We start from the raw sequence: 40,473 nt of genomic DNA, 5'->3' as shown, positions 1-40,473 counted from the left end.
GGGCCGCCCCCCCCCCCCCCCCCACCACGATCGTGGCGCTATCCTTCCCCGGGGGTGTGGTGCTCGCCGGTGACCGGCGGGCGACGATGGGCAATGTCATCGCGCAGCGCGATATCGAGAAGGTCTTCCCGGCCGATGAGTACTCCGCTGTCGGCATCGCCGGCACGGCCGGGCTCGCGATCGAGATGGTCAAGCTCTTCCAGCTGGAGCTGGAGCACTTCGAGAAGGTCGAAGGTGCCCAACTCTCCCTGGAGGGCAAGGCGAATCGCCTCTCGACGATGATTCGCAGCAATCTCGGAATGGCGATGCAGGGGCTGGCCGTGGTGCCGCTGTTCGCCGGCTGGGACGTCGACCGCCAAAAGGGCCGTATCTTCTCCTACGACGTGACCGGCGGGCGTTCGGAGGAGCACGGCTACTCCGCCACCGGCTCCGGTTCGGTCTTCGCGCGCGGCGCCCTGAAGAAGCTCTACCGCGACGACTTCAGTGAGCAGCAGGCCGCCACCGCCGTGGTCCAGTCGCTCTACGACGCGGCCGACGACGACTCGGCGACCGGCGGGCCCGACCTGGGCCGGAAGATCTTCCCGCTCGTCCTGGTGATCACCGAGGACGGCTTCAGGAAGCTCACCGAGGCCGAGGTGTCGGAGATCGCCCGTGCCGTCCACGAGCGCCGGCTGGAAGAGCCCGACGGCCCGCGCGCCGCGCTGCTCTGACGGGACGGATGATCCGGAATGCTTTCGCCAGCGAGCGAGCCACTGACAGAAAGGGACGGATAACCGGTGTCGACGCCGTTTTATGTCTCACCCCAGCAGGCCATGGCCGACCGTGCCGAGTACGCCCGCAAGGGCATCGCGCGCGGCCGCAGCGTCGTGGTACTGCAGTACACCGACGGCGTTGCGTTCGTCGCCGAGAATCCCTCCCGCGCCCTGCACAAGGTCAGCGAGATCTATGACCGCATCGCCTTCGCGGCGGTCGGCAAATACAACGAGTTCGAGAATCTGCGGATCGGCGGTGTGCGCTATGCCGATCTGCGGGGCTACACCTACGACCGCGACGATGTGACCGCGCGCGGCCTGGCCAACGTCTACGCGCAGACGCTGGGCGGGATCTTCTCCAGCGCGGCCGAGAAGCCCTACGAGGTCGAGCTGATCGTCGCCGAGGTCGGCAGCGCCCCCGAGGACGACCAGATCTACCGGCTGCCGCACGACGGCTCGATCGTGGACGAGCACGGTTCGGTCGCCATCGGCGGCAACGCCGACCAGATCAGCAGCTATCTCGACCAGCACCACCGGGACGGCATGACCCTCGGCGAGGTGCTCAAGCTCGCCGTGGAGTCGCTCTCGCGCGACAACAACGGCGGGGAGCGCACGCTGACCGCCGAGCAGCTGGAGGTCGCGGTCCTGGACCGTACGCGCCCCCAGCAGCGCAAGTTCAAGCGCGTACTGGGCCGTCAGCTCTCCCGCCTGCTGGAGGAGAACGGCCCGGCGCAGGAGAGTGCGGCGGACTCCAAGGAGACGGGCGCGGGTTCCACGGACTCCGAGTCCGGCTCCGACTCCGAGGACTAGCCCGGCCGCTCCTCGGCTCTGTGCGCCGTGCGCCCCGGTGGGTCAACTCCCGCCGGGGCGCACGGCGTTGTGCGCTCAGTGCGGCGGCGGTGCGGTGGAGCCGCGGACGACCAGTTCCACCGGGAGCGTGGTGGGGGCGGGCGGGGCGCCGTCCAGGGTGTGCATCAGGGCGCGCATGCCGGCCTCGCCGACGTGCTCGGCGGGCAGGCGTACGGTCGTCAGCTCCGGGTCGATGGCCACGGACAGCGCCAGGTCGTCGAAGCCGGTCACGGAGACGTCCTCGGGCACCCGCAGGCCCAGGCGCCGCGCGGCCTTGCAGGCCCCGGCCGCCAGGATGTCGTCGTCGCACAGCAGCGCGGTGGGGCGCGGTCCGGGGGCGGTCAGCGCGGCGTGGGCGGCGCGCAGCCCCGCCTGGACGGTGAGCGCGGCGGGCTCGGTGCGCAGGACGGTGCCGGGGGCCTGGCCGATCGCGCGGGCCACCGTGCGGGCCCGTGCACGGAAGGTCCAGGCGTCCACGGCTGCCGCGAGGTGGGTGATGCGGCGGTGGCCCAGGGCCAGCAGATGGCCGGTCACCTGCCCGAAGCCGTCCGCGATATCGAGGTTGACGGTCGCCGCCGCCTGGCCGTCCTCGGGGTCGCTGTCCAGCATGACCAGCGGCAGGTCCCCGCCGCGCACGGCCGAGAGCGCACCGGCCGCCATGGACGAGGCGATCACGCCGTCCAGTGAGGCGCGCGCGGAGTCGAACGGGTCGCGGGCGGGGCCGGTGCCGTCGGGGGAGGGGTAGACCACCACGCCGAAGTCGCGCTCGGCGGCGGCGCGGGCGGCTCCGGTGTAGACCCGGGCGAAGAACTCGTTGGTCAGGGCCGGGACGACGAGCAGCGCCGTACGGGTGCGGCCCAGGCGCAGATTGCGCGCCGCGAGGTTGGGGCGGTAGCCCAGCTCGCGGGCGGCGGCGCGGACGGCCTCGGCCTTCGCGGGGGAGACCCGCCCGCTCCACTTGTCGCGCAGGACCAGTGAGACGGCGGCCTGCGAGACGCCGGCGGCGCGGGCGACGTCCCGGCTGGTCGCGCGGGCGGTGGCGGGCGCCGCGGCGGGCTGCGGCGCCGGGACCTCGTGGGGCGTCACCTTGGTCCGTACTCCTCGTGTGCCGGCGTCTGGGTTCTTGGGCTGCGGCTGTGCGCCGCCCGCCGCCGGGCCATGGACCCGGGGGCTGCGGCCATGGTACGTATAACGGCGCACGTTATACGTAACACTTCCCGGTGACGCCGGGAGGGGACGGAGGGGCCGCGATGGCCGGGGGATACATAGACCTGCTCAGAACGCGCCATGCGGCCCGGCTGCTGGCCGGGACCCTGCTGGGCCGGCTGCCGAACGCGGTCGGCCCGCTGGCGGTGGTGCTCTTCGCCCGCTCCCAGGGCGGGAGTTACGCCCTGGCCGGGGCGCTCTCGGCCGTCTACGGCATCAGCAACGCCATCGGGCAGCCGCTGCTGGGCCGGGCCGTGGACCTGTACGGACAGCCGCGGGTGATGCTGCCCGCCTCGGTGGTCTCGGCGCTGGGCATGCTGCTGCTGGCCGTCACCGGGCTGGACCCGCTGCCTCTGGCGTACGTGGCGGTGGTGATCGCCGGGCTCTTCACCCCGCCGCTGGAGGGCGGGCTGCGCGCGCTGTGGCCGGGCGTACTGGGGCGCGCGGACCGGGTGCACGCCGCCTACGCGCTGGACGCGGTGGCCCAGGAAGTGATGTTCACGGTCGGCCCGCTACTGGTCACGCTGACGGTGGCCGCGTGGTCGGAGCGGGCCGCGCTGCTGGTGATCAACGTCGTCGGGGTGCTCGGCGCGCTGTCCGTGGTGCTCTCCGGGCCGTCGCGGCGCTGGCGCAGCGCGCCGCGCCAGGCACACTGGCTGGGCGCGCTGCGCTCCTCGGGGATGCTGGTGCTCATCGGCACGTTCTTCTTCGTCGGCCTCGCGCAGGGCGCGATCGCGGTGGCCGCGGTCGCCTACGCGGACGAGCACGGCGGCGGTCTGGTCTCCAGTTATCTGCTCTCCGCCTTCTCCTTCGGCGCGCTGCTGGGCGGCGCGGTCTACGGGGCGCGGCAGTGGCCGGGGCAGCCGGAAAACCGGCTGCGGCTGCTGGTGGCCCTGCTGGCGCTGGGGTATCTGCCGCTGGCACTGGCGCCGGGGGTGGCGGCCATGACGGCGCTGAACGGAGTCGCGGGCATCTTCCTGGCGCCCTCGCTCGCCTGTGCGTTCGTGGTGGTGGACCGGCACGCGCCCGAGGGCACGGTCACGGAGGCCTTCTCGTGGCTGGTGACGACCTTCGGCGTCGGCTCGGCGGTGGGCATGACCGTGGAGGGCCCGGCGGTGGAATCCGGTGGTCCGGGGGCGGGTTTCGCCGTCGCGGGCGCCGCCGGGATCGCGGCGCTGCTCGTACTTCTGGCGGCCCGGCGCTTCCTGACGCCCCTTCCGGTGAGTGCGCCGGGAGCGGTGATGACCAAGGGCGCGGCGGAAAATGATCGAAACGGGGCCGCCGAACCCGGTTTCAGAGCAGGCCATCAGGCGTAATGTTCAGTCATGGACCGCCGCATTTTCGGGCTGGAGAACGAGTACGGCGTCACGTGCACGTTCAGGGGACAGCGCCGACTGTCTCCTGACGAAGTGGCGCGGTACCTCTTCCGCCGTGTCGTGTCATGGGGCCGCAGCAGCAATGTCTTTCTGCGGAACGGCGCCCGCCTGTACTTGGACGTGGGTTCGCACCCGGAATACGCAACTCCCGAGTGCGACAACGTGACCGAACTGGTCACCCACGACAAAGCGGGCGAGCGCATTCTCGAAGGCCTGCTCGTCGACGCCGAACGCCGCCTGCACGAGGAGGGAATCGCGGGCGACGTCTATCTCTTCAAGAACAACACCGATTCTGCGGGGAACTCCTATGGTTGCCACGAGAACTATCTCGTCGCCCGCCACGGGGAGTTCTCCCGGCTAGCGGACATTCTCATTCCGTTCCTGGTCACCCGGCAGTTGCTGTGCGGTGCGGGCAAGGTGTTGCAGACCCCGCGCGGCGCGGTCTACTGCGTCAGCCAGCGGGCCGAGCACATCTGGGAGGGCGTCTCCTCGGCGACCACCCGCTCGCGCCCGATCATCAACACCCGCGACGAGCCGCACGCGGACGCCGAGCGCTACCGCCGGCTGCACGTCATCGTGGGCGACTCCAACATGTCCGAGACGACCATGCTGCTCAAGGTCGGCGCCACCGACCTCGTGCTGCGCATGATCGAGGCGGGCACGGTCATGCGGGACCTGACGCTGGAGAACCCCATCCGGGCCATCCGCGAGGTCAGCCACGACATCACCGGGCAGCGCAAGGTGCGCCTGGCGTCCGGCAGGGAGGCCTCGGCGCTGGAGGTGCAGCAGGAGTACTACGAGAAGGCCGTGGACTTCTGCGAGCGCCGCGGTATCCGTACGGGCACGGTCGAGCAGGTCCTGGAGCTGTGGGGCCGCACGCTGGAGTCGATCCGTACCGAGGACCTGGACAAGATCTCCACCGAGATCGACTGGGTGATGAAGTACCAGCTCATCGAGCGCTACCGGGCGAAGAACAACATCACCATGTCGCACCCCCGGGTCGCCCAGATAGATCTCGCCTACCACGACATCCACCGCCGCCGCGGGCTGTACTACCTCTTGGAGCGCAAGGGGCAGGCGGCGAGGATCTGCAACGATCTGAAGATCTTCGAGGGCAAGTCGGTGCCGCCGCAGACCACCCGCGCGCGGCTGCGCGGCGATTTCATCCGCCGTGCTCAGGAACAGCGGCGCGACTTCACCGTCGACTGGGTGCATCTCAAGCTCAACGACCAGGCGCAGCGCACGGTGTTGTGCAAGGACCCGTTCCGTTCCGTGGACGACCGGGTGGAGAAACTGATCGCCGGAATGTGACCCTCCGGTGACGCTGTGATGTGCCGGGAGCGGAAGGCTCCCGGCACATTGCTGTGTGCCGGGCTGTGTTGCGGCTGGAAATCAGCGGGGGGACAGGTCGTAGAGTGACGGGCATTGCCCACTCACCCCCGAGCCCGAGTTGGATCGATGAACTTCACGAAGAACACCCGTCGTGCTGCGGCCGCGGCGCTGACCGTGCCCATCCTGCTGTTCACTGCCGCCTGTGGGTCCGAGGACGGCAAGGGGTCCTCCAAGGCCGCGGTCGTCAAGGTGGAGGGCAAGTCGGGGGAGCAGCCCAAGATCTCCGCCCCCAAGGACGCCAAGCCCGCCGACGAGGTCGTCACCAAGACCGTCATCGAGGGCAAGGGCGACGCCGTGAAGAAGGGCGACCTGCTGCGCCTGGACTGGGCGGCCCAGACGATGAAGGGCCAGGCGCTGGGCAGCAGCTGGACGCCGGTGCCCGGTGTGGACCCCAAGGCGCCGCGCCGCCAGGTCGTCACCGAGCTCTCCGACCAGCCCACCCAGCAGGAGGTGCCGCCGAAGGTGATGGAGGCGCTGGTGGGTCAGAAGGCCGGCAGCCGGGTCTCCGTGGAGGGCACGGCCAAGGCGCTGATCGGTGAGGGCCTCAACCCGCAGTCGGGCATCACCCCGCAGGACGGCCTGGTCTGGGTCGTCGACGTGCTCGGCGCCAAGAAGGTCGACAAGAAGGCCAAGGCCGAGGGCGAGCAGGCCGCCGTCGAGGACGGCATGCCTCAGGTGAAGGCGGAGGGCGACAAGCCCGCCGAGATCACCATCCCCAAGGGCGAGAAGGCTCCCGGTGAGCTCAAGCAGCAGGTGCTGATCAAGGGCAAGGGCCCGGAGGTCAAGGCCGGCCAGGGGCTCGTCGCGCAGTACACCGGCGTGAAGTGGGAGGACGGCAAGATGTTCGACTCCTCCTACAAGCACGCGGGTGCCACGGCCTTCCAGATCGGCAACGGCAGCGTCGTCAAGGGCTGGGACCAGGCGCTGGTCGGCAAGCACGTCGGTGACCGGGTGCTGGTCGTGATCCCGCCGAAGCTGGCGTACGGCGGTCAGCCGACCAGCGAGCTGGCGAAGAACACCCTGGTCTTCTCCATCGACATCGTCGGCACGGTCTGACCCGTAGCTGCCGACCGGTATCTGCAAGACTGTCGCGGTAATCGTAAAGATTCGTTCGTAGGAGCACATTCGTGAACATCGACAAGCCCGAGATCGACTTCCCTGAGGGCGAGGCTCCCACCGAGCTGCAGATCGTCGACCTGTGGGAGGGCGACGGGGCGGTCGCCAAGGCCGGGGACTTCGTCAAGGTCCACTACGTCGGCGTCTCCTTCAGCTCGGGCGAGGAGTTCGACGCCAGCTGGAACCGCGGCAACCCGCTGGAGTTCCAGCTGGGCGCCGGCCAGGTCATCGCCGGCTGGGACCAGGGTGTGCAGGGCATGAAGGTCGGCGGCCGCCGCCGGCTGACCATCCCGCCGCACCTGGCCTACGGCGACCGCGGCGCCGGTGGCGGCCGCATCGCCCCGGGCGAGACGCTGATCTTCGTCTGTGACCTGATCGCCGTCTGAGCCCCGCTCCGACCGGCCCGAGGGCCCATGCCTGCACCGGCATGGGCCCTCGGCTTTTGCCGCAGCTACCCGGGGCGGTACGGTCAACGGTCGAAAGCCAACGAGAAAGGGCGTCGATGGCCATTGCCAAGGCCGAGCGGCTGATGAACCTGGCGCTGTGCCTGCTGGGGACCCGGCGCCCGCTGACCAAGCACGAGTTGCGGGCCTCCATCGAGGCATACGTCGAGGCGTTCGGGCCGGGGAGAGGCGCGGCGTCCGGGCCGGGGAACGGTTCGTCCGGCGGCGACGACTCCTTCAACCGGATGTTCGAGCGCGACAAGGACGACCTGCGCGAGCTGGGCCTGGTCATCGAGACCGTCGAGGGCCTGGAGGGCGACACCGGCTACCTCGCCCGCCGCGACAGCAACCGGCTGCCCCCCATCACGCTCGACGCCGAGGAGGCCGCGGCCCTCGGGCTCGCCGCCAAGGTCTGGCAGCAGGCCCGCCTGGCCGGGGCCGCCAGCGGGGCGCTGCAGAAGCTGCGCGCGGCCGGCATGCCGCTGGCCCGGGACGAGGGCGGGTACGAGCCCCAGCAGCCGCACAGCGCCCTCGAACCGCGCATTCCCGCTCACGAAGCGGCCTTCGAGCCGCTGATGCTGGCCTGCCGCGACCGCCGTCCGGTCGTTTTCGACTACCGCAAGTCCACGGCCGCCCGCCCCGAGCAGCGCCATGTGGAGCCGTGGATCCTGGAGTGCTGGCGCGGCCACTGGTACCTGGCGGGCTGGGACCGCGACCGGCAGGCCGAGCGCGTCTTCCGCCTCTCCCGCATCACCGGCAAGGTCCGTTCCCGGCAGGGCAAGTTCACCGCCGAGGTGCCCGACCACGTCACCGTCCGCGAGACCGTGGAGAGCTGGGCGGGGGAGACCGCCACCGGCACCGCCCGTATCAAGCTCCGCGCCGACCACGGCTATCCGCTGCGCGCCCGCGCCAAGAGCATCCGCGACCTGGGCGGGGGCTGGGACGAACTGGAGATCCCCAACGGGCACGGACTGGACGCCTGGCTGGTGGAGTTCGGCCCCGATGTGGTCGTACTGGAACCCGCCGAACTGCGGACCGACGTGGTGGACCGGCTGCGCGCCGTGGCCAAGGGCTGAGAGGGACGTCAACACTCCATGGCTTCGAACGCGATCGACCAGACCCGCCGGATGCTGTCGCTGGTGACGTATCTGCGCGAGCGCCCCGGCGCCCGCGTCGAGGACGTCGCCCGCGCCTTCGGCATCACCGAGGACGAGCTCATCGCCGACCTGGACGTACTGCCGATGTGCGGTACGAGCTTCCGCGGCGGCGACCTGCTGGACATCGACACCGACGGCGACCGCATCTGGTGGCACAACCCCGACGACGTCGCGGAGCCGCTGCGCCTGGCCGCCGACGAGGCCACCGCCCTGCTGGTGGCCGCCCGCGCGGTGGCCACCCTGCCCGGGCTGCGCGAGGGCGACCGGCAGGCGCTGCTGCGCGCCACCGCGAAGCTGGAGGCCGCGGCCGGTGAGGCGGCGGGCGCCTCCTCCCGCCTCTCGGTCTCCTTCGAGTCCGAGGGCGGCGTCTTCGCCGACGTGGACCGGGCGATCGCCGAGCGGCGCCGGCTGTGGCTGCGCTACTACTCGCCCGCCCGCGACGAGCTCACCGAGCGCGAGGTGGACCCGATCCGCCTGTTCGCCGTCGGCCACACCTACGTCGAGGCGTGGTGCCGCCTGTCGGAGGCGCGCCGCACCTTCCGGCTGGACCGGGTCGCCGAGATCAAGCTGCTGGACGCCCCCGCCGACCCGCCGCCGATAGAACTGCGCGATCTGTCCGAGGGGCTGGTGCAGCCCGCCGCCGAGGACCCCGAGGTGGTCATCGAGGTGGCACCCGGCGGGCGCTGGGTGGCGGAGTACTACCCGCACGACAGCGCGGAGGAGCTGCCCGACGGAGGGCTGCGGATCACCCTGCGCACCCCGGACCCGGCCTCCCTGCGCCGCCTCGCGCTGCGCCTGGGCAGGGACGGGCGGATCGTCTCCCCGCAGGCACTCGCCGACAGCGCGCGGCAGGCGGCGGCACAGGCACTGGCGGCATACGGCGAGTGAAGGGGCCGCGATGACGACTTCGACCACGACTGCGCCGACCCCACAGGCTCCGACGACGTCGACGGCCGCCGCGACCACCGCTGTCACCGCGGCGGCCGCGCCCCCGGCCGCCGGTGTGACTGCGTCTTCGGCTGCGTCCTCCGCTTCCGCGCGGAGGGTGGCGGCGATGGCGGGAGAGGTGCTCTTCAAGGCGGCCTGCCCCGACTGCCGGGGGCGCTTCGAACTGGCCTCGGAGGCCTTCCGGCTGGCGATCGGCGCCAGCCGCCGTACCACCTTCTACTCCTTCACCTGCCCGGACTGCGGGACGGCCGTGCGCAAACCCGCGGGGGAGCGGATCATCGAGCTCCTCACCGGCGGCGGGGTGCGCACCCTGCGTCTGCACACCGGCTGAACTCCGCTTTCCGTACGCCCCGATAGGCTCCCTCCATGTTCTGGCCCATGCTCGCCATCGCCCTCGGTTTCGCCGGCCTCGCCGTGCTCGGCGTCCTCGCCGTCCGTGTCTTCGTCGAAGTACGGCGTCTCGCGCGGCAGGTGGGGCGGGCCAGCGAGCAGATCCAGCGCGCGGCACAGGACTTGGAGCGGGCCGCCACCCCGCTCGCGGCGCGCGCCGGAGGAGCGGGCACATCCTGACCGGCGCATCCGCGATGTGATCTGCCAGACAAGAGCCGACAAGCTCCGACAACCGCACCCTCCTGTGGCCATTGCGCGGGAGGTACGCTGCTGAACGCGGGCCGACGAGCGAGGCACGGCCCGCAACCGGGAGTGCGCACAGGGATTGCCCAGCGTTCACCCCTGCGCGTTACGATCGCTGCCAGCACGGCGGACGGACGCATGTCCGATCGGTCGGGCAGCCCCACCCCCAGCCGCCTCGGTGAGAAGGTAAACACTTATGTTCGGTGGAAAGATCGGCGCACCCGAGATCATTCTCATCCTCGTCGTCATCATTCTGCTGTTCGGCGCCAAGAAGCTTCCCGACATGGCGCGCTCGCTCGGCAAGTCCGCCCGCATCCTCAAGAGCGAGGCCAAGGCGATGAAGAAGGAGGGTTCGGAGAACCAGACCGCCCCCTCCGACCCGCCGAAGAAGGACGACCCGCAGCAGGCCGCCCCCCGGACGATCCAGGCCGCGCCCGGCGATGTGAGCAGCGCCCGCCCGGTCACGGAACCGACCGACAGCACTTCTTCTCAGCGCTGACCGAGGACCCTGTGGGGCAGCGGCCACCAGCCGCTGTCCGTTGCACGAGATGAGGACGTGGGTTGCTCAAGTCTGCCCTCAAGAAGGACAAGAAGGAGAAGGACCCCGAGGGGCGGATGCCTCTCGCGGAGCATTTGCGCGAGCTGCGCAACCGGCTCGCGAAGGCGCTGGTGGCCGTCTTGGTCGTCACGGTCGTCGCGGCGTTCTTCTACAACGAGATCATCAACTTCTTCACCAAGCCGGTGCTGGAGTCGGTGGGCTGCCCGACGTCTTTTGCCGAGCTGGCCAAGCAGCCCAAGGGCACGGCCTGCGCGCGCATCACCCTCAACGGCCTGCTCAGCCCCTTCACCCTCGCGCTGAAGGTCTCGCTGATGGCCGGTGTCGTTCTCGCCTCCCCGGTGTGGCTCTACCAGCTGTGGGCCTTCCTCGCTCCCGGCCTGCACCGCAATGAGAAGAAGTACGCGCGCAGCTTCGTGGGCGCGGGCTTCCCGCTGTTTTTGATCGGCGCCTACTTCGCGTACTCGGTCCTGCCGACGACCGCGAAGGTGCTGCTGGACTTCACGCCGAACGACGTGGAAAACCTGCTGCCGCTGGACGGCCTGCTCGACCTGGTCACGCGCATGGTCGTGGTCTTCGGCCTGTCCTTCGAGCTGCCGCTGCTGCTGGTCCTGCTGAACTTCGGCGGTGTGCTCACCGGCAAGCGGATGCTCGGCTGGTGGCGCGGCATGATCATGGGCATCACCGTCTTCTCGGCGATCGCCACCCCCAGCACCGACCCGCTGACGATGATCATGCTGGCCGGCCCCATCGTGCTGCTCTACTTCACGGCCGTGATCATCGCGCTGGGCAACGATGCCCGTAAGGCACGCAGGGAGGCCGAGGGACCCGGTGACGACGAGGCCGCCGAGCTGGACCTGACCCCCGCCGACATCGGTGAGGTCGAGCGGCTGGAGACGCCGCCGATGCTGCCGGGCCAGGCCAACGGCGACCCGCGCGGACCGGGCGAAGGACCGCGGCGCAACGGTTACGACGACGCGACCTGAGCCCCTGACGGACCGGATCCGCAAGGCCCCCGCTCTTCCTGAGCGGGGGCCTTCGCGCTGTGCGGCCGGGCCCGCGGGTAAAGGCCGTCCATAAAGATCGAGTGGCTGTCAGTGGTGGCCGGTAGTCTCGTAAGCACGATGACCGAGGACATGTCCCCTGCTGAGCGCTATGCCGCCGCCCGGCTCCGCGCGGCCGAGCAGGCAACCGCGCTCGCCCCTTTCAAAGAGATGTACGACTTCGCCCTGGACCCGTTCCAGATCGAGGCGTGTCAGGCCATGGAGGCCGGCCAGGGCGTGCTGGTCGCCGCCCCCACCGGCTCCGGCAAGACGATCGTCGGCGAGTTCGCCGTCCACCTGGCCCTGCGGCAGGGCCGCAAGTGCTTCTACACCACGCCCATCAAGGCCCTCTCGAACCAGAAGTACCAGGACCTGGTCAAGCGCTACGGCGCCGAGCAGGTCGGCCTGCTCACCGGCGACAACAGTGTCAACTCCGAGGCGCCGGTGGTCGTGATGACCACCGAGGTGCTGCGCAACATGCTCTACGCGGGCTCGCAGTCGCTGCTCGGACTCGGCTATGTGGTCATGGACGAGGTCCACTATCTCTCCGACCGCTTCCGCGGAGCCGTATGGGAGGAGGTGATCATCCATCTCCCCGAGTCCGTGACGCTGGTGTCCCTGTCGGCGACGGTCTCCAACGCCGAGGAGTTCGGCGACTGGCTGGACACCGTCCGCGGCGACACCAAGGTGATCGTCTCCGAGCACCGCCCGGTGCCGCTGTGGCAGCACGTCCTGGCCGGACGCCGGATGTACGACCTCTTCGAGGAGCGCGACGGCCACGGCGGCGGCAGACGCGAGGTCAACCCCGACCTGGAGCGGCTGGCCCGGATGGAGAACAGCCGCCCCACCTTCGGCAAGGACAAGCGCCGCGGCCGCAATATGCGCGAGGCGGACCGGGAGCGTGAGCGCCGCTCGCGCAGCCGTATCTGGACGCCCAGCCGCGTCGAGGTCATCGACCGTCTCGACAACGAGGGCCTGCTGCCCGCGATCACCTTCATCTTCAGCCGCGCCGGCTGCGAGGCCGCCGTACAGCAGTGCCTGTATTCGGGCCTCAGGCTCAACGACCAGGCGGCGCGCGAGAAGGTCCGCAAGATCGTCGAGGACCGGACCGCCGGTATCCCCGACGAGGACCTGCACGTGCTCGGCTACTTCGAGTGGCTGGAGGGCCTGGAGCGGGGCATCGCGGCCCACCACGCCGGCATGCTGCCGACCTTCAAGGAGGTCGTGGAGGAACTGTTCGTCAAGGGCCTGGTCAAGGCGGTCTTCGCCACCGAGACCCTGGCGCTGGGCATCAACATGCCCGCGCGCTCGGTGGTGTTGGAGAAGCTGGTGAAGTGGAACGGCGAGCAGCACGCCGACATCACCCCCGGCGAGTACACCCAGCTGACCGGGCGCGCGGGGCGGCGCGGCATCGACGTCGAGGGCCACGCCGTCGTGCTGTGGCAGCGCGGCATGGACCCGGGCGCGCTGGCGGGCCTGGCAGGGACGCGCACGTACCCGCTGCGCTCCTCCTTCAAGCCGTCCTACAACATGGCGGTCAACCTGGTCTCGCAGTTCGGGCGGCACCGCTCGCGCGAGCTGCTGGAGATGTCCTTCGCGCAGTTCCAGGCGGACAAGTCGGTCGTCGGTATCTCGCGCCAGGTGCAGAAGAACGAGGAGGGCCTGGAGGGCTACAAGGCCTCGATGACCTGCCACCTCGGCGACTTCGAGGAGTACTCCCGGCTGCGGCGCGACCTGAAGGACCGCGAGACGGAGCTGGCCAAGCAGGGCGCGGCGCAGCGCCGGGTGGCGGCGGCAGCGGCGCTGGAGAAGCTGCGGCCCGGCGACGTGATCCACGTCCCCACGGGCAAGTACGCCGGGCTCGCGCTCGTCCTGGACCCGGGCATGCCCTCGGGGCGCACGAACGGCCACCGAGGCTTCGACGCGCACGACGGCCCGCGCCCGCTCGTGCTGACCGCCGAGCGGCAGGTCAAGCGGCTGGCCTCGATCGACTTCCCGGTGCCCGTCGAGGCGCTGGAGCGGATGCGCATCCCCAAGTCCTTCAACGCCCGCAGCCCGCAGTCGCGCCGCGATCTGGCCTCCGCGCTGCGCACCAAGGCCGGTCATCTGGTGCCCGACCGGCACCGCAAGAAGCGCTCGGCGGCGGCGGACGACCGGGAGATCACCCGGCTGCGCACGGCGATCCGCGCGCACCCCTGTCACGGCTGCGACGAGCGCGAGGACCACGCGCGGTGGGCCGAGCGCTACCACCGACTGCTGCGGGACACCCGGCAGTTGGAGCGCCGCATCGAAGGCCGTACGAACACCATCGCGCGCACCTTCGACCGGATCTGTGCGCTGCTGACCGAGCTGGACTATCTGGAAGGTGACACGGTCACCGACGAGGGACGGCGGCTGGCGCGGCTGTACGGCGAGCTGGACCTGCTGGCCAGCGAGTGCCTGCGCGACGGCGTGTGGGAGGGACTGGGGCCGGCCGAACTGGCGGCCTGCGCCTCGGCGCTGGTGTACGAGGCGCGGCAGGCCGACGACGCGGTGGCGCCGAAGCTGCCGTCGGGCAAGGCGCGGGACGCGCTGGGCGAGATGGTGCGCATCTGGGGCCGGCTGGACGCCCTGGAGGAGGACCACAAGATCAACCAGGCGGAGGGGGTCGGGCAGCGCGAGCCGGATCTGGGCTTCGCCTGGGCCGCGTACCAGTGGGCCTCCGGGGTCGGGCTGGACGAGGTACTGCGCGAGGCGGAGATGCCGGCGGGGGACTTCGTGCGGTGGTGCAAGCAGCTGATCGATGTGCTGGGGCAGATTGCGGCGGCGGCCCCGCCGGGGGGCTCCGTGGCGCGGAACGCCCGTAAGGCCGTGGACGGTGTGCTGCGGGGGGTTGTGGCGTACTCGTCGGTGGGCTGAGGCGGGGGTGTGTGCGGGCCCCTTGATCGCCGGGGCTCGTCCTCGAACGCCGGGCGGGCTGGGAAAACCAGCCCGCCCGGCGTTCGAGGACACGGCCGCCGCAGGCGGGGCGTTGCCGCCGCAGGCGGCCGGGGGAATTACGCGGCTGCCCGGGCCGCGTCCCGCTTGGCCACTTCCTCGCGGACGATGGGGATGACGTGGCGGCCGAAGTCGATGGCGTCGTCGAGGAGGTCGTAGCCGCGGGCGGAGAGGATGTCCACGCCGAGGTCGTAGTAGTCCAGGAGGGCCTGGGCGACCGTCTCGGGGGTGCCGACCAGGGCGGTGGAGTTGCCCGCGCCGCCCGTCTCCGCGGCGGTCGGTGTCCACAGCGCGCGGTCGTGCCGCTCGCCCTGCGCCGCGACCGCCAGCAGCCGCTGCGAGCCGGAGTTCTCCGGGCTGTGCAGCGGATGGCGGCGCGGCGGCGGGCTGCCGGCCTTGCGGGCCTTGATCCGGTCCAGGGTGCGGTGCGCCTTCTCCCAGGCCAGTTCCTCGGTCGGCGCGATGATCGGGCGGAAGGCCACCTGGATCTTGGGTACGTCGCTGCGCCCCGCGGCCTTGGCCGCCGCCTTCACCGACTCGATCTGCTCCGCCGTCTGGGCCAGCGGTTCGCCCCACAGGCAGAAGATGTCGGCCTCGGCGCCGCCCGCCGCGTACGCCGCGGGGGAGGAGCCGCCGAACGAGACCCGTGGGTGCGGCTGTTGGACGGGGAAGGTGTCGCTGACGTAGTCGTTGAAGCGGTAGTGGGCGCCCTCGTGGTCGAAGGCCTCGCGGCTGGTCCAGATCTTCTTGACGATCTGGATGTACTCGCGGGTGCGGGCGTAGCGCTCGTCCTTGGTCAGGAAGTCGCCCTCGCGCTGCTGCTCGTGGTCGTTGCCGCCGGTGATGAAGTGCACGGCGAGTCGGCCGTCGCTGATCTGGTCCAGGGTGGCGAAGGTCCGCGCGGCGAACGTCGGGCAGGAGACGTTGGGGCGGTGGGCGACCAGGATCTGCAGGGCCTCGGTGCGCGCGGCGATATAGGCGGCGGCCGGGGACGGGTCGGGCGATCCGGAGCTGTAGGCGAACAGGACCCGGTCCCAGCCGTACTCCTCGTGGGCGCGGGCGAGTTTGAGCGTGTACTCCTTGTCGAAGGACACGCCGGAGCGCCGGGTGACTTCGGAACCTTCGTTGGTCGCGGCTATGCCGAGGAACTCGACAGGCATGGGTACGGCCTCGTCTTCTCGTAGGTCATGCGGGGTGAAAGCGCCGGTGCACGGCGTGGTGCGCTACGGAGAAGTCAGCGGCAACAGGAAGCCGACCACACTCGACCGAAGTCGATGTGGTCGCGGGTGACCAGCCGCTGGAAAGGTCGCATGGGCTCAGTGGAACAGGCGAATGCGTGCCTCGTCAACCAATTTCCTTGACGGGGAGCCGGGTTGGGACGCGCGGGTGGCGTGTCGCCCCGGCCCGTGCGCGCCGTCCGACACGCCGCTTCTCGCGCCCCGTACGCCGCCTTCCGTACGGGTGCGCCGCCCGGCGACGGGCCGCGGGCAGGCGGGGGTACGGGGGCGGAAGGGCGCCGCGGCCTCGCATTCCCAGCCGGCGGCGGCAGGTGACGGCCGATGTCCGGGGACGCCATGCCGGGACGCCACGAGGGCGCGGTTTCGGCCAGTGGGCATGGCGGCATCGCGTCCGCACGGCGCACGCTTCTGCCCCTGGCTTGCCCGCCAACGGGTCGCGGCAACCGTCCGTCGCAGCGCCGGGCCCCGCGTACGGCGAAGGAGGGGCGCCGGGAGAGCGAAACGGCGCGGGCGCCCGGTGAACGGGCGCCCGCGCCGAGCGAGTTGGGGCCGTGGCTCAGGAAGCGGCGGGCACGGCCGGCGCGGTGCCTTCCTGCTCCGCCTCCACCTGCTGGTTCCACTGGGACTTGGAGGCCTGCCAGCCGTCCTCGTCGTGGCCGCGGCGCCAGTAGCCGGAGATGGACAGCGCCTCGCGCGGGATCTCGTGCTCCACGCGGAGCACCCGGCGCAGCTCCTTGACGAAGCCCGCCTCGCCGTGGACGAAGGCGTGCACCTGGCCGTCCGGGAAGGGCAGGGAGCGTACGGCCTGCACCAGGCGCTCGCCGACCGGGGCGCCGTCGCGGTGCAGCCACACGATCTCGGCGCCCTCGGGCGCGTCCAGCTTCTGTTCCTCCGCGGGCCCGGAGACCTCGATGAAGGCGTGGACGGGCACGCCGGCCGGCATGCGCTCCAGGGAGGCGGCGATGGCCGGCAGCGCGCTCTCGTCGCCCGCGAGCAGATGCCAGTCGGCGTCGGCCGAGGGGGCGTAGCCGCCGCCGGGGCCGAGGAAGAGGGCCTCCTCGCCCGGCTGTACCCGCGCCGCCCACGGCCCGGCCAGGCCCTCGTCGCCGTGCACCACGAAGTCGACCGCCATCTCGCGGGCCTCGGCGTCCCAGCTGCGCACGGTGTACGTACGCGTGGTCGGCCACTGGTCGCGGGGGAGCTCCTCGCGGATCTGGGCGATGTCCAGGGGCTGGGGGTAGTCCACGCCCGGCTGGAGGAAGACGAGCTTGATGTAGTGGTCGGTGTACTCGCCCGCGGCGAACTGCGCGAGGCCCTCTCCGCCCAGCACCACCCGCACCATGTGGGGGGTGAGCTGTTCCGTGCGCACCACCCGGGCACGGTTCAGCTTGGGCTTACGGCGGGCCGGACGGTCTGCTGCCACGGCGATCTCCCCTGATGCGCTGATTGGTTAGGTATACCTAACCTAACAGGTCATTTCTGGAGGGTGGCCAGCAGCCGGTGCAAAGATCCGCCCAAGCCCCACTGCTCCGCGAGCGCCTCCAGGCTCTGGGGGTCGGCCGGCTCGGCGGGCAGCGCCGGGTCGAAGTCGGGCAGCTCGACGTCGGAGGCGACGCGGACCACCTTCGGCGCCACCGCCAGATACGGGCGGGACTCGGTCAGCCGCTTGCGCTGGGACGGCGTGATCTTGGAGGCCGGGTCCTCGGCCGCCGCGATGATCCCCGCGAGGTCGCCGTAGGAGGCCAGCAGCTTGGCCGCGGTCTTCTCGCCGATGCCCGGCACGCCGGGCAGTCCGTCGCTCGGGTCGCCGCGCAGCAGCGCCAGATCCGCATAGCCCGGCCCGCTCACGCCGTACTTCTCACGCAGCAGCTCCTCGTCGGTGAGCTGGAGGGTGCCCACGCCCTTGACCGGATACAGGACGCGGATGCCGCGCGCGTCGTCCACGAGCTGGAAGAGGTCGCGGTCGCCGGTGACGATGTCCACCGGGCCGCCCGCCCGCGCGGTGAGCGTGCCGATGATGTCGTCGGCCTCGTACCCCGGGGCGCCGACGCGGGCGATGCCGATCGCGTCCAGGACGTCCTCGATGACGGGGACCTGCGGGGAGAGGGTGTCCGGGATCTCCTCCTCGTCGGGGTCCGCCGAGCCGGCCGGGGCCTCCTCGGCGACGCGGTGCGCCTTGTAGGAGGGGATCAGATCGACCCGCCACTGGGGGCGCCAGTCGAAGTCCATGCAGGCCACCAGCTGGTCGGGCTGGTGGTCCTGGACCAGGCGGGCGATGAAGTCCAGCAGCCCGCGCACCGCGTTGACCGGGGTGCCGTCCGGGGCCTTGACGGATTCCGGGACGCCGAAATAGGCGCGGAAATACAGCGAGGCGGTGTCGAGGAGCATCAGGCGTGGAGTCACCTTCGAAATGATGCCGTACGCCGCTGACAGAGGCCCGTGCGCCACCGACGGGTCCCGGCTGATGCCCGCCACTCTCTGTGAAGTGGATCACTGTTGCGTTTGGGGCGGATGAGCAGGGGCAGGCGCGCACCCGGAGTGGACCCGGTAGGGATTTCAACCTTTCTATCGGTATATGCGGGCCGAAACCGCACCGCTTCACGACCTGCCGGCGGGGGAGGCGGGTCGTTTTCAGTGCAACAAGAGAGGTGTATGTGTCCAGGCTGCAAGCCGAGCACTTGTACAAGGTGTTCGGCAGACGACCCCAGGACGCGGTGCGACGGCTCGAGGACGGGGCGACCCGGGACGAGCTGCGCGCCGAAGGCACGACCGCCGCGGTGATCGACGCGTCGATCGAGGTCGGCGAGGGTCAGATCTTCGTCGTGATGGGTCTGTCCGGATCCGGTAAGTCCACGCTGCTGCGCATGCTCAACGGGCTGCTGGAGCCGACCTCCGGAAGCGTCCGGTTCGACGGCCAGGACCTCACCTCGCTCACCCCCGCCGAGCTGCGCAAGGTCCGTTCCGAGAAGATCTCCATGGTCTTCCAGCACTTCGCGCTCTTCCCGCACCGCAGCGTGCTGGAGAACGCCGCCTACGGCCTGGAGGTCCAGGGCGTCCCGCGCGCCGAGCGCCTGAAGCGGGCCACCGAGGCCCTGGAGCTGGCGGGCCTGAAGGGCTGGGAGAAGTCCTGGCCCGACGAGCTGTCCGGCGGTATGCAGCAGCGGGTGGGCCTGGCCCGCGCGCTGGCCACCGACGCCGACCTGCTGCTGATGGACGAGTCCTTCAGCGCCCTGGACCCGCTGATCCGGCGCGACATGCAGGACCAGCTGCTGGAGCTGCAGAAGACCCTGAAGAAGACCATCGTCTTCATCACCCACGACCTGAACGAGGCCATGCGCCTGGGCGACCGGATCGCCGTCATGCGCGACGGCCGGGTCGTGCAGATCGGCAGCGCCGAGGACATCCTGGTCACCCCGGCGAACGACTATGTCGCCTCCTTCACCCAGGACGTGGACCGCGCCCGGGTGCTGACCGCCGGCGCGATCATGTCGGACGTCCAGGACGTGCTGGGCGGCAAGGACGCCGGCGGCCGGGAGATACGCACCGAGGCCGACCTGCTGGCCGCCGCGCCCGCCACCGTCACCGAGGACACCCCCCTCATCGAGCTGTTCACCCCCTGCTCGACCAGCGGTGTCGCGGTCGCCGTGACCGGCCAGGACGGCAAGCTGATCGGCGCCGTGCCGCGCGCCCGGCTGCTGGCCGTGCTCGGCGAGCCCGCCAAGGAGACCGAGGAGCCCGCCGTCCAGGACGAGCCCGCAGCTTCGGCCGCCGAGGCCAAGGGCAAGGTGAGCGCTGGTGCCTAGGATCCAACTCGGCTCGTGGGCCAGCTCCGCCGTCGACTGGCTGCGGGACAACCTCGCCTGGCTCTTCGACTTCATCACCACGGTCCTGACCGGGGTCTACGACGGCATCCTCGCCGTTCTGAACGCCCCCGAGCCGCTGCTGCTGGCCGGCATCTTCGCGGTGATCGCCTGGTGGCTGCGCGGCCTGCCCGCCGCCCTGCTCACCTTCGTCGGCTTCGCGCTGATCGACTCCATCCAGCAGTGGGACACGACCATGCAGTCGCTGTCCCTGGTACTGGTCGCCTGCCTGATCACGGTCGTGGTCGCGGTGCCGCTGGGCATCTGGGCCGCGCGCAGCCGTGTGGTCAGCTCGGTGCTGCGCCCGGTGCTGGACCTGATGCAGACGATGCCCGCGATGGTCTACCTCATCCCCGGCATCCTCTTCTTCGGCGTCGGCGTGGTGCCCGGCATGGTCGCCACCATCGTCTTCTCCATGCCGCCCGCGGTGCGCATGACCGAGCTGGGCATCCGGCAGGTCGACGGTGAACTGGTCGAGGCCGCCGAGGCGTTCGGTACGCACCCGCGCCGCACCCTCTTCCGCGTCCAGCTGCCGCTGGCGCTGCCCACGATCATGGCGGGCATCAACCAGGTCATCATGCTCGCGCTGTCCATGGTCGTCATCGCCGGCATGGTCGGCGGCGGCGGTCTGGGCCAGTCCGTCTACAACGCGATCAGCTCCGTCAATGTCGCCCTCGGCTTCGAGGCGGGCCTCGCGGTCGTCATCCTGGCCATGTACCTGGACCGGATGACCGGCGCCCTGAACCAGCGGGTCTCCCCGCTGGGCCGGCGAGCGCTGGCCAAGGCGCAGGCGGCGCTGGGCGGGGCGAAGTTCCTGCGCTGGCGCCCGGCTACCTCCGTGGCGATGGTCGGCGTGGTCGTGCTGGCGCTGGTCGCCGGCGGCCTGAACGTCTTCGGCAAGGACTCCGAGGACGCGGCCAAGGGCGGCGGCAACGGCCGCGCCATCAGCCTCGGTTACGTCAACTGGGACGAGGGCAAGGCCACCACGTACCTGTGGAAGGAGATCCTGGAGCAGCGCGGCTACAAGCCCACCGCCAAGCCCCTGGAGGCGGGCGCGCTCTTCACCGGCCAGGCCCGCGGCGACATCGACGTGCAGACCAACGCCTGGCTGCCCACCACCCACGAGCAGTACTGGAAGAAGTACCAGGACAAGCTCGAGGACCTGGGCACCTGGTACGACAAGACCTCGCTGGAGATCGCGGTCCCCTCCTACGTCAAGGACGTGAAGTCCCTGGAGGACCTCAAGGGCAAGGGCTCGACCTTCGGCGGCAAGATCTACGGCATCGAGCCGGGCGCCGGCGAGATGAAGATCTACAAGGAGAAGGTCCAGAAGGAGTACGGGCTTCAGGGCGAGTACCAGCTGGTGGAGGCCTCCACCTCCTCCATGCTCGCCGAGCTGGACCGCGCCTACCGCGCCAAGAAGCCCATCGCGGTCACCCTGTGGTCCCCGCACTGGGCCTACGACAAGTACGACCTGACCAAGCTGAAGGACCCCCAGGGCGCCTTCGGCTCCGGTGACGGTCTGCACCTGCTGGGCCGCAAGGGCTTCGCCAAGGACGAGCCCGAGGTCGCGGCCTGGATGAAGAACTTCAAGCTGGACGAGAAGCAGCTCACCAGCCTGGAGAACGAGCTGCACCAGGCCGGCGAGGGCAACGAGCAGGACGGTGTGCGCGCCTGGCTCAAGCAGCACCCCGGCCTGGTCGACAAGATCGCGCCGACCGGCGGCGGTACGTACGCCAAGGGCCGGGACGCCGGCAAGTCGCCGATGATCGGCTACCCGGCGTGGGACGAGGGCATCGCCACCACCTACCTGTGGAAGAACGTCCTGGAGAAGCGCGGCTACACGCCCAAGGTCCGCAACCTGGACGTCGGTCCGCTGTTCACCGGCCTGTCCACCGGCCAGCTCGATGTGGAGCTGGACGGCTGGCTGCCGGTCGCGCAGAAGCAGTACTGGGACACGTACAAGAAGGACCTCGTGGACGTCGGGGCCTGGTACGACAAGACCTCGCTGGAGATCTCCGTCCCCGACTACGTCAAGGACGTGAAGTCCCTGGACGATCTGCGCGAGCACAAGGACGAGTTCAAGGGCAAGATCATCGGTATTGAGCCGGGCACCGGCCAGATGAAGCGCCTCAAGGACGAGGTGCTGCCCGCCTACGGCCTTGAGGACTTCGAGGTCACCGAGGCCGGCACCTCCTCCATGCTCGCCGAGCTGGAGCGCGCCTACGCCAAGAAGGAGCCCGTCGCGGTCGTCCTGTGGTCGCCGCACTGGGCGTACAACAAGTACAAGATGACCAAGCTGGCCGACCCCAAGGGCACCTGGGGCGCCAACAACCAGATCAAGACGCTGGGCCACAAGAGCTTCCCGGACAAGTTCCCGGAGTTCCACGGCTGGCTGAAGAACTGGAAGATGACGCCGGAGGAGCTCGGAAGCCTGGAGCAGGCCATCCAGAACGCGGGCAAGGGCAACGAGGACAAGGGCGTCGAGCAGTGGGTGGACGCGCACCCCGGCATCGTCGACAAGATGGCGCCGGTCAAGTGAGGCCGTAGCCGCCTGGCCCCAAGGGCCCTGCCCCCGGTTCCGTACCGGGGGCAGGGCCCTTTTCGCATACGGGTCGGGCGCCGCGGCACTACCAGCGGTGCGCGGTGAAGTCGACGGGGCGGGGCTGAAGGTCCTGGACCCGGCGCGTCAGGTTCTGCAGGCGCTCGTACATCTCGGCGGCGGGCAGGTGGCGGCGGTCGCCGTGGCCGGGCAGCAGCCACTCGAAGGTGAGCCGGTGGGACGTACGGGCCAGGGAGGCGGCCAGTTCGGTGATGGAGTACCAGGTCACGCTCTCGGCGACCTCGATGTCGGCGGTGGTGCGCGACCAGTACAGGCTGTCGCCGCTGAAGCAGTAGAGGTCGTCGGCCAGGAACAGGACGCTGCCCTCGGTGTGGCCGGGCAGAGGGTGGGCGACCACGCCGTCGGCGATCTCGACGGGGTCGGTGCCGCGCAGCACCTGGTCGGCGTCCGGTACGGAGTCCAGGTCGCCCTCGTGGATCCACAGCCGGGCGCCGAAGCGGTCGGCGTAGCGGCGGCCGTGGGCGACATGGTCGCGGTGGGTGAGCAGAACGTCGGTGACAGAGCCCAGCGCCTCGTAGCGGTCGGCCAGTTCGGCGCTGAAGCGCGGGGTGTCGATCATCATCGAGGTGCCCGAAGGGCGGCGCAGCAGATAGGAGTTGGCGGCGGCGGTGCGGGAGGAGTTGTGCCCGCACAGCAGCACCCGGCCCGCCTCGTCCAGGGCCATCGGGTACGGGTCCAGGGCCGGGTCCAGCCTGCGGGAGGGGTGGCGGATGGAGCGGGTGTGGCAGGCGTACGCGGCGGCGTGCAGCGCCCGCAGGTCCGCCTCGCCCTCCGGCGGGCGCACGAACACCGAGCGCCCGTCGGCCTCGCCGATCAGCCCCGGGGCGAGCTGCCGTGCGACATCGCAGTTCGTGCAGCGGTCGTCCACGAACCAGCCGCCGTCCGATCCTGCGGCGCGGCCCTGGCTGTCACGGGTGTCCATGGGGGAGCTCCTTCCGGGGTGCGCACCGCGCTGCGGGCGGGCCCTGTGGGGTGTGTTGGGAGGGTGCCTCCACATCTATCCCGCGCCGGGAGGAAGACGGAAGGGGCTCAGGGGCTTGTTCTTCGCGGTGCGGGCGTATCCCCCCATCCGCGCTCAACTGCCGTGAACAGAGCGGCGGATGAATGTCAAGCTGCGGTGGTGTCGCCGGCGCGCGTACGGTGGTGCGATGACCGCTCGCACTCCCACGCGGCGCGTGGTGTCGCTCGTACCGTCCCTGACCGAGGCCGTCGCGGTCACCGAACCCGGCCTGCTGGCCGGCGCCACCGAGTGGTGCAGCCACCCCGCGGACCTGGACGTGCCGCGCCTGGGCGGCACCAAGAACCCCGACACGGCCCGTATCGCCGCCCTCGCGCCCGACCTCGTCATCGCCAACGAGGAGGAGAACCGCCCGGCGGACCTGGCCGCGCTGCGCGCCGCGGGGCTGGAGGTGATGGTCACCGAAGTGCGCGATCTGCCGCAGGCGCTGCGGGAGTTGGAGCGGGTGCTGGTGCGCGGCTGCGGGCTGCGGCGCCCCGAGTGGCTGGAGCGGGCCGAGGCCGCCTGGCGGGAGGTGCCCCAGGTGCCCGGCGGGCCGCTCCGGGCGGTGGTGCCCATCTGGCGGCGGCCGTGGATGGTGCTGGGCCGGGACACCTTCGCCGGTGATCTGCTCGCGCGCCTGGGCGTGACCAATGTGTACGCGGGGCACGCCGAGCGCTATCCGCCCGTGCCCGTCCAGGAGTTGAACGCCTGCGGCGCCGACCTGGTCGTGCTGCCCGATGAGCCGTACCGCTTCACCGCGCAGGACGGCCCGGAGGCCTTTCCCGCGCTGCCCGCCGCGCTGGTCAGCGGGCGCCATCTGACCTGGTACGGGCCCTCATTGGCCGAAGCCCCCGCCGTATTGGCACAGAGCCTGGCGGGGGCGGTGGGCTGAAGCGCGGGTCAGACGGCTGCGGCGGGAGCGGGAGCGGGGGCCGGTGCGGCCTTGGCCGGCGGGGCCAGGAGCGTGCCGCGGGCCAGGCCCAGCGCCGTACGCGCCCCCGCGAACAGCCAGGCGGCCACCAGGAGGGCGAACAGCGCCACCGCAAGCCAGGTGAAGGCGGCCAGCCCGGTGTGCCGGGCCAGGCCCGCGGCGCCGGTGACGCAGGTGCCGACGGGGAAGGTGAAGCCCCACCAGGTCATGGTGAACCGCATGCCGCGGCGGAAGGCGCGCACCACCATCGCCCCGGCCAGCGCGAACCACAGCAGCGCGAAGCCCATCACCGGCACCCCGTAGAGCACAGCGAAGGCGCCCATCGCGCCCGCGTAGGGGTCCGCCACCGCGCCCGGCGCGACATCGGCGAGATTGTTCACCGCGGTCGTGGACTGGCCGAGCGGGCCCAGCACCAGCATCAGCGTCGGAGTCAGCGCGAGCGGCAGCGGTCCGTGGTGGATGAGCCGGCCCAGCACGACCGGCAGCATCACGAGCGTGGCCAGCAGCGACATCCCGAACAGCGCGTAGCAGCCGAGCAGCAGCGCCTCCTGCCACTGTCCGGCCGGCAGGTGCGGCACCAGCGCGGGGCCGAGCGCGGCCGAGACCATCGGGGCGACCAGCGGCAGGATCCACACCGGGGAGGCACTGCCCGGCTCGATGCGGTGCCGGGTCACCATCAGGTACGGGATCGCCGCGGCGGCGGCCAGGCCCACCAGGGTGCCCGCGATCCACAGCGCCGAGTCGGCGACGACCGCGGCCCGCTCGCCGATCACGTCCGAGCCGACGGCCAGCGTGCCGCCGCCGACCGCCAGCAGCGCCATCGACAGACAGCCGTAGAAGGGCGCCACCATCGGGTCCAGGAGGTGGCCGCGGGCCTGGTCGGGGTGGCGCAGCCAGTGCGCGCCGCGGGCGGTCAGCAGTGTCAGCAGCATCAGGACGGACAGCGCCCACACGGCCTGGTACGCGCTGCGCAGCCCCGGGAAGTCCAGCGGCAGCGTGGCTCCGGCGTTGGCGACGATCGCGGTGCCCATGACGGCGGCGTACCAGTTGGGTCCGAGGTACCGGACCGAGCCGAGCCGGGCCGCGGGCGAGGGCGAGGGAGTGACGGTGGGGGACGGCGCGTGCGCGAGTGAAGCCATGTGACAAGCCTGGCTCCGGTTCGCCGCCCCCACCAGGGAGGGCCTGTCTATGAGGGCATAAGCTGGCTTTATGAGTGGTGAGCGGGATCGGGGAGCGGCCGGGCCGGAACGGGTGTACGGGAGCGGGCGGGCCGGTACGGGCCCGGCGCACGCGGAGCCCTCGGCCCCCGGTGGCGCGAACCCCGCCCCGCTCGCGCACCGGGTCCCCGACCTCGGCGCGCTGGAGCTCCTGCTGGCCGTCGCCCGGCTCGGCAGCCTGGGCCGGGCCGCCCGCGAGATGGGCATCACCCAGCCCGCCGCCAGCAGCCGTATCCGCTCCATGGAGCGCCGGCTAGGCGTCGGGCTGGTCGAGCGCTCGCCGCGCGGCTCCCGCCTCACGGACGCGGGGGCGCTGGTCACTGACTGGGCGCGGCGGATCGTGGAGGCGGCGGAGGCCTTCGACGCGGGCGCGCAGGCGCTGCGCGGGCGCCGCGACTCCCGGCTGCGGGTCGCCGCCAGCATGACGATCGCCGAATACCTGCTGCCCGGCTGGCTGATCGCGCTGCGCGCCCAGCTTCCCGGGACCGCGGTCTCGCTGCTGGCGGGCAACTCCGCAGCGGTGGCCGAACGCCTGCTGGCGGGCGAGGCCGACCTCGGCTTCGTCGAGGGGCTGGACGTACCGGCCGGGCTGGACGGCGCGGTCGTCGGGCACGACCGGCTGGTCGTCGTCGCGGCGCCCGCGCACCCCTGGGCCAGGCGCGGCCGGCCGCTGGGCGCCGCTGAGCTGGCCGCCACCCCGCTGATCCTGCGCGAGCGCGGCTCCGGTACGCGCCAGGTCCTGGACGCGGCCCTGGCCCGCTGCGGCGGGCTGGCGCCGCCGCTGCTCGAACTGGCCTCCACGACCGCGGTGAAGGCCGCGGCGGTGAGCGGCGCGGGGCCCTCGGTCCTGAGCGAGCTGGCCATCGGCGAGGAGCTGGCCGCTCGCCGCCTGGTCGAAATTCCGGTGCCGGGCATCGCTCTCACCCGCGACCTGCGCGCTGTGTGGCCCGCGGGGCAGCGGCCGGCGGGGCCGGCCCGCCATCTCCTGGGGCTGACGCGTGGCACGGGTTGCGGGGCACCGACGGCGAGTTGAGGCGGGGAGTGCCGTCTGCGGGGGCGTCGTGGCCGGGCGCACAGTTCCCCGCGCCCCTCTGGGGGCGCCCGGTGATGTGTTACGGCTTCACGGCGATGACCGCCCCGTCCGCCCCGGGGCCCTCGAAGCGCACGGTGTGCACTTCGGTGAAACCGGCGTCGGTCAGCCACGACCCGTACTCCTGCGCCGTGTAGTTGCGGCCCCAGGTGCTCACCAGCATGTGCAGGCCCATCAGCGCGGGCAGCAGGGGGCCGTCCTTGGAGTCGTCGACGAGGAGTTCGCTGATGACGATCAGGCCGCCGGAGGGGAGGGCGGCGAAGCACTTGTCCAGGATCATGCGGTTCGTGGGCTCGTCCCAGTCGTGCAGGATCTGGGAGAGCAGCACGGCGTCGTGTCCGCCGGGCAGCGCCGCGTCCTGCAGGAAGTCGCCGGGCACCGCCGTGATCCGGTCGCTCAGGCCCTCGTCCGCCACCCGCTCGCGGGTCAGCTCGCACACGAAGGGCAGGTCGAAGACGGTGGCCGCCAACTGCCCGTAGGAGCGGCACAGTTCGATGTCGTACGCGGCCTCACCGCCGCCCACGTCCAGCAGCCGCCGCACCCCGCCGAAGTCGTACGCGCCCGCCAGCGCGCGGGCGCTGGTGGCGGACAGCGCGTACATGCTCTTCCAGTAGTGCTTGCGCAGCGCCGCGTCCGCCGGGTCGAACATCGTCTCCTTGGCGCGGGAGTCGAAGTTGGTGGGGGAGTCGGTGCGCAGTGCCTCCTCCAGGCGCGCCCAGCCGGCGGTGCGGCGGTCCATGCCGAGTACGGCGTCGCCGAAGTAGTCCGGGCGGCCGCGCACCAAGTACTCCTCGGCCTCGGGGGTGTTGGCGTAGCCGTCGCCGCGGCGCTCCAGCAGGCCGAGCGCGGCGCAGGCGGTGAGCAGTTGTTCGGCGGGGCGCTCGGCGATGCCGAGGTGGCCGGCCGTCTCGGCGACCGTGGCGCCCGGCCGCTCGGAGATCCGGGAGAAGAGGTCCATGCGGGTCGCCTCGGCCAGTGCTCGGGAGGCCCAGGCCCCGGCGACGATCTCCATGAGGCGCTTGGGTGACTTCGGGGCGGTCAAGGAGACTCCTCACAACGGGCCGGGGTACGGCGGTGGCCGAGGGGCGGCCCGGCCGCCGCCCTCCAGCGGCTCCCGAGCATCCCTCGATGAATTCACAACTGCTGACGGCAAGTTGACCAGTCATGTGCCGCGGCGAGAAGGGCCTCCATCACACGTGTGTCACTTCCGGCCTCCGGATGCCACTGCACGGCGAGCGTGAACCCTGCGGCCTCGGGGAGCTCCAGCGCCTCGATCGTGCCGTCGTCCGCGTGGGCGCTCGGCAGCAGGCCGCGGCCCAGCCGCCCGACCGCCTGGTGGTGGTAGGTCGGTACGGACACGGGCTCGGGCAGCAGACCGCCCAGCAGCGTGCCCGGCACGGCGGTGACCTTGTGGTCCTCGAAGACCCCTTCGGGGCCCGCATGCCCCTCGATGTGCTGGTCGAGGGTGCCGCCGAGGGTCACGTTGAGCAGTTGCAGCCCGCGGCAGATGCCCAGCAGCGGCAGTCCGCGCTCAAGGGCCGCCTCGATCAGGGCCAGTTCCCAGGCGTCGCGCGGGCGGTCCGGCGGGCCGGTGCGGGGGTGCGGCCGGGCCTCGTACCGTACGGGCTCGACGTCCGGGCCGCCCGCGATCACCAGCCCGTCCAGCCGGGCGACGGCCGCGGCGGCGAGCTCGGGGGCGTCGGGCGGCAGCAGCGCGGCGAGCCCGCCGCAGCGCTGGACGAGCCGGTGGTAGCCGGCCGGGAGCACGGCGGCGGGCATCGCCCACACCCCCCACCGGACCTCGTCCGGGAGGTAGGTGCTGATGCCGATGAGGGGCATGGGCGCGGAGTGGGGCGGCTGGGGCAACGAGGTCTCCTGCGGTCGGTGCGGTTGTTGCGGTCAGTGGAGTCAGTTGCGTTCCAGCTCCGCCTCCGCGGCCGCCAGCGCCGCGAACTCCTCCTCGGGCGCGGCGGCCACCAGGCGGTGGCGGGAGTAGAAGGCGAAGTAGGCCACGGCCACGGCGTAGACGCCGAGCGCGATGACGGCCGCCTCCCGGTCGACCAGGAAGGTCGCCACCAGCGCCGCGCAGGCCAGGACGAAGGCGACACCGGAGGTCAGGGCGCCGCCGGGGGTGCGGTAGGGGCGGGCCAGCTCCGGTTCGCGGCGGCGCAGCACGATGTGCGAGAGCGCCATGAGGGCGTAGGAGATGGTGGCGCCGAAGACCGCGACGTTGAGCAGCCGGGCGCCGTCGCCGGTCGCCGCCGCCAGCGCGAAGCCGAGCCCGCCGGGCACCAGCAGGCCCAGGTAGGGGGCCTTGCGGCGGCTGGTCAGGGACAGGAAGCGGGGCAGATAGCCGGCCCGGGAGAGCGCGAAGAGCTGCCGGGAGCCGGCGAAGATGAGGGAGAAGAAGGAGGCCACGAGCCCTGCCAGGCCCGCGTAGTTGACGATGCGGGAGACGGCGGTCGGCCTTCCGCCCGGCTGCAGCGCCTGGACCAGCGGGTCGCCGACGGACTGGAGGGCGGCCGAGCCCCTGGCCCCGGTCGCGGCCACGAAGGTGACCAGCGCGAGCAGCAGCAGGATGCCCATCGCGGCGGCCATGGCCCGGGGGAGCGTACGGGCCGGGTCCTTGGTCTCCTCGGCCGCGAGCGGTACGCCCTCCACGCCCAGGAAGAACCACATGGCGAAGGGGAAGGCCGCCCAGATGCCCAGGATTCCGAACGGCAGCCAGGAGTTGGCGCCGAACGCGCCCCGGTCCACCGGGATGTCGTTGAGGCCGCCGACGTGGAAGTCGGTGAGCGCGCCGATGGCGAAGACGAGGATCGCGGCGACCGCGACGGCGGTGACCACCAGGCTGAAGCGCAGCGCCTCGCCCACGCCCCACAGGTGGATGCCGATGAAGACGACGAAGCACGCCAGGTAGACGGGCCAGCTGGAGGTGAGCCCGAACAGGCCCAGGGGCTGGACGTAGTCGCCGATGAACAGGGAGATGGCGGCCGGTGCCAGGACGTACTCGATCAGGATGGCGGTGCCGGTCAGAAAGCCGCCCCAGGTGCCCAGCGCGCGCCGCGCGAAGCCGTAACCGCCGCCCGCCGTGGGCAGGACGGAGGCCAGCTCGGCCAGCGCGAAGACCAGGCAGGTGTACATCAGGCCCATCAGGACGGCGGCGATCGCCAGGCCGCCGAAGCCGCCGTGGGCCAGCCCGTTGTTCCAGCCGGAGAAGTCGCCGGAGACGACATAGGCCACGCCCAGGCCGGTGAGCAGGAGGGGGCCCGCGCTGCCGCGGCGCAGCGCGCGCCGCTGGAGGTAGGCGTCCTCGGGCGTCGCGCCGCCCTTGGGCGCGGCCGGTGGGGCGGTGGGGGAATCGCTGGGTGGGGCGGTGGGAAGATCACTGCCGTCGGCCATCAGCCGCTCCTGCCTCCGTGGGGGTAAAGGTTTAGCGCCACACCTTTGTGCGCCCACTGTGTCCAGCGCAAGACCCGTGCGTAAAACGCCGGTTACGCCGACGGGCCCGCCAGGAACCCGCGCAGCAGCGCCGCCGTACCGCAGCAGTGCTCGCGCATCACCTCGCGCGCCCCGTCCGCGTCCTGCTCCAGCACCGCCTCCACCAGCGCGGTGTGCTGGGTCTGGGAGTGCTCCAGGTTGCGCACCAGCAGCGGGATGCAGTCCAGCAGGTCGTTGACGGTGGCGCGGACGGCGGCGTACTGGGCGGCGAGGGTGGCCGAGCCGGACAGTTCGGCGAGGGTGAGGTGCAAGAGAGTGTCGCGGCGGCGGTAGTCCTCCAGCGGCGCGTCGTGCGTGGCGGCCAGCGCCTGGCGCAGCCGCTCGGCGCCCGCCGCGTCCAGGCCGTGTGCGGCGCACAGCCCGGCCGCTCCCACCTCCAGCACCTCGCGGAAGCGCAGGGTGTCCTCCACGTCCACCGTCTCGATGCGCCGCCGCAGTTCGTCCTCTCCGGCGCTCTTCGTCCGTACGCGCACGAACGTGCCGCCGTAGCGCCCGCGCCGGCTCTCCACCAGCCCCTGGTCCTGGAGCACCTTGAGCACCTCGCGCAGGGTCACCCGGCTGATCTGCAGCCGCTCGGCCAACTCCCGTTCCGCGGGCAGCCGTTCGCCCTGCGGTACCAGGCCGAGCCGGACGATCTGCAGTATCTGCTCCAGCGCCTCCTCGAAGCCGTTGCCCGCCCGTACGGGACGCAGTACGGGCGCCAGCCGGTCCGCCGCACCGTTCATGAAACCCCTTCCCAATTAAAGGTTCGTGGGCCTACCTTATGACCTCCGGATGCAGCGCAAGGAGGCAAAACCGTGGCTGACCGCACGCCCCCGCTCTCCGTCGAGGAGCTGAGACGGCTCGTCGACTCCGGGGAGATCGACACTGTCGTCCTCGCCTTCACCGACATGCAAGGCAGGCTCACAGGCAAGCGGTTCGCCGCCCGGTTCTTCCTCGACGAGGTCCTGGAGCACGGCACCGAGGGCTGCAACTACCTCCTGGCCGTGGACGTCGACGTCAACACCGTCGAGGGCTACGCCATGTCCTCCTGGGAGCGCGGCTACGGCGACTTCGCCCTGCGCGGCGACCGCGCCACCTTGCGCCGTACCCCCTGGAACGCGGGCACCGCCCTGATGACCGCCGACCTCGCCTGGCACGACGGCTCCCCGGTCCCGGCCTCCCCGCGCCAGATCCTGCGCCGCCAGCTGGAGCGCCTGGCCCAGGCCGGGCTGGAGCGCACGGGGCGCGCCTGGAGCGCGCAGGCGGGCACGGAGCTGGAGTTCATCGTCTTCAAGGACACCTACGAGGACGCCTGGAACCGCGGCTACCGCGGCATGACCCCGGCCAACCAGTACAACAGCGACTACTCGGTGCTGGGCACCGGCCGCGTCGAACCGCTGCTGCGCCGCATCCGCAACGAGATGGGCGCGGCCGGCATGACGGTGGAGTCCGCCAAGGGCGAGTGCAACCTCGGCCAGCACGAGATCGCCTTCCGTTACGACGAGGCGCTGACCACCTGCGACCAGCACGCCGTCTACAAGACCGGCGCCAAGGAGATCGCCGCGCAGGAGGGCATGGCGCTCACCTTCATGGCGAAGTACGACGAGCGCGAGGGCAACTCCTGCCACATCCACCTCTCGCTGCGCGACGAGGCCGGGCAGCCGGTGCTCGCGGACGAGGCGGGCCCGTACGGCATGTCCTCCACCATGCGGCACTTCCTGGCCGGACAGCTCGCCGCGCTGCGCGACTTCACGCTCCTGTACGCCCCCAACATCAACTCCTACAAGCGCTTCCGGCCCGGCTCCTTCGCCCCCACCGCCGTCGCCTGGGGCCCGGACAACCGCACCTGCGCGCTGCGGGTCATCGGCCACGGCCACTCCCACCGCTTCGAGAACCGGCTGCCCGGCGGCGATGTGAACCCCTATCTCGCCGTCGCCGCCATGGTCGCCGCCGGGCTGTACGGCATCGAGCACGAGCTGGAGCTCCCCGAGGCCTGTACCGGCAACGCCTACGCGGGGGACGCCGCACACGTGCCCGCCACCCTGCGCGAGGCCGCCGGCCTGTGGGGGGCGAGCCCGATCGCCCGCGAGGCCTTCGGCGACGAGGTCGTCGAGCACTATCTGCACATGGCCCGCGTCGAGCAGGAGGCCTACGACACCGCCGTCACGGACTGGGAGCGGTTCCGCTCCTTCGAGCGCATGTGAGGAACGCAAGCGACGTGTTGCAAGAGCTGAGCATCATCAACCCGGCGACCGAGGAACTCCTGGCCACCGTCCCCGTCACCACCCTCGAGCAGGTGGACGCCGCCGTGCGGCGGGCCGCCCCGGCACAGGAGAAGTGGGCCGCGCTGCCGCCCGGCGACCGCGCCCGCCTGCTGCGCCGCTTCGCCGAGGTGGTCGGCGCGAACGTCCCGGAGCTGGCCCGCCTGACCGTCGAGGAAGCCGGTCACCCCAGGGGCAGCGCCGAGTGGGAGGCGGGCAATGTCGCCGACCTCCTCAACTACGCCGCCGGGGGAGTGGAACGCCTGACGGGCACTCAGATCCCGGTCGCGGGCGGCCTGAACGTCACCTTCCAGGAGCCCCTCGGCGTCGTCGCCGTCATCGCCCCCTGGAACTTCCCGCTGCCGATCGCCGCCTGGGGCAGCGCCCCCGCGCTCGCCGCGGGCAACGCCGTCCTGCTCAAGCCCGCCGAGGCCACCCCGCTGGCCGCGCTGCAGCTGGCCCGCTACGCCCTGGAGGCGGGGCTGCCCGAGCACCTCTTCCAAGTCCTGCCCGGAGAAGGCCCGGTGACCGGCAGCGCCCTGGTCGAGCACCCCGGCGTCGCCAAGGTCGTCTTCACCGGCTCCACCGCCGTCGGCCGGCGCATCGCCGCCCAGTGCGCCGCGCAGACCAAGCGGCTCACCCTCGAACTCGGCGGCAAGAGCCCCAACATCGTCTTCGCCGACGCCGACATCGAGGCCGCGGCCGCCGCCGCACCCGGCTCCTTCCTGGACAACGCCGGACAGGACTGCTGCGCCCGCAGCCGCATCCTGGTCCAGCGTTCGGTCTACGACCGCTTCATGGAGCTGCTGGAACCGGCCGTGCAGTCCTTCACCGCCGGCGACCCCACCGACCCCGCGACCCAGATGGGGCCGCTGATCTCGGCCGCCCAGCGGGAGCGCGTACGCTCCTACGTCCGCGAGGACGCCCCCGCCGCCATCCGCGGCGAGGTCCCGGCGGGCAAGGGCTTCTGGTACCCGGCCACCGTCCTGGAGGGCTCGCCCACCGACCGCACGGCCGTCGAGGAGATCTTCGGCCCCGTCGCCGTCGCCCTCCCCTTCGAGGACGAGGCCGAGGCCGTACGCCTGGCCAACGCCACCGACTACGGCCTCTCCGGCTCCGTCTGGACCCGGGACGTGGGCCGCGCCCTGCGCGTCTCGCGCGCCGTCGCGGCGGGCAACCTGTCCGTCAACTCCCACAGCAGCGTGCGCTATTGGACCCCCTTCGGCGGGTTCAAGCAGTCCGGCCTCGGCCGCGAGCTGGGCCCCGACGCACTGTCCGCCTTCACCGAGACCAAGAACGTCTTCATCAGCACCGAGGAGAGCAAGTGACCGAGACCGCCGACGCCCCCGTCTGCCGCCGCCTCGTCGGCCGTACCGCAGTGATCACCGGAGCCGGCAGCGGCATCGGCCTGGCCACCGCCCGCCGCCTGGCCTCCGAGGGCGCCCGCGTGGTGTGCGCGGACATCGACGCCACGGCGGGCAAGGCCGCGGCCGAAGAGGTCGGCGGGCTCTTCGTCCAGGTCGACGTCACCGACCCCACCCAGGTCGAGGCGCTCTTCAAGACCGCGTACGACACCTACGGCTCGGTGGACATCGCCTTCAACAACGCCGGAATCTCACCGCCCGAGGACGACTCCATCCTCACCACCGGCCTGGATGCCTGGAAGAAGGTCCAGGAGGTCAATCTCACCTCCGTCTACCTGTGCTGCAAGGCCGCGCTGCCCTACATGCAGCGCCAGGGCCGCGGCTCCATCATCAACACCGCCTCCTTCGTGGCCGTGATGGGCGCCGCCACCTCCCAGATCAGCTACACCGCCTCCAAGGGCGGCGTGCTGGCCATGTCCCGCGAACTGGGCGTCCAGTTCGCCCGCGAGGGCATCCGCGTCAACGCCCTGTGCCCGGGGCCGGTCAACACCCCGCTGCTGAAGGAGCTGTTCGCCAAGGACCCCGAGCGGGCCGCGCGCCGCCTGGTGCACGTCCCCGTCGGCCGGTTCGCCGAGCCCGAGGAGATCGCCTCCGCCGTCGCCTTCCTCGCCAGCGACGACTCCTCCTTCGTGAACGCCGCCGAGTTCCTGGTCGACGGCGGTATCGCCGGGGCGTACGTCACTCCGCTTTAACCCCTCTGTAAGGTCCATGACCAGCACCGGAACCGGCTTTCGTGCCGGTTCCGGTTCTCGTCCTGCCCCTGTGCATCAAGGAGGATGCATGCGTCACCCCAAGCGCACCCTGGTCACCGGCCTGCTGGCCGCCGCCGCGCTGGCGACCTCGGTTCCCGCCGCCACCGCCGCGCCCGCCCCGGCCGAGCAGCGCACCAACTGCCCGCGGCTGTCCAAGAGCCTGAAGTGGTTCGGCGACAACCGCGCCAGACTCCAGAAGATGATCGACGAGCGCGGCAGCTGTTCGGGCAACAGCGGCCCCCGCCCCGTCGCCGCCTTCGACTGGGACAACACCGTCGTCAAGAACGACATCACCGACGCCACGCTGGCCTGGGCGCTGAAGAACGACAAGATCCTGCGCCCGGCCAGCTGGAAGCACACCAGCGCCTGGCTCACCCCGGCCGCCGACCGCGCCCTGACCAAGGCCTGCGGCACCTCCGTGCCCGTCGGCAAGCCGCTGCGCACCTCCAAGAACGCCGCCTGCGCCGACGAGATCATGGAGATCCGTGGCAAGGCCCGCACCATGAGCGGCAAGGAGGCCTTCGCGGGCGAGTGGAACCACCGCCGTACCGTCCCCGAGTACGCCTGGGTCCCCCAGCTGTTCGCAGGCCGCACCCCCGGCCAGCTCGCCTCGTACGCCAAGAAGGCGCGCGCCGAGGTCCTCAAGGCGCCGATCGGCTCCACCCAGACCGTCGGCACCCACAAGATCGCCGGTTATGTCCGCTACTACGACCAGCAGAAGGACCTGATCCGCACGCTGAAGGCGGCCGGCTTCGACGTCTACATCGTCTCCGCCTCCTCCGAGCCGATCGCCGAGGCCTGGTCCGGCGGCGTCGGCCTGGACCGTGCGCACACCATCGGCATCCGCAGCATGACCCGGCACGGCAAGCTGACCACCGGCATCAAGGGCTGCGGCGGCGTCAAGGACGGCGCGGGCGAGGCGCTGCCCTACATGGAGGGCAAGCGCTGCTGGATCAACCAGGAGATCTTCAAGATCAAGGGCGCCGAGGCCTGGCGCCAGCAGGACCCCGCGCACCGCATCGCGCTGGGCGCGGGCGACGCCGACACCGACGTCACCTTCGTGGGCGACGCCACCGGCGCGCACCTGGCCATCAACCGCAACAAGAGCGAACTGATGTGCCGCGCCTACGACAACGCCGACGGCCGCTGGGTCGCCAACCCGATGTTCATCGACCCGCTGCCGCGCAAGTCCGGCGCGTACGCCTGCTCCACCACGGGGTACGTGAACACCGACGGCGCGCCCGGCCCGGTCCGCCGCAACGACGGCACGGTCATCCCCGACCAGCTGGACCGCGCGTTCTGAGGCGTCACTGACCGCCTTTGCCGCCTGATGTGAAACGGCCTGCCAGGAACTCCTGGCAGGCCACTTTCGCGCGCATCAGCGGCGCCCGGAACTTCTGCTCCCGCCGCTCGGCCACCCGCAGTTTGCGCGAGCCCCGCGGGTAGCGCTTGCGCGCCCACGGCGAGCCGGGCCGGGCCAGCCGCAGCGCCCCGAAGAGCGTGAGGGTGGGCACGAACAGCCCGATCAGCCCGGTCCAGATCTTGCCCTTGACCAGCGTCACCAGCGCCAGGGCCAGGTTGATGACCACGACGCTCGCGACCACCCAGACCACCGCGGCGGGAGCGTCGTCCTCCCCGCTGGTGAGGGCGTCGTCGATGCCCAGCGGCCGGATGCCGGTCAGGGCCAGCGCGGTCAGCGCCACGGCCAGGAACACCGCGTCCACCGACAGCCGCCCGCGCTCGGACCAGTACACGTCCTCCAGGTGGAGCACCAGCGCGAACTCGTCCAGCACCAGCGCCGCGCCGATGCCGAACAGCAGCGCCGCCAGCGCGGCCCACAGCGATCTGCCGTTCTGCACGGCCAGCCCGCCCACCCCGCCGACCATCATGAAGACCAGCCCGAAGACGACATGGTGGATGTGCAGCCCGCCGGGGCTGACATTGCCCGGCCACCACTTCACCTGGGCCCTGATCATGCGGACGCTGAACCGGATGAACAGGAACGCGCCGATGAACGCGACCAGGAAGCAGAACAGCCGCAGCCGCCCGGTGTCCACCACGGTGCGCGCGAACCAGTCGCTCATGGGGCGCTCCTCGCTGTGCGGGCCGCCCGCCGCCGCAGGGACCGCCGTCCCCGCCAGGATCGCCGCGCGGCGCCGGGACCGCGACCGGGCCGTACGGCGCGTACGGCCCCCCGGCCACTCACGGGCGGCCGCTCACAGGAAGGTGCGGCCCTCGCCCCGATAAGTGGGCACCGAGGCCGTCACCCGGTCCCCCTCGATCAGATGCAGCGTCTCGAAGCGCTCGCACATCTCCCCGGCCTTGGCGTGCCGGAACCACACCTTGTCGCCGATCGCCAGCGCGTCGGCGGCGGGGCCCAGCAGCGGGGTCTGCACCTCTCCCGGCCCCTCCTGCGGGTCGTACCGCAGGCCCTGGGGCAGGTACGGCACCGGCAGCCGGTCGCCGCCCGCCACCCCGGACGCGGGGTAGCCGCCGCCCAGGACGGTCACCACACCGGGCCCCGGCCGGCGCACCACGGGCTGCGCGAAGAGCGCGGCCGGGCGCCCGCTGAAGGAGCGGAAGTTGTCGAACAGCCGGGGAACGTACAGCCCCGACCCGGCGGCGATCTCCGTCACCGCCGCCTCCGCGGCCGTGTGCTGCACGCTGCCGGTGCCCCCGCCGTTGACGAACTCCAGGTCAGGAGCCTGGGACCGGACGGCCCTCACCGCCTCCCAGCGCCGCCGCGCCAGCTCCCTGCGCGCCGCCGCCTGCATCACGCGGACGGTACGGGAGAACACCGGCCGCCCGGCGACCGCGTCGCCCACCCCCGCCACATGTCCCTCGTACGCCATCACGCCCACCAGCCGGAAGCCGGGGCGGCGGGCCACCGACCGCGCCACATCGGCCAGTTGGCCCGGTGCGCGCAGCGGGGAACGCCGGGTGCCCACCCGCACCCGGCCGCCCAGCACACTGAGCGAGGTGTCCAGTTCCAGGCAGACCCGCACCTCCTGGCCGCCGGCCGCCCGCACCGCATCGATCAGGTCCAGCTGCGCCGGGTCGTCCACCATCACCGTCACCGCGGCCGCGAGCTTGGCGTCGGCGGTCAGTTCGGCGAAGCCCGCCCGGTCCGCCGAGGGGTAGGCCAGCAGGATGTCGTCGAACCCCGAGCGCGCCAGCCACAGCGACTCCTCCAGGGTGAAACTCATGATCCCCGCGAAGCCGTCCCGCGCCAGGACCCGCTCCAGCAGCGCCCGGCAGCGCACCGACTTGCTCGCCACCCGGATCGGCTTGCCGCGGGCCCTGCGCACCAGATCGGCGGCGTTGGCGTCGAAGGCGTCCAGGTCGACGGCGGCCAGCGGAGCGTCCTGACCCGCGGTGGCCCGGTCGTAACGGGCCTTGTCGCCATAGGGATCCGAGAGCGGCTGCGGCATGTGCGCAGCCTGCCAGAAGGCGTTACCCCGGGGTAGGGGAGAGATCGCAACAGACCGGACACGGGTTGGAGCCCCGGCGCCACCAGCCCTTAGAGTGGCGGACGCCGCCGGTGCAGGTCAGCGGCGCGATGTCCGGATATCAACTGCCCTGCCCTGATTGTCGGGGAGGGTGGGCAGGAGCGGCGCGAGGGGGAGCGCGGGTGAGCACCGAGGCCGACTTCGCCAACGCGCGTCGGCTTCCGCCCATACCGCCGCCCCCGCCCCACCGTCCCGCGGCGGCCCCCGAACAGGACCCGCACACCGCGGTGCTGCGCCCCGTACCGGACCGCCCGGCGAGCCCGCCGCCCGCCGTCCCCCAGCCCCCGGCCGAAGCGCCGCCGCGGAGTGCGGCAGCCGAACCGCCGGTGCCGCCCCGCCCGCCCGCCCCGCCGCAGCCCCCCACGGTCCCCGCGCCCCCGCAGACGCCACCTCCTGCTCCGGCGCCCCTGCCCGTACCCCCGCCGCCCGCCCACGCACCCGTGACGCCACCGCCGGCGCAGCCCACGAGCCGGCCCGCCGCCTACCGCGACACCGCCGCCTTCCACCTCGCCAACAGCGAGGCCCTGTGGGTCGCGCCCCAGCCCTCCGGCCCTCCAGGACCACGGACACCGCTCCCCCCGAAGAGCGCGGCCCCCGGCGCCCCGCGGGCCACGCCCGCGCACCGCCCCGCGCCCCGCACCGTCGCCGTGGCGGCCTGCCTCGTGCTCGGCCTCGGGCTCATCGGCGGTGCCGCCGCCGGGAGTTGGCTCACCGACGGCCCCGACGACCGGCCCGCCGCCGAGGCGACCTTCGAGCGCGGCCGCCAGGTCTGGCACAGCGTCCCCGTCGACGAGCTCTTCCCGCGCACCCTCAAGGGCCCCGCCGCAGGGCCCGGGGGCGCGGACCGCAGCTGGACGCGTATCGCCGTCGCCCCCGACAGCGGCTGCGCCGACGCCTTCGACCCGCTGCTGGCCAAGGTGCTCTCCCCGGTCGGCTGCACCCGCCTGCTGCGCGCCACCTACCTGGACGCCACCCACACCAGCCTCATCACCACCGGAGCGCTCGTCACCAAGGCGGACGCCACCGGCATGAAGGACCTGCGCAAGCGCTTCACCACGGAGAAGCTGGCCACGCGCAGGGACCTGATGCCCCGCCCGTACGCCGCCAAGGGCACCGTGGCCCAGGGCTTCGGCCCCGCTCAGCGCGCGAGTTGGAGCGTGAGCGTGCTGACCGACATCCCCGTCGTCCTCTACGCCGTCTCCGGCTTCGCCGACGGCCGCGAGATCACCGCCCCCGAGCCCGCCGAGACGGCGGCCAAGCAAGGCGCCACCACCGAAACGGCCCGCTCGGGACTGGGCCATGACGCCAAGGGCGTCGCCGACCAGATCGCCCGGATCTTCCGTGACCGGGCCGCCGGGGCAACGGAGGCACCGTCATGACCGCACGCGTCCTGCGCGCCACCGCGCTCGCCCTGGCCGCCGCCGCGCTGACCGTCCTGCCCGCTCTTCCCGCACAGGCGGACGGCATCCGCACCCAGGAGTGGGCGCTGGACGCCATGAACACCCAGGAGGCCTGGAAGACCACCAAGGGCTCGGGCATCACCGTCGCCGTCCTGGACACCGGCGTGGACGGGGACCACCCCGACCTCAAGGGCGCGGTCCTGCCCGCCAAGGACCTGGTCGGCTTCGGCGCCGAGCCCGGCCAGAAGTACTGGGCCGAGCACGGCACCGCGATGTCCGGCATCATCGCGGGCCGCGGCCACGGCTCCGGCCGTACCGAGGGCGTTCTCGGCGTGGCCCCCGAGGCCGAGATCCTGCCGGTCCGGGTGATCCTGGAGGACGGCGACCCGCAGCGCCGGCAGTCCCGTACGGAACGGGCCGGCGCGCTCGCCGACGGCATCCGCTGGGCCGCCGACCACGGCGCCGACGTGATCAACCTCTCGCTGGGCGACGACAGCGAGTCCGCCCACCCCGAGCCCCGCGAGGACGCCGCCATCCAGTACGCCCTGAACAAGGGCGTCCCCGTCATCGCCTCGGCGGGCAACGGCGGCGAGGAGGGCGACCCCGTCTCCTACCCGGCCGCCTACCCCGGCGTGATCGCCGCCACCGCCGTCGACCGCGTCGGCAACCGCGCCCCCTTCTCCACCCGCCGCTGGTACGCCACCGTCTGCGCACCCGGCTACGACGTGGTCATCGCCAACCCCGACCGCAAGTACTACGAGGGCTGGGGCACCAGCGCCGCCGCGGCCTTCGTCTCCGGCGCCGTCGCCCTGGTCCGCGCCGCGCACCCCGACCTGAGCCCCGCCCAGATCAAGCAGCTGCTCACCGACACCGCGCAGGACGCCCCCAAGGGCGGCCGCAACAACGACCTGGGCGCCGGCCTGGTCGACCCCGCCGCCGCCATCAAGGCGGGCGCCGCCATCAAACCCCGCCCCCAGCAGCCCTACCCCGCCGGCTACGGCAAGACCTACTTCGGCCCCGGCCCCAGCGCCGACGCCACCGACGGCCCCGGCGTGGCCTGGCTCCCCTGGGCAGCCGCCATCCTCGGCACCGCCCTCCTGGCCACATCCCTCACCCTCTGGCGCCGCCCCGACCTCTTCCGCCGCCACTGACGGCGCGCAGCGCCATGTCTTTTCCCACCCACAACGGGAGGGGCGCGGGGGGGGGGGGGGGGGGGGGGGGGGGGGGGGGGGGGGGGG

The 40,473-nt window shown here is 72.0% G+C and carries 35 protein-coding genes; 23 read left to right on the top strand and 12 right to left on the bottom strand.

The window, feature by feature from the left end:
• Nucleotides 1-710: proteasome subunit beta (prcB, locus tag AC4IJH_RS35485; protein WP_490856089.1), on the top strand; the 710-nt coding region annotated here is incomplete at its 5' end.
• Between the two features lie 66 nt (nt 711-776).
• On the top strand, nt 777-1,562 hold the full coding sequence (gene prcA / locus AC4IJH_RS35480; protein WP_490856088.1) for a proteasome subunit alpha: 786 nt from the start codon (nt 777-779) through the stop codon (nt 1,560-1,562).
• 75 nt (nt 1,563-1,637) lie between these two features.
• Here the strand turns inward: prcA and AC4IJH_RS35475 are convergent, their stop codons facing one another.
• Nucleotides 1,638-2,687 carry a LacI family DNA-binding transcriptional regulator gene (locus AC4IJH_RS35475; RefSeq protein ID WP_490856087.1) on the bottom strand — a complete coding sequence of 350 codons (1,050 nt, stop codon included), beginning with the start codon at nt 2,685-2,687 and terminating at the stop codon, nt 1,638-1,640.
• 164 nt (nt 2,688-2,851) lie between these two features.
• Between AC4IJH_RS35475 and AC4IJH_RS35470 the strand changes: the two genes are divergently transcribed.
• The 11 genes from AC4IJH_RS35470 (at nt 2,852) to AC4IJH_RS35420 (ending at nt 14,369) form a co-directional block, all read left to right on the top strand.
• Nucleotides 2,852-4,123: an MFS transporter gene (locus AC4IJH_RS35470; RefSeq protein WP_490856086.1), complete on the top strand. Its 1,272-nt coding sequence runs from the start codon at nt 2,852-2,854 to the stop codon at nt 4,121-4,123.
• 9 nt (nt 4,124-4,132) lie between these two features.
• Nucleotides 4,133-5,494 carry a Pup--protein ligase gene (pafA, locus tag AC4IJH_RS35465; RefSeq protein WP_490856085.1) on the top strand — a complete coding sequence of 454 codons (1,362 nt, stop codon included), beginning with the start codon at nt 4,133-4,135 and terminating at the stop codon, nt 5,492-5,494.
• A 147-nt stretch (nt 5,495-5,641) separates the two neighbouring features.
• Complete coding sequence (locus AC4IJH_RS35460) at nt 5,642-6,631, top strand: FKBP-type peptidyl-prolyl cis-trans isomerase (RefSeq protein WP_490856084.1); 990 nt, start codon at nt 5,642-5,644, stop codon at nt 6,629-6,631.
• A 71-nt stretch (nt 6,632-6,702) separates the two neighbouring features.
• On the top strand, nt 6,703-7,077 hold the full coding sequence (locus AC4IJH_RS35455) for an FKBP-type peptidyl-prolyl cis-trans isomerase (RefSeq protein ID WP_490856083.1): 375 nt from the start codon (nt 6,703-6,705) through the stop codon (nt 7,075-7,077).
• 116 nt (nt 7,078-7,193) lie between these two features.
• The gene (locus tag AC4IJH_RS35450; protein ID WP_490856082.1) at nt 7,194-8,210 is read left to right on the top strand and encodes a helix-turn-helix transcriptional regulator; all 1,017 of its coding nucleotides are present in this window, start codon (nt 7,194-7,196) and stop codon (nt 8,208-8,210) included.
• A gap of 18 nt (nt 8,211-8,228) precedes the next feature.
• Nucleotides 8,229-9,179, top strand: a complete 951-nt coding sequence (locus AC4IJH_RS35445) for a helix-turn-helix transcriptional regulator (RefSeq protein ID WP_490856081.1) — start codon at nt 8,229-8,231, stop codon at nt 9,177-9,179.
• 166 nt (nt 9,180-9,345) lie between these two features.
• On the top strand, nt 9,346-9,570 hold the full coding sequence (locus AC4IJH_RS35440) for a hypothetical protein (protein WP_490856080.1): 225 nt from the start codon (nt 9,346-9,348) through the stop codon (nt 9,568-9,570).
• A gap of 35 nt (nt 9,571-9,605) precedes the next feature.
• Nucleotides 9,606-9,809, top strand: a complete 204-nt coding sequence (locus AC4IJH_RS35435; protein WP_490856079.1) for a hypothetical protein — start codon at nt 9,606-9,608, stop codon at nt 9,807-9,809.
• A 259-nt stretch (nt 9,810-10,068) separates the two neighbouring features.
• Entirely contained in the window at nt 10,069-10,371 is a 303-nt protein-coding gene (gene tatA / locus AC4IJH_RS35430; RefSeq protein WP_490856078.1) for a Sec-independent protein translocase subunit TatA, read from the top strand.
• A 62-nt stretch (nt 10,372-10,433) separates the two neighbouring features.
• Nucleotides 10,434-11,414: a twin-arginine translocase subunit TatC gene (gene tatC / locus AC4IJH_RS35425; RefSeq protein WP_490856077.1), complete on the top strand. Its 981-nt coding sequence runs from the start codon at nt 10,434-10,436 to the stop codon at nt 11,412-11,414.
• Nucleotides 11,415-11,552: 138 nt separating this feature from the next.
• The gene (locus tag AC4IJH_RS35420; protein WP_490856076.1) at nt 11,553-14,369 is read left to right on the top strand and encodes a DEAD/DEAH box helicase; all 2,817 of its coding nucleotides are present in this window, start codon (nt 11,553-11,555) and stop codon (nt 14,367-14,369) included.
• Nucleotides 14,370-14,506: 137 nt separating this feature from the next.
• On the opposite strand, the gene AC4IJH_RS35415 is transcribed toward AC4IJH_RS35420, so the two are convergent.
• The 3 genes from AC4IJH_RS35415 to AC4IJH_RS35405 form a co-directional block, all read right to left on the bottom strand.
• The gene (locus tag AC4IJH_RS35415; protein ID WP_490856075.1) at nt 14,507-15,607 is read right to left on the bottom strand and encodes an LLM class flavin-dependent oxidoreductase; all 1,101 of its coding nucleotides are present in this window, start codon (nt 15,605-15,607) and stop codon (nt 14,507-14,509) included.
• A 634-nt stretch (nt 15,608-16,241) separates the two neighbouring features.
• Complete coding sequence (locus tag AC4IJH_RS35410; protein ID WP_490856074.1) at nt 16,242-17,108, bottom strand: siderophore-interacting protein; 867 nt, start codon at nt 17,106-17,108, stop codon at nt 16,242-16,244.
• Nucleotides 17,109-17,158: 50 nt separating this feature from the next.
• Nucleotides 17,159-18,073 (bottom strand): 5'-3' exonuclease, encoded by a 915-nt coding sequence (locus AC4IJH_RS35405; RefSeq protein ID WP_490856091.1) that lies wholly within the window; start codon nt 18,071-18,073, stop codon nt 17,159-17,161.
• A 266-nt stretch (nt 18,074-18,339) separates the two neighbouring features.
• Here AC4IJH_RS35405 and AC4IJH_RS35400 point away from each other — a divergent pair, with 266 nt between their 5' ends.
• Nucleotides 18,340-19,488 (top strand): quaternary amine ABC transporter ATP-binding protein, encoded by a 1,149-nt coding sequence (locus AC4IJH_RS35400; RefSeq protein ID WP_490856073.1) that lies wholly within the window; start codon nt 18,340-18,342, stop codon nt 19,486-19,488.
• On the top strand, nt 19,481-22,087 hold the full coding sequence (locus AC4IJH_RS35395) for an ABC transporter permease/substrate binding protein (protein WP_490856072.1): 2,607 nt from the start codon (nt 19,481-19,483) through the stop codon (nt 22,085-22,087). The genes AC4IJH_RS35400 and AC4IJH_RS35395 overlap by 8 nt, the downstream gene beginning before the upstream one ends.
• Nucleotides 22,088-22,175: 88 nt before the next feature.
• On the opposite strand, the gene AC4IJH_RS35390 is transcribed toward AC4IJH_RS35395, so the two are convergent.
• Complete coding sequence (locus tag AC4IJH_RS35390) at nt 22,176-23,090, bottom strand: MBL fold metallo-hydrolase (protein WP_490856071.1); 915 nt, start codon at nt 23,088-23,090, stop codon at nt 22,176-22,178.
• A 226-nt stretch (nt 23,091-23,316) separates the two neighbouring features.
• On the opposite strand from AC4IJH_RS35390, the gene AC4IJH_RS35385 reads away from it, so the two are divergent.
• Entirely contained in the window at nt 23,317-24,060 is a 744-nt protein-coding gene (locus AC4IJH_RS35385; protein WP_490856070.1) for a helical backbone metal receptor, read from the top strand.
• 8 nt (nt 24,061-24,068) lie between these two features.
• Here AC4IJH_RS35385 and AC4IJH_RS35380 read toward each other — a convergent pair whose 3' ends face one another.
• Nucleotides 24,069-25,238: a TDT family transporter gene (locus AC4IJH_RS35380; protein WP_490856069.1), complete on the bottom strand. Its 1,170-nt coding sequence runs from the start codon at nt 25,236-25,238 to the stop codon at nt 24,069-24,071.
• Nucleotides 25,239-25,308: 70 nt separating this feature from the next.
• Between AC4IJH_RS35380 and AC4IJH_RS35375 the strand changes: the two genes are divergently transcribed.
• On the top strand, nt 25,309-26,349 hold the full coding sequence (locus AC4IJH_RS35375) for a LysR family transcriptional regulator (protein ID WP_490856068.1): 1,041 nt from the start codon (nt 25,309-25,311) through the stop codon (nt 26,347-26,349).
• Between the two features lie 79 nt (nt 26,350-26,428).
• On the opposite strand, the gene AC4IJH_RS35370 is transcribed toward AC4IJH_RS35375, so the two are convergent.
• From AC4IJH_RS35370 to AC4IJH_RS35355, 4 genes are all read right to left on the bottom strand, one after another.
• Nucleotides 26,429-27,448, bottom strand: coding sequence for a methyltransferase (locus tag AC4IJH_RS35370; protein WP_490856067.1), 1,020 nt, complete (start codon nt 27,446-27,448; stop codon nt 26,429-26,431).
• 92 nt (nt 27,449-27,540) lie between these two features.
• Nucleotides 27,541-28,245: a gamma-glutamyl-gamma-aminobutyrate hydrolase family protein gene (locus tag AC4IJH_RS35365; protein WP_490856090.1), complete on the bottom strand. Its 705-nt coding sequence runs from the start codon at nt 28,243-28,245 to the stop codon at nt 27,541-27,543.
• A gap of 69 nt (nt 28,246-28,314) precedes the next feature.
• Complete coding sequence (eat, locus tag AC4IJH_RS35360) at nt 28,315-29,808, bottom strand: ethanolamine permease (protein ID WP_490856066.1); 1,494 nt, start codon at nt 29,806-29,808, stop codon at nt 28,315-28,317.
• A 92-nt stretch (nt 29,809-29,900) separates the two neighbouring features.
• A complete protein-coding gene (locus tag AC4IJH_RS35355) occupies nt 29,901-30,632 on the bottom strand; it encodes a FadR/GntR family transcriptional regulator (RefSeq protein WP_490856065.1) in 732 nt (243 codons plus the stop codon).
• 72 nt (nt 30,633-30,704) lie between these two features.
• Between AC4IJH_RS35355 and AC4IJH_RS35350 the strand changes: the two genes are divergently transcribed.
• From AC4IJH_RS35350 to AC4IJH_RS35335, 4 genes are all read left to right on the top strand, one after another.
• The gene (locus AC4IJH_RS35350; protein WP_490856064.1) at nt 30,705-32,093 is read left to right on the top strand and encodes a glutamine synthetase family protein; all 1,389 of its coding nucleotides are present in this window, start codon (nt 30,705-30,707) and stop codon (nt 32,091-32,093) included.
• Nucleotides 32,094-32,107: 14 nt separating this feature from the next.
• Nucleotides 32,108-33,478, top strand: a complete 1,371-nt coding sequence (locus AC4IJH_RS35345) for an aldehyde dehydrogenase family protein (protein WP_490856063.1) — start codon at nt 32,108-32,110, stop codon at nt 33,476-33,478.
• The gene (locus AC4IJH_RS35340) at nt 33,475-34,266 is read left to right on the top strand and encodes a 3-oxoacyl-ACP reductase (RefSeq protein WP_490856062.1); all 792 of its coding nucleotides are present in this window, start codon (nt 33,475-33,477) and stop codon (nt 34,264-34,266) included. Before AC4IJH_RS35345 ends, AC4IJH_RS35340 begins: the two co-directional genes overlap by 4 nt.
• 88 nt (nt 34,267-34,354) lie before the next feature.
• The gene (locus tag AC4IJH_RS35335; RefSeq protein WP_490856061.1) at nt 34,355-35,629 is read left to right on the top strand and encodes an HAD family hydrolase; all 1,275 of its coding nucleotides are present in this window, start codon (nt 34,355-34,357) and stop codon (nt 35,627-35,629) included.
• A gap of 4 nt (nt 35,630-35,633) precedes the next feature.
• On the opposite strand, the gene AC4IJH_RS35330 is transcribed toward AC4IJH_RS35335, so the two are convergent.
• Both AC4IJH_RS35330 and AC4IJH_RS35325 read right to left on the bottom strand, forming a co-directional pair.
• Nucleotides 35,634-36,410, bottom strand: a complete 777-nt coding sequence (locus tag AC4IJH_RS35330) for a hypothetical protein (RefSeq protein ID WP_490856060.1) — start codon at nt 36,408-36,410, stop codon at nt 35,634-35,636.
• A 132-nt stretch (nt 36,411-36,542) separates the two neighbouring features.
• Nucleotides 36,543-37,757: an amino acid deaminase/aldolase gene (locus tag AC4IJH_RS35325; RefSeq protein ID WP_490856059.1), complete on the bottom strand. Its 1,215-nt coding sequence runs from the start codon at nt 37,755-37,757 to the stop codon at nt 36,543-36,545.
• Between the two features lie 200 nt (nt 37,758-37,957).
• Here AC4IJH_RS35325 and AC4IJH_RS35320 point away from each other — a divergent pair, with 200 nt between their 5' ends.
• Nucleotides 37,958-39,214 (top strand): hypothetical protein, encoded by a 1,257-nt coding sequence (locus AC4IJH_RS35320; RefSeq protein WP_490856058.1) that lies wholly within the window; start codon nt 37,958-37,960, stop codon nt 39,212-39,214.
• Nucleotides 39,211-40,386: a type VII secretion-associated serine protease mycosin gene (gene mycP / locus AC4IJH_RS35315; RefSeq protein WP_490856057.1), complete on the top strand. Its 1,176-nt coding sequence runs from the start codon at nt 39,211-39,213 to the stop codon at nt 40,384-40,386. Before AC4IJH_RS35320 ends, mycP begins: the two co-directional genes overlap by 4 nt.
• Nucleotides 40,387-40,473 lie beyond the last annotated feature (87 nt).

The sequence above is a fragment of the Streptomyces sp. UF-297 genome (assembly GCF_058245575.1).
The sequence above is the reverse complement of the archived record's forward strand: the minus strand, read 5'-3'. Positions and strand labels throughout refer to the sequence as shown.

What these genes read in the sequence shown, in the direction of transcription:
- AC4IJH_RS35470 (WP_490856086.1), top strand. Translation starts at nt 2,852, where the DNA reads ATGGCCGGGGGATACATAGACCTGCTCAGAACGCGCCATGCGGCCCGG.
- pafA (WP_490856085.1), top strand. Translation starts at nt 4,133, where the DNA reads ATGGACCGCCGCATTTTCGGGCTGGAGAACGAGTACGGCGTCACGTGC.
- AC4IJH_RS35460 (WP_490856084.1), top strand. Translation starts at nt 5,642, where the DNA reads ATGAACTTCACGAAGAACACCCGTCGTGCTGCGGCCGCGGCGCTGACC.
- AC4IJH_RS35450 (WP_490856082.1), top strand. Translation starts at nt 7,194, where the DNA reads ATGGCCATTGCCAAGGCCGAGCGGCTGATGAACCTGGCGCTGTGCCTG.
- AC4IJH_RS35445 (WP_490856081.1), top strand. Translation starts at nt 8,229, where the DNA reads ATGGCTTCGAACGCGATCGACCAGACCCGCCGGATGCTGTCGCTGGTG.
- AC4IJH_RS35440 (WP_490856080.1), top strand. Translation starts at nt 9,346, where the DNA reads ATGGCGGGAGAGGTGCTCTTCAAGGCGGCCTGCCCCGACTGCCGGGGG.
- AC4IJH_RS35435 (WP_490856079.1), top strand. Translation starts at nt 9,606, where the DNA reads ATGTTCTGGCCCATGCTCGCCATCGCCCTCGGTTTCGCCGGCCTCGCC.
- tatA (WP_490856078.1), top strand. Translation starts at nt 10,069, where the DNA reads ATGTTCGGTGGAAAGATCGGCGCACCCGAGATCATTCTCATCCTCGTC.
- AC4IJH_RS35420 (WP_490856076.1), top strand. Translation starts at nt 11,553, where the DNA reads ATGACCGAGGACATGTCCCCTGCTGAGCGCTATGCCGCCGCCCGGCTC.
- AC4IJH_RS35415 (WP_490856075.1), bottom strand. Translation starts at nt 15,607, where the DNA reads ATGCCTGTCGAGTTCCTCGGCATAGCCGCGACCAACGAAGGTTCCGAA.
- AC4IJH_RS35405 (WP_490856091.1), bottom strand. Translation starts at nt 18,073, where the DNA reads ATGCTCCTCGACACCGCCTCGCTGTATTTCCGCGCCTATTTCGGCGTC.
- AC4IJH_RS35390 (WP_490856071.1), bottom strand. Translation starts at nt 23,090, where the DNA reads ATGGACACCCGTGACAGCCAGGGCCGCGCCGCAGGATCGGACGGCGGC.
- AC4IJH_RS35385 (WP_490856070.1), top strand. Translation starts at nt 23,317, where the DNA reads ATGACCGCTCGCACTCCCACGCGGCGCGTGGTGTCGCTCGTACCGTCC.
- AC4IJH_RS35380 (WP_490856069.1), bottom strand. Translation starts at nt 25,238, where the DNA reads ATGGCTTCACTCGCGCACGCGCCGTCCCCCACCGTCACTCCCTCGCCC.
- AC4IJH_RS35375 (WP_490856068.1), top strand. Translation starts at nt 25,309, where the DNA reads ATGAGTGGTGAGCGGGATCGGGGAGCGGCCGGGCCGGAACGGGTGTAC.
- AC4IJH_RS35365 (WP_490856090.1), bottom strand. Translation starts at nt 28,245, where the DNA reads ATGCCCCTCATCGGCATCAGCACCTACCTCCCGGACGAGGTCCGGTGG.
- eat (WP_490856066.1), bottom strand. Translation starts at nt 29,808, where the DNA reads ATGGCCGACGGCAGTGATCTTCCCACCGCCCCACCCAGCGATTCCCCC.
- AC4IJH_RS35355 (WP_490856065.1), bottom strand. Translation starts at nt 30,632, where the DNA reads ATGAACGGTGCGGCGGACCGGCTGGCGCCCGTACTGCGTCCCGTACGG.
- AC4IJH_RS35335 (WP_490856061.1), top strand. Translation starts at nt 34,355, where the DNA reads ATGCGTCACCCCAAGCGCACCCTGGTCACCGGCCTGCTGGCCGCCGCC.
- AC4IJH_RS35330 (WP_490856060.1), bottom strand. Translation starts at nt 36,410, where the DNA reads ATGAGCGACTGGTTCGCGCGCACCGTGGTGGACACCGGGCGGCTGCGG.
- AC4IJH_RS35325 (WP_490856059.1), bottom strand. Translation starts at nt 37,757, where the DNA reads ATGCCGCAGCCGCTCTCGGATCCCTATGGCGACAAGGCCCGTTACGAC.
- mycP (WP_490856057.1), top strand. Translation starts at nt 39,211, where the DNA reads ATGACCGCACGCGTCCTGCGCGCCACCGCGCTCGCCCTGGCCGCCGCC.